This is a genomic window from Nocardia brasiliensis NBRC 14402, assembly GCF_000308475.2.
Lineage (GTDB): Bacteria > Actinomycetota > Actinomycetes > Mycobacteriales > Mycobacteriaceae > Nocardia > Nocardia brasiliensis.
In genome coordinates this window covers 1-56,754 of the sequence record NZ_BAFT02000078.1, presented here as the reverse complement: position 1 = coordinate 56,754, position 56,754 = coordinate 1, and the positions used below count along the sequence as shown (strand labels likewise).

Annotated in this window: 53 protein-coding genes (1 of these 53 only partly in view); 20 read left to right on the top strand and 33 right to left on the bottom strand. The window is 68.8% G+C overall.

Going from position 1 to position 56,754, the window contains the following annotated elements:
• From TY25_RS28090 to TY25_RS28075, 4 genes are all read right to left on the bottom strand, one after another.
• A protein-coding gene (locus TY25_RS28090) for an alpha/beta hydrolase (protein WP_042260977.1) crosses the window boundary here: on the bottom strand, positions 1-1,357 show its 5' portion. The gene continues 212 nt to the left of window position 1, outside the view; the window shows 1,357 of its 1,569 coding nt (coding positions 1-1,357); it begins with the start codon at positions 1,355-1,357; its stop codon lies beyond the left edge, outside the window.
• Between the two features lie 180 nt (positions 1,358-1,537).
• Positions 1,538-2,398 carry a DUF3298 domain-containing protein gene (locus TY25_RS28085; protein WP_088606741.1) on the bottom strand — a complete coding sequence of 287 codons (861 nt, stop codon included), beginning with the start codon at positions 2,396-2,398 and terminating at the stop codon, positions 1,538-1,540.
• Positions 2,399-2,523: 125 nt separating this feature from the next.
• Complete coding sequence (locus TY25_RS28080; RefSeq protein ID WP_042260973.1) at positions 2,524-2,946, bottom strand: SgcJ/EcaC family oxidoreductase; 423 nt, start codon at positions 2,944-2,946, stop codon at positions 2,524-2,526.
• Between the two features lie 33 nt (positions 2,947-2,979).
• Positions 2,980-3,405, bottom strand: coding sequence for a helix-turn-helix domain-containing protein (locus TY25_RS28075; protein ID WP_226887280.1), 426 nt, complete (start codon positions 3,403-3,405; stop codon positions 2,980-2,982).
• Here TY25_RS28075 and TY25_RS28070 point away from each other — a divergent pair.
• Entirely contained in the window at positions 3,310-3,564 is a 255-nt protein-coding gene (locus TY25_RS28070; RefSeq protein ID WP_042260971.1) for a cupin domain-containing protein, read from the top strand. The two genes, TY25_RS28075 and TY25_RS28070, sit on opposite strands and share 96 nt — an antisense overlap.
• 54 nt (positions 3,565-3,618) lie before the next feature.
• Positions 3,619-4,245: a LysE family translocator gene (locus TY25_RS28065; RefSeq protein ID WP_226887281.1), complete on the top strand. Its 627-nt coding sequence runs from the start codon at positions 3,619-3,621 to the stop codon at positions 4,243-4,245.
• A gap of 10 nt (positions 4,246-4,255) precedes the next feature.
• Here TY25_RS28065 and proS read toward each other — a convergent pair whose 3' ends face one another.
• Positions 4,256-5,695 carry a proline--tRNA ligase gene (gene proS / locus TY25_RS28060; RefSeq protein ID WP_042260967.1) on the bottom strand — a complete coding sequence of 480 codons (1,440 nt, stop codon included), beginning with the start codon at positions 5,693-5,695 and terminating at the stop codon, positions 4,256-4,258.
• A 10-nt stretch (positions 5,696-5,705) separates the two neighbouring features.
• Complete coding sequence (locus TY25_RS28055; protein ID WP_042261031.1) at positions 5,706-6,344, bottom strand: DJ-1/PfpI family protein; 639 nt, start codon at positions 6,342-6,344, stop codon at positions 5,706-5,708.
• Positions 6,345-6,406: 62 nt separating this feature from the next.
• On the opposite strand from TY25_RS28055, the gene TY25_RS28050 reads away from it, so the two are divergent.
• Positions 6,407-7,744, top strand: a complete 1,338-nt coding sequence (locus TY25_RS28050; protein ID WP_042260965.1) for an aminotransferase-like domain-containing protein — start codon at positions 6,407-6,409, stop codon at positions 7,742-7,744.
• A 312-nt stretch (positions 7,745-8,056) separates the two neighbouring features.
• Here TY25_RS28050 and TY25_RS28045 read toward each other — a convergent pair whose 3' ends face one another.
• Entirely contained in the window at positions 8,057-8,965 is a 909-nt protein-coding gene (locus TY25_RS28045; protein WP_042260964.1) for a LysR family transcriptional regulator, read from the bottom strand.
• A 75-nt stretch (positions 8,966-9,040) separates the two neighbouring features.
• Between TY25_RS28045 and TY25_RS28040 the strand changes: the two genes are divergently transcribed.
• Positions 9,041-10,558, top strand: coding sequence for an MFS transporter (locus TY25_RS28040; protein WP_042260962.1), 1,518 nt, complete (start codon positions 9,041-9,043; stop codon positions 10,556-10,558).
• A 186-nt stretch (positions 10,559-10,744) separates the two neighbouring features.
• On the opposite strand, the gene TY25_RS28035 is transcribed toward TY25_RS28040, so the two are convergent.
• Entirely contained in the window at positions 10,745-12,724 is a 1,980-nt protein-coding gene (locus TY25_RS28035) for an FAD-dependent oxidoreductase (protein ID WP_081869154.1), read from the bottom strand.
• 308 nt (positions 12,725-13,032) lie between these two features.
• Between TY25_RS28035 and TY25_RS28030 the strand changes: the two genes are divergently transcribed.
• On the top strand, positions 13,033-14,001 hold the full coding sequence (locus tag TY25_RS28030) for a type IV toxin-antitoxin system AbiEi family antitoxin (protein ID WP_081869153.1): 969 nt from the start codon (positions 13,033-13,035) through the stop codon (positions 13,999-14,001).
• Positions 14,002-14,210: 209 nt separating this feature from the next.
• On the opposite strand, the gene TY25_RS28025 is transcribed toward TY25_RS28030, so the two are convergent.
• Positions 14,211-14,663 carry a GNAT family N-acetyltransferase gene (locus TY25_RS28025; protein WP_081869152.1) on the bottom strand — a complete coding sequence of 151 codons (453 nt, stop codon included), beginning with the start codon at positions 14,661-14,663 and terminating at the stop codon, positions 14,211-14,213.
• 172 nt (positions 14,664-14,835) lie between these two features.
• On the opposite strand from TY25_RS28025, the gene TY25_RS28020 reads away from it, so the two are divergent.
• Positions 14,836-15,681 (top strand): S1/P1 nuclease, encoded by an 846-nt coding sequence (locus TY25_RS28020; protein WP_042260960.1) that lies wholly within the window; start codon positions 14,836-14,838, stop codon positions 15,679-15,681.
• Positions 15,682-15,765: 84 nt separating this feature from the next.
• Here the strand turns inward: TY25_RS28020 and TY25_RS28015 are convergent, their stop codons facing one another.
• The 4 genes from TY25_RS28015 to TY25_RS28000 form a co-directional block, all read right to left on the bottom strand.
• A complete protein-coding gene (locus TY25_RS28015) occupies positions 15,766-16,788 on the bottom strand; it encodes an NAD-dependent epimerase/dehydratase family protein (protein ID WP_042261024.1) in 1,023 nt (340 codons plus the stop codon).
• 136 nt (positions 16,789-16,924) lie between these two features.
• Positions 16,925-17,923 (bottom strand): hypothetical protein, encoded by a 999-nt coding sequence (locus TY25_RS28010; RefSeq protein ID WP_042260959.1) that lies wholly within the window; start codon positions 17,921-17,923, stop codon positions 16,925-16,927.
• Between the two features lie 120 nt (positions 17,924-18,043).
• The gene (locus TY25_RS28005) at positions 18,044-19,084 is read right to left on the bottom strand and encodes a fatty acid desaturase family protein (protein ID WP_042260957.1); all 1,041 of its coding nucleotides are present in this window, start codon (positions 19,082-19,084) and stop codon (positions 18,044-18,046) included.
• Between the two features lie 206 nt (positions 19,085-19,290).
• Entirely contained in the window at positions 19,291-20,040 is a 750-nt protein-coding gene (locus TY25_RS28000) for a nucleotidyltransferase domain-containing protein (RefSeq protein ID WP_042260955.1), read from the bottom strand.
• Positions 20,041-20,267: 227 nt separating this feature from the next.
• On the opposite strand from TY25_RS28000, the gene TY25_RS27995 reads away from it, so the two are divergent.
• Positions 20,268-21,305, top strand: a complete 1,038-nt coding sequence (locus TY25_RS27995; RefSeq protein WP_370466247.1) for an NAD(P)/FAD-dependent oxidoreductase — start codon at positions 20,268-20,270, stop codon at positions 21,303-21,305.
• A gap of 16 nt (positions 21,306-21,321) precedes the next feature.
• Here TY25_RS27995 and TY25_RS41980 read toward each other — a convergent pair whose 3' ends face one another.
• From TY25_RS41980 to TY25_RS27955, 9 genes are all read right to left on the bottom strand, one after another.
• A complete protein-coding gene (locus tag TY25_RS41980; protein ID WP_081869151.1) occupies positions 21,322-21,522 on the bottom strand; it encodes a hypothetical protein in 201 nt (66 codons plus the stop codon).
• Positions 21,523-21,605: 83 nt separating this feature from the next.
• Positions 21,606-23,720, bottom strand: a complete 2,115-nt coding sequence (locus TY25_RS27990; RefSeq protein WP_042260953.1) for an MMPL family transporter — start codon at positions 23,718-23,720, stop codon at positions 21,606-21,608.
• Positions 23,717-24,916: a hypothetical protein gene (locus TY25_RS27985; RefSeq protein ID WP_042260951.1), complete on the bottom strand. Its 1,200-nt coding sequence runs from the start codon at positions 24,914-24,916 to the stop codon at positions 23,717-23,719. The genes TY25_RS27990 and TY25_RS27985 overlap by 4 nt, the downstream gene beginning before the upstream one ends.
• 31 nt (positions 24,917-24,947) lie before the next feature.
• Positions 24,948-25,997: an NAD-dependent epimerase/dehydratase family protein gene (locus tag TY25_RS27980; protein ID WP_042260949.1), complete on the bottom strand. Its 1,050-nt coding sequence runs from the start codon at positions 25,995-25,997 to the stop codon at positions 24,948-24,950.
• Positions 25,994-26,260, bottom strand: a complete 267-nt coding sequence (locus TY25_RS27975; protein WP_042260947.1) for a hypothetical protein — start codon at positions 26,258-26,260, stop codon at positions 25,994-25,996. Before TY25_RS27975 ends, TY25_RS27980 begins: the two co-directional genes overlap by 4 nt.
• Positions 26,257-27,930: a fatty acid CoA ligase family protein gene (locus tag TY25_RS27970; protein WP_042260945.1), complete on the bottom strand. Its 1,674-nt coding sequence runs from the start codon at positions 27,928-27,930 to the stop codon at positions 26,257-26,259. Before TY25_RS27970 ends, TY25_RS27975 begins: the two co-directional genes overlap by 4 nt.
• On the bottom strand, positions 27,927-28,841 hold the full coding sequence (locus tag TY25_RS27965) for a beta-ketoacyl-[acyl-carrier-protein] synthase family protein (RefSeq protein WP_042260944.1): 915 nt from the start codon (positions 28,839-28,841) through the stop codon (positions 27,927-27,929). Before TY25_RS27965 ends, TY25_RS27970 begins: the two co-directional genes overlap by 4 nt.
• 8 nt (positions 28,842-28,849) lie before the next feature.
• Positions 28,850-29,899, bottom strand: a complete 1,050-nt coding sequence (locus TY25_RS27960; protein WP_042260942.1) for a 3-oxoacyl-ACP synthase III family protein — start codon at positions 29,897-29,899, stop codon at positions 28,850-28,852.
• Between the two features lie 490 nt (positions 29,900-30,389).
• The gene (locus tag TY25_RS27955) at positions 30,390-31,055 is read right to left on the bottom strand and encodes a TetR/AcrR family transcriptional regulator (RefSeq protein WP_042260940.1); all 666 of its coding nucleotides are present in this window, start codon (positions 31,053-31,055) and stop codon (positions 30,390-30,392) included.
• A 114-nt stretch (positions 31,056-31,169) separates the two neighbouring features.
• On the opposite strand from TY25_RS27955, the gene TY25_RS27950 reads away from it, so the two are divergent.
• Positions 31,170-32,048 (top strand): ferredoxin reductase, encoded by an 879-nt coding sequence (locus tag TY25_RS27950; protein ID WP_081869150.1) that lies wholly within the window; start codon positions 31,170-31,172, stop codon positions 32,046-32,048.
• A gap of 69 nt (positions 32,049-32,117) precedes the next feature.
• Here the strand turns inward: TY25_RS27950 and TY25_RS27945 are convergent, their stop codons facing one another.
• Entirely contained in the window at positions 32,118-32,789 is a 672-nt protein-coding gene (locus TY25_RS27945; protein WP_042260939.1) for a TetR/AcrR family transcriptional regulator, read from the bottom strand.
• 148 nt (positions 32,790-32,937) lie between these two features.
• Here TY25_RS27945 and TY25_RS27940 point away from each other — a divergent pair, with 148 nt between their 5' ends.
• Both TY25_RS27940 and TY25_RS27935 read left to right on the top strand, forming a co-directional pair.
• Positions 32,938-34,509 carry a succinic semialdehyde dehydrogenase gene (locus TY25_RS27940; RefSeq protein WP_042260937.1) on the top strand — a complete coding sequence of 524 codons (1,572 nt, stop codon included), beginning with the start codon at positions 32,938-32,940 and terminating at the stop codon, positions 34,507-34,509.
• Positions 34,510-34,541: 32 nt separating this feature from the next.
• Positions 34,542-35,372 (top strand): SDR family NAD(P)-dependent oxidoreductase, encoded by an 831-nt coding sequence (locus TY25_RS27935; RefSeq protein WP_042260935.1) that lies wholly within the window; start codon positions 34,542-34,544, stop codon positions 35,370-35,372.
• Between the two features lie 4 nt (positions 35,373-35,376).
• On the opposite strand, the gene TY25_RS27930 is transcribed toward TY25_RS27935, so the two are convergent.
• Together TY25_RS27930 and TY25_RS27925 are read right to left on the bottom strand one after the other, a co-directional pair.
• A complete protein-coding gene (locus tag TY25_RS27930) occupies positions 35,377-36,177 on the bottom strand; it encodes a putative protein N(5)-glutamine methyltransferase (protein ID WP_042260932.1) in 801 nt (266 codons plus the stop codon).
• Between the two features lie 412 nt (positions 36,178-36,589).
• Entirely contained in the window at positions 36,590-37,462 is an 873-nt protein-coding gene (locus TY25_RS27925; RefSeq protein ID WP_052383234.1) for a YdcF family protein, read from the bottom strand.
• Between the two features lie 258 nt (positions 37,463-37,720).
• Between TY25_RS27925 and TY25_RS27920 the strand changes: the two genes are divergently transcribed.
• The 7 genes from TY25_RS27920 (at position 37,721) to TY25_RS27890 (ending at position 44,662) form a co-directional block, all read left to right on the top strand.
• Positions 37,721-38,572, top strand: a complete 852-nt coding sequence (locus tag TY25_RS27920; protein WP_042260931.1) for a bifunctional 5,10-methylenetetrahydrofolate dehydrogenase/5,10-methenyltetrahydrofolate cyclohydrolase — start codon at positions 37,721-37,723, stop codon at positions 38,570-38,572.
• 222 nt (positions 38,573-38,794) lie between these two features.
• Positions 38,795-40,102: an MFS transporter gene (locus TY25_RS27915; RefSeq protein WP_042260930.1), complete on the top strand. Its 1,308-nt coding sequence runs from the start codon at positions 38,795-38,797 to the stop codon at positions 40,100-40,102.
• 79 nt (positions 40,103-40,181) lie between these two features.
• Positions 40,182-40,901 carry a GntR family transcriptional regulator gene (locus TY25_RS27910; RefSeq protein WP_029899080.1) on the top strand — a complete coding sequence of 240 codons (720 nt, stop codon included), beginning with the start codon at positions 40,182-40,184 and terminating at the stop codon, positions 40,899-40,901.
• Between the two features lie 122 nt (positions 40,902-41,023).
• A complete protein-coding gene (locus tag TY25_RS27905) occupies positions 41,024-41,566 on the top strand; it encodes a thiamine pyrophosphate-binding protein (RefSeq protein WP_042260927.1) in 543 nt (180 codons plus the stop codon).
• Positions 41,563-42,156, top strand: a complete 594-nt coding sequence (locus tag TY25_RS27900) for a thiamine pyrophosphate-dependent enzyme (protein WP_226887282.1) — start codon at positions 41,563-41,565, stop codon at positions 42,154-42,156. The genes TY25_RS27905 and TY25_RS27900 overlap by 4 nt, the downstream gene beginning before the upstream one ends.
• Positions 42,153-43,532 carry an aldehyde dehydrogenase family protein gene (locus TY25_RS27895; RefSeq protein WP_042260926.1) on the top strand — a complete coding sequence of 460 codons (1,380 nt, stop codon included), beginning with the start codon at positions 42,153-42,155 and terminating at the stop codon, positions 43,530-43,532. The genes TY25_RS27900 and TY25_RS27895 overlap by 4 nt, the downstream gene beginning before the upstream one ends.
• Positions 43,529-44,662 carry a mandelate racemase/muconate lactonizing enzyme family protein gene (locus TY25_RS27890; protein WP_042260924.1) on the top strand — a complete coding sequence of 378 codons (1,134 nt, stop codon included), beginning with the start codon at positions 43,529-43,531 and terminating at the stop codon, positions 44,660-44,662. Before TY25_RS27895 ends, TY25_RS27890 begins: the two co-directional genes overlap by 4 nt.
• Positions 44,663-44,671: 9 nt before the next feature.
• On the opposite strand, the gene TY25_RS27885 is transcribed toward TY25_RS27890, so the two are convergent.
• Both TY25_RS27885 and TY25_RS27880 read right to left on the bottom strand, forming a co-directional pair.
• The gene (locus TY25_RS27885) at positions 44,672-45,433 is read right to left on the bottom strand and encodes a DUF8176 domain-containing protein (RefSeq protein ID WP_146153928.1); all 762 of its coding nucleotides are present in this window, start codon (positions 45,431-45,433) and stop codon (positions 44,672-44,674) included.
• 219 nt (positions 45,434-45,652) lie between these two features.
• A complete protein-coding gene (locus TY25_RS27880; RefSeq protein WP_226887283.1) occupies positions 45,653-46,078 on the bottom strand; it encodes a MarR family winged helix-turn-helix transcriptional regulator in 426 nt (141 codons plus the stop codon).
• Positions 46,079-46,161: 83 nt separating this feature from the next.
• On the opposite strand from TY25_RS27880, the gene TY25_RS27875 reads away from it, so the two are divergent.
• The gene (locus tag TY25_RS27875) at positions 46,162-47,919 is read left to right on the top strand and encodes an ABC transporter ATP-binding protein (RefSeq protein WP_042260920.1); all 1,758 of its coding nucleotides are present in this window, start codon (positions 46,162-46,164) and stop codon (positions 47,917-47,919) included.
• Between the two features lie 6 nt (positions 47,920-47,925).
• Here the strand turns inward: TY25_RS27875 and TY25_RS27870 are convergent, their stop codons facing one another.
• The 4 genes from TY25_RS27870 to TY25_RS27855 all read right to left on the bottom strand — a co-directional run bounded on the left by TY25_RS27870 (position 47,926) and on the right by TY25_RS27855 (position 51,695).
• Positions 47,926-48,834 (bottom strand): alpha/beta hydrolase, encoded by a 909-nt coding sequence (locus TY25_RS27870; RefSeq protein ID WP_042260919.1) that lies wholly within the window; start codon positions 48,832-48,834, stop codon positions 47,926-47,928.
• Positions 48,835-48,979: 145 nt separating this feature from the next.
• A complete protein-coding gene (locus TY25_RS27865; protein WP_042260916.1) occupies positions 48,980-49,729 on the bottom strand; it encodes a L,D-transpeptidase in 750 nt (249 codons plus the stop codon).
• Between the two features lie 243 nt (positions 49,730-49,972).
• Entirely contained in the window at positions 49,973-50,938 is a 966-nt protein-coding gene (locus tag TY25_RS27860; protein WP_042261016.1) for a TIGR03557 family F420-dependent LLM class oxidoreductase, read from the bottom strand.
• Between the two features lie 97 nt (positions 50,939-51,035).
• Complete coding sequence (locus tag TY25_RS27855) at positions 51,036-51,695, bottom strand: cyclodeaminase/cyclohydrolase family protein (RefSeq protein WP_014986220.1); 660 nt, start codon at positions 51,693-51,695, stop codon at positions 51,036-51,038.
• Positions 51,696-51,813: 118 nt separating this feature from the next.
• Between TY25_RS27855 and TY25_RS27850 the strand changes: the two genes are divergently transcribed.
• Positions 51,814-52,854, top strand: coding sequence for an LLM class F420-dependent oxidoreductase (locus TY25_RS27850; RefSeq protein WP_042261013.1), 1,041 nt, complete (start codon positions 51,814-51,816; stop codon positions 52,852-52,854).
• Between the two features lie 8 nt (positions 52,855-52,862).
• Here TY25_RS27850 and TY25_RS27845 read toward each other — a convergent pair whose 3' ends face one another.
• Together TY25_RS27845 and TY25_RS43275 are read right to left on the bottom strand one after the other, a co-directional pair.
• On the bottom strand, positions 52,863-53,915 hold the full coding sequence (locus TY25_RS27845; RefSeq protein WP_146153929.1) for a hypothetical protein: 1,053 nt from the start codon (positions 53,913-53,915) through the stop codon (positions 52,863-52,865).
• Between the two features lie 140 nt (positions 53,916-54,055).
• Positions 54,056-55,498, bottom strand: a complete 1,443-nt coding sequence (locus TY25_RS43275) for a YiiX/YebB-like N1pC/P60 family cysteine hydrolase (protein ID WP_052383232.1) — start codon at positions 55,496-55,498, stop codon at positions 54,056-54,058.
• On the opposite strand from TY25_RS43275, the gene TY25_RS40820 reads away from it, so the two are divergent.
• Positions 55,476-55,952, top strand: a complete 477-nt coding sequence (locus tag TY25_RS40820) for a hypothetical protein (RefSeq protein ID WP_052383231.1) — start codon at positions 55,476-55,478, stop codon at positions 55,950-55,952. The genes TY25_RS43275 and TY25_RS40820 overlap by 23 nt on opposite strands.
• Positions 55,953-56,754 lie beyond the last annotated feature (802 nt).

Below are 56,754 nucleotides of genomic sequence, written 5' to 3'. Positions count from 1 at the left end.
GCAGCGCCGCATGGGGGTTGCCGATCTCGACGGCGGGTTCGGCAGGCTCCGTCGGCCACACCGCGCACGGCGTGAGATGCCGGGCCAGCGCCCCGAACATCGGTTCCGCGTCGCGATGCCGCTGGATATCGGTGAAGTAGGCCTCGGGGTCGCGGGCGGGACGGTCGGCGCACTGGTTGGCCACCGTTGCGCTGAAACCGAATTCGGGTGCCGCGGTGGTCTCGGCGTACAGCGCGAGCTTCTGCGCGAGGCCCGGCGCGAGGTCGGTGGCGCGACCGCGGGCGGCATCGCGCAAGGTGCCCACCTGCCTGCTGAACTCGGCGTAGTACTCGTCGGAATCGTCGACGGTCAGCAGCAGGCCCGGCACCATGTCGGCGGTGATCGTCAGCCCGCCGAGCGAGATCGGCTGCGCGGCGATCGCCCGGACCAGCTCGTCGACCGACCGTAGCACGGCTTGTTCGGTTGTGCCCAAATCGAATTCGTCGTCGTGCGCGGACACCCAGCGCGCCCAGTCCGCGAGGGCGGTGGCGGTGGCGGGGGCCGCGGACCTGGTCAGGTCCGGGCCCGGTGCGGCCGGGTCCAGTGCGCTGTCGAGCACCACCCGATCGACGCGCTCGCCGAACAGTTGCAGGTACACCGCGCCCAGATACGTTCCCCAGGACCAGCCGAGATAGGAGATCTTCGGTTCACCCAGCAGCGTGCGCAAGAGATCGGTGTCCCGGGCGACGGCCCGCGTCGACGCGTGGGGGAGCAGGTCGCGCTGCGGTGCGCAGCGGGCGGCCAGGTCGCGGGCCGTCTGCACGGTGCGGTCGAAATCTGCCCGGTCGCGCGGCGCGGCCTGGGCGAGTCCGAGGTAGGCGCCGGTGGGCCAACCGCAGTCCAACGGTGCGCTGGCGCCGAAGAACCGGGGGTCCATGCCGACCAGGTCGTAGCGTTCGGCGAGCGCCGCCGTGGCCGGATGGCCGCCTTCGGGTCCGTCCACCAGGATCGCGACGCCGTCCCGGGACGGCCCGGGGCCGCCGGTCTGCACCAGCAGCGTGCCCAGGCGGTGTGCGGTATCGGTGGCGGTACGTCGCGCGACGGCGATGGACAGTGCGGGGCCGCTCGGATCGGCATAGTCCAACGGCGCCTGGAACTCTCCGCATACCGCGCCCACGGCCGCCAGGCGCAGGCCCACCTCGTCGTCCGGTCCGGTGCGGCAGTCGTGCCAGTGGAGCACCTGTTCCCGCAACGTATTCGGCAATGCGTTCGCGGTCGGGCGGGGGTCCTCGGCTTCGCCGCAAGCCGTCAGCATCATCGAGGCGATCACTATCGAGAACGCCAGTGCCGCCGTGTCGGCACAGCCGTGTGCGCGCATCAAAACCTCACAGACAGAAGAGCTTCCGTCGCACCGCGGCGACGTACCCCTGCCGGAATGGCAGGCGCTCTGCTGAACGCTAGATATTCGTGCCCATGGTCGGCGTCTACCCGACGGCCGAATTCGGCCTGCGCGGTCTCACCCGTTCGGTATACATCCCGTGCTCATCCGGGTGGGCGTTCAATGCAAGCCGCAGGTCGCCGGTGCCGTGTCGGGTGCTTTCTCCGCTACCGCTCGCAGCGCCGGGCCGAGCGTCGGGCGCAACCGCGACCAGGGCACCTGTACGCACGGATACCCGTACACGTAGACGCCGGTGTCGATATGGATCTGCACGCCCGTGGGGGTGGGCACCCAGTTCGCGTAGTTTCGTTCCGTCGGCTGCAGTGCGTCGGTGATGGTCTTGCTGTCGGCCAGCTCCGGATACACCGCGCGGGTCGCTTCCGTGGTGGCCCTGGCCAATTCGGCGAGCCCGGTGGCCGGGTCGGTGAACAGGTCGCCGATCAGGATCGGCCGCGCGGTGCGGCTGTCGGTGGTGATGGTGCCCAGGATCTTGGTGGGATGTGCCGCCTTCTCGAAAACGATGAGGCCCGAGACCACTTCGCTGACCGTGCGCTCGGTGCTGAAGAGCTCGCCGGTGGTCGAGACGGCGCGTTCGCGTTGGTCGTCACCGCCGTTCACCAGGTCGACCTGTTCCTTGACGTATGTACGCACCCCGCGGTTGAACACCTCGGTCACCCGCGCATCGCCGCCGGACAGTTCCAGCGAAGCCGCCTGATCGGTGGTTCCGACGCCGTTGGGCACCTCGACCCGCCGGACCGTATATGTCGATCCCCCGGAAGTGATCTCGGCCGGATCCGCATCACGGGTCGGCGGTGCGGCACCGGTGCCCGGCGGCGCGGACGCGCTCGTCGCCTGTTGCTGCTGCACCTGCGGCGAACTGCTCGAAGCGCCGTCGCTCGCGTCGTCGGTCCCACACGCGCCGAGCGCCACGATCAGCGTCGCACCCAGCGCCACCCCATACCTTTTCGCCGACCGCACCACAGAACCTCCCTCACTGCGGCATCGAAGTCCGACACCGGCTGGTCCAGCACATTGTCCGGCACGAACCCGTCCACGATCCCGAAACCTCCCGCCGCGCCCCACAGGCTTCCCGATCCCGGCGCGGACTATCCGGTCGAGGCGAAATCGTCGAGTCCGTTCAACCGCGTGTTGTGCGCGGCCCGGATCAGCCAGCGCCCGTCCCGCCGGACCAGCACCATGGTGACCAGGCCGCGTCGGTCCTCGCCCGCGGCCGCACCCGGCAGCAGGTGATCGGGCCACGACCACTCGGTGTGCGCCAGCACCACGTCCGGGGCGATGAGCCGGATGTCGAGCACCGTCTGGGTGTAGTTCTTCTTCTGTGCCAGAACGGATTCCGGTACGTCCTCGTGTCCGAGGACGTTGTCCGCGCGCGAGCGCCACCACACCCCGCGGTGCGTGATGAAGTCGCAGTCTTCGGTGAAAAGTCGTCCCCACTCTCGCATCTCGTGCCGAATCCAGAGTTCGGTGGCGTGGTCCAGGAGCTGCCTGGCCGCTTCGATATCGGTCATGCGCCCATTGTTCGATCTCAACTATGGTTGAGGTCAATCGGTGGTGCGGAATGCGCGGCGGTAGGCGCCGGGGGTGGTGCCGAGGGCGCGTAGGAAGCGTCGGCGGAGATTGGTGGCGGAGGACAGGCCGGCTCGGCGCGCGACGGATTCCACTGGGAGGTCGGTGGTTTCGAGCAGGGTGCGGGCCTCGGTGATGCGCTGGGCGAGCAGCCACTGGCCGGGACCGATGCCGAGCTGATCGGTGAAGCGGCGGGCGAGTGTGCGGGGGGAGACGCCGGCCCGCGCGGCCAAGTCCTCGACCGTGAGCGGTTCGCCGAGCCGCTCGGTGATCCAGTCCAGCAGCGGCGCCAGCGAACCGTCGATATTCGGGTCCGCCCGCTGTGGCGCGGCGCGCAGGGCGCGAGCGCGAACGTCCTCGAGCTGGACCCCGGCGCCTGCTGGGAGGGCATCGACGTGCACGAACCCGGGCCCGAGGAGGTCTACGTGGTCGCCGGGATCTTCAACGACGGGGATCGGGACTATCCCGCGGGCTCGTTCATCCACGCTCCCGCCGGTTCGTCGCACATCCCGCAGACGACGACCGGCTGTACCTTGTTCGTCTTCTATCCCGAGGGCTAGACGGGTCGAAACCCGCTACCTGGCGGCTCACGTGCTCGTTAGGGTGACGAGGTGATGTCTACAGCGCAGGCGCTCGCCCTGGGTGGCGTGGTATTGGTGGCGGCGATGTCGCCGGGTCCGGATTTCGTGATCGTCACCCGGAGTTCGGTGCTGTCGGGACGGCGGGCCGGGATGGCCTGTGCGGCCGGGATCGCCGCCGGCGTCTTCGGCTGGTCGGTGGTGAGCGCGCTCGGTGTGGCCGGGCTGCTCGCCGCGTCGGCGGTGGCGTTCACCGTGGTCAAGCTTATCGGGGCGGCGTACCTGATGGTGCTCGGCGTGCGCGCCCTGCTGGCCGCGCGTCGCGGCGGCTACGACGTGACCGGCGAGGCGCTGGCGAACCGGCCGGGCACGGCGGCGGCGTTCCGGCAGGGGCTGCTGACCAATCTGCTCAATCCGAAGGTCGCGGTGTTCTTCATCGCGCTGCTGCCCCAGTTCCTGCCCGCCGAACCGACTGCCGCCGACAGCATCTCGCTCGGCGTCATCGCCGCGCTGGTGTCGCTGACCTGGTTCACCGTGCTGGCGAACGTGGTCGACGCGCTGCGCGGGGTATTGGCGCGGCAGAGTGTGCGCCGCGCCATCGACACCGTGATGGGCACCCTGCTGGTTGTGTTCGGCCTCCGAATCGCTGTGCAGACCAGCTGATTCGCGCTGATCAGTAGGCGCGACCGAAGATCACGCGCTTGCCGTACGTCGCGGGGGCGCCGCAGCGTACGCAATTTCCGGATGCCGAGTCCGCTTGCAAGGGAATACATCTCGGCGTGGCGGCGGTGATGGACTTGATGTCCTCCTCGCAGGCGGTGCTGCCGCAGTGCAGGGCCAGCGCCCAGCCGGTCGCGACCGCATCGGCGAAATCCGCCCAGGTGTCGACGGTGCGGGTGTGGCTTTCCCGGAACTCGGTGGCCCTGGCGAGCAGGAACGCTTGGAACTCGTCCAATATCCGCGGCATGGTCTCGGGCAGCGAGTCCAGCGGAACCGCTTGCTTTCCTGCGTCGCCGAGGCGTTTCACCATCATGGCGGTGCCCGCTTCGAGGTCGCGCGGCCCGAGTTCGAGCCGGATCGGCACGCCGCGCAGTTCCCACTCGTTGTACTTGAACCCCGGAGTGAGCTGCGCTCGCGCGTCGACGTGGGTGCGCACGCCCGCCGCCCGCAGCCGGCCTGCCAGTTCCTCGGCGGCCGCCTCGACGGCGGGGTTGCCGCCGCGGGTGATCGGGACGATCACCACCTGGTGCGGTGCGAGCCGCGGCGGGAAGACCAGCCCCTTGTCGTCGCCGTGCGTCATCACGACGGCGCCGAGCATGCGCGTGGTCATGCCCCAGGAGGTGGTGTGGCACAACTCCTCCCGGCCCGTTTCGCCGGTGTAGCGGATGTCGAAGGCGGTCGCGAAGTTGGTGCCCATGTAATGCGATGTGCCGCACTGGAGCGCGCGGCCGTCGCGCATCATGCCCTCGATGGTGTACGTGGTGACCGCGCCCGCGAAACGTTCGCCGGGGGTCTTCTCGCCCGGAATCACCGGTATCGCGGCCAGCTCTCGCGCCACCTCGTCGTAGATGTCGAGGGCGAGCATGGTTTCGCGCCGGGCGTCCGCGGCGTCGGCGTGCGCGGTGTGCCCCTCCTGCCACAGGAATTCGGTGGTGCGCAGGAACATTCGCGGTCGCAGCTCCCAGCGCACCACATTGGCCCACTGATTGAGCAGCAGGGGCAGATCGCGGTGCGAGCTGATCCATTTCGACATCATCTCGCCGATGATGGTTTCCGAGGTCGGCCGTACCACCAGCGGTTCTTCGAGTTCTTTACCGCCGGCGTGGGTGACCACGGCCAGCTCCGGCGAAAAGCCCTCGACGTGTTCGGCTTCGCGGCTGAGGTAGCTTTCCGGGATCAGGAGCGGGAAATAGGCGTTCTCGTGTCCGGTGGCTTTGATGCGGCGATCGAGTTCGGCCTGCAGTTGCTCCCATACCCGGTACCCATACGGTCGGATGACCATGGTGCCTTTGGCTGGACCCCGATCGACGAGGCCGGCCTTGAAAACGACCTCGTTGTACCAGGAAGCGAAATCCTCACTCTGGGCGGTTACCCCGCGCTCGTCCCGTGCCATGCCCCAGAGATTAGTGCGCGCGCACACCCGCCTCGAGGGTGGCCGGTTCCATCGGCAGATAAGGCGCGATGTTTCGCATCGCGCGGCGCACGTATTCGTCCTTCTCGCCGACGGGAGCCACGTAATGCAAGGCGGTTTCGGCCGCCCCGATGCCGTCCAGCCGGGCGATCAACCAGGCCGCGAGATAGTGCGCGGCGAGGCAGCCGCCCGCCGTCGCGATATCGCCTTTCGCGAACAGCGGTTGTTCGAGCACGTCCACCCCGGCCGCCTGCACCCACGGTTTGGTGGTCAGGTCGGTGCAGGCGGGAATGTCGTCGAGCAGCCCGAGTTTCGCCAGAATCAAGGTCCCCGAACACTGTCCGGCCAGCAGCTGCCGGGACGGATCGAGCCGCAGCCGGGCCATGAGCGCCCGGTCCTCGACGACTTCGCGGGTGCGGGACCCGCTGCCGACGATCACCGCGTCCGCCGCGGCCGCCTCTTCGAGCGTGGCCATGGATTCGATCACCACGCCGTTCATCGAACGGACCCGCTCGGTAGGGCAGGCGATCGAAATGCGTCGGCCGGGCTGCTGGATTCGGTTCAGTACGCCGAGCGCGATGAGCGAATCGAGTTCGTTGTAGCCCTCGAAAGTGAGAATGGCGATGTGCATCTCGGCACCGTATGTCGCCGTGCGCAGGACAATCAAAGAATTGTCCTGCATACAATTCGGGCGTGGCGGTCTCGCGATACAAGGCTCTGGTGGACCGGTTGGCGGCCGATATCCGCGCGGGCCGGATATCGCCGGGTACCCGGTTGCCGACGCACCGGGAACTCGCGGCGCGGGAAGGGCTGGCTCTGGCGACGGCGACGAAGGTTTATACCGAGCTGGCAGCGATGGGCTTGGTGAGCGGTGAGCGGGGACGCGGCACGTTCGTCCGCGAACTCGCGCTGCCGCCCGGCCACGGCATCGACCAGCGCGCCGTCGCGACCGACGTGGTGGACCTCAACTTCAACTATCCGGCACTGCCCGGCCAGCCGGATCTGCTGCGAAACGCGTTGCGGGAGTTGGCATCATCCGGCGATATCGAAGCCCTGCTGCGCTACCAGCCGCATGCCGGGCGCCCGCACGAGCGGGCCGCGGTGGCGCGGCACCTGAAGCGACGCGGTGTGCCGGTGACGGCCGACCAGGTGCTGATCGTCAACGGCGCACAGCAGGGTTTGGCCGCCACGGCGATGGCACTGCTGCGCCCCGGCGACGTGGTCGCGGTCGACGCCCTGACCTATCCGGGCTTCAAGGTCCTTGCCCGGACGCTGCATCTGGAATCGGTGCCGATCCCGGCGACCGAAGACGGCACCGATCTGGACGCGCTGGCGCGGCTCTGCGCGGCACGACGGGTGCGCGCCGTCTACACGATGCCGACGGTGCACAACCCGCTGGGCTGGGTGCTGCCGCTGGAGCAGCGCGAGCGGCTCGCCGAAATCGCCCGCCGGCACGGGCTTCTCGTCATCGAGGACGCGGCGTATGCGTTCTCCGCCGTACGGCCGCCGCCTCCGGTGGCGGCGCTCGCGCCGGACCGCACCGTGTACGTTTCCGGACTCTCCAAGAGCGTCGCGACGGGGCTGCGCGTCGGCTTCGTCGCGGCACCGCCCGCATCGGTGTCCGCGCTCGAACGCACGATCCGCGCGACCACCTGGAACGCGCCCGCGGTCATGACGGCGATCGCGTGCCGCTGGCTCGACGACGGCACCGTGACCCGGCTCGAGGCGAGCAAGCGCGCCGACGCGCGCGCCCGGCAGGCGATCGCGCGCGACGTGCTCGCGGGACTGCCGCTGCTCGGCCATCCGTCCGCCTATTTCCTGTGGCTGCCGCTGCCCGAGCAGGTCCGAGCCGATCGGGTCGTGACAGCCCTTGCCCGCGAACGGATCTCGGTGTCCGCCGCCGACCCGTTCGCCATCACCCGGCACGTGCCGCACGCCCTGCGCCTCGCCCTCGGCTCGACCGATCCGGCGACCCTGCGCGCCGCGCTCACCACCGTGCGACAGGTCGTCGATGACCACACCTATCTGTAGGTGTGCGGCAGGTCGCGTTGCCCGTGGTGGGCGGGGTCAGGCGCGGGGATGCCGTGCCGGACGCCGTTCCTGGCCACGCTGTGCGCTGTGCCCACCGCGGTGAGACAGGTCGTCGAAATGTGCTGCAGGTCGCGTTGCCTGGCGGGCGGGGTCGGGCGCGCACGGGGACGCTGCGCGCTCACCACAGTGGAACAGCTCGTCGACGACCACACCGCTTGTAGGCGGGTCGCAGGTCGCGTTGCCTGTGGTGCGGCGAGCGCGGGATGCCGCGGGCCGGAGGCTGTCGCTGGGAAGGTAAGGCGCGCAGCGGGATTACTCCGCGTCGGCGTGGAGCGCGGTGCGGATCGTGTCGCGTAACCAGCGCTGGGCCGGGTCGGCGTCGAGGCGGGCATGCCACAGCAGGCGCACCTCGACGTCCGGCAGGGCGGCGGGGATCGGGAACCAGCGCAGGCCGAGGGTGCGACCGTGTTCCTCGGCGAGGCGCTGGGGGACCAGTCCGACGTAGTGACTCGTCGCGACCAGCAACGCGGCCACCGCGGAGGTCGGCACGACGGCGGCGACGTGGCGTTGCAGGCCGGCCGCGGCGAGCGCGTCGTCCAGCGGGCCGCGCTGCCGACCTCGGCGCGACGCGGAGACGTGCGGATAGTCGCACAGCTGTGACAAGGTCGGCGCGCCGTCCAGACCGAGCGGGCTGTCGGCGCGGACGATGCCGACCACCCGTTCGCGATACAGCAGCGCCGATCGGATGTCGGGCGCCGCGACCTCGCCCGCGCCGATGTCCAGATCGACCGAGCCGTCACGCAGCGCCTCGGCGCTCTCGCTACCCTCCGCGACGAAACGCAGCACCACACCGGGCGCCACCGCCGAGGTGGCCTCGACCGCCGCCGTCGCCAGCGTCGCGGCCACGCCGTCGTTGATCCGAATCGTGAAGGTGCGCTCCAGTTCCGCGATCGTGATCTCGCGGTCGGCGCTGATCAACGCGGCCGCTTCGTCGAGCAGCGAACGCACCCGCGGCGCGGTGCGCAGCGCGAACGGGGTAGGCGCCAGTCCGCGCCCGGCCCGCACCAGAATCGGGTCCTGCATCGCCCGGCGCAACCGGCCCAGCGCCCGGCTCGTCGCCGGAATGGACAGGTGCAGGCGCTCGGCGGCGGCGGTGACGCTGCCGTCTTGCAGCAGTGCGTCGAACACGCGCAGGAGGTTGAGGTCGAGCTGCTGAGGCATGGTTGCATCGTACGCAAATAGTTGTTACTGATGTTGCGTGGCATGCATACTGCCTGCGTACTTAGCGTTCGGGCTATGTCATCGAATGTTCTGCTCCGCGAGCGCGGCTCGACTGCCCGGACCCGGCCCAGCGGGCGACGCGGCCTGCTCGCCGTCATGTGCGCCTGTGTGGCGCTCGTCGTCGGGATGATCGCCGCGACCAATCTCGCCGTCCCCATGCTCGCCGCAAGCGAGCTGCACCCATCAGCCTCGGCGCTCATCTGGATCGTCGACATGTACGTGATCTTCTTCGCCTGCTTGGTGATTCCCGGTGGGGCCGCCGGAGATCGGTTCGGGCGCAAGGGCGTACTGCTCGCCGGCCTCGGGTTGTTCGCGGTGGGCGCGCTGCTCTCGGCTATCGCGCCCAGTGTGGTGATCCTGCTCGTCGGGCGGGCGATCACCGGTGTCGGCGCCGCCGCCGTGCTGCCCAACACGCTCGCCGTCCTGTTGCACGCCGTCCCGGCCGACCGCAAACCCGCGACGATCGCGACCTGGGCGTCGATGTCGGGCCTGGGCGGTGTCATCGGCAATGTCGGTGGCGGGGCGATCCTTTCGGGCGGATCGTGGCGCTGGCTGTTCCTCGCGGCCGTGCCCGTCACCCTGCTGCTGCTCGGGCTGGCCGCCCGGGTGGCACCGGTTTCGGCGCGGCACGAACGCCGGATCGACCCGCTCGGCACGCTGCTGCTGGTCGGCGCGTCGGTCGCGCTGCTGCTCGGTATCGTCGAAGGACCCGAGGCAGGCTGGGGAAGTGGTCTAGTAATCGCTGGATTCGTATGTGCGGCAGTGCTTTTCGCTGTATGGACGGTGGTCGAGCTGAAAGTCGAACACCCACTGCTCGATCCGCGGCTGTTCCGCCTGCCGCGCCTGCGCAGCGCCTGCCTCGGCATGACCACGGTCTTCTTCGGCATGTTCGCGCTGTTCTACGTCAACGCCTCGTTCCTGCAGTACGGCAAGGGATTCAGCGTGCTGCTCACCGGACTGGGCATCCTGCCGCTGACCATCCCGATGCTCTTCGGGGCGCGTTACGTCGGTCGCCTGGTTGCGCGCATCGGCCTCGACGCCACCGTCGCGCTCGCGTTCGCACTCGTCGGTGGCGGACTGCTGGGGTTGTCCACCAGTAGCGCGCAGACGCCCTACGTCGGCTACGCCGCGTGGCTGGTCGTGACGGGTGTCGGACTGACGCTGGCCCTGCCGACGCTGTCCGGTGCGATCGCGGGTTCGCTACCACACGCGCAGGCCGGGGTGGGCGCCGGATTGCAGGCCACCACAAGAGAATTCGGCAGTGCGCTCGGGGTCGCCGTGATCGGCACGGTGCTCACCGCCCGGTTCGCCGCCGCGCTACCGCCGGACCTTCGCGCCGGCCACGCCCCGCACACCGTGGCTCAGGCGCTGGCCGTGACCACGCCGGAGCGGTCCGGCGATGTGGTGGCGGCGTTCGTCTCGAGCGCCGACCTCGGGTTGCGGGTGATCGGCATGACCGTACTCGTCCTCGGCGGACTCGTCGTCCTGGAGTCACTGCTGTCGCGGCGCGCGCACGCGCGGTCAGCTTCGTGACACACCCACTCTGACCGCGCCGCCTTGTCCGGAACCGCTTCGGCCCCTGGGATCCGGCGCAATTCGCCGCGCCCACTACCCGGACGTCCTGGACAACCGATCACCAGGTGATGGTGGCGGCATCGGCCGAGAGGGTGCCGCCACCATTACCTGGTGATCACTCGTCCAATCCTGGACAGGTCGATGTCAGGAGGCGAGATCGCCGGTGCGGCGGGCCTGGAGGAGGCGGCGGGCGCCGGTGAGTGTTTCGCTGCCGAGGACCTCTTCCAACTGTTCCCAGCGCGTGACGAGGTCGGCGAGCATCATCATCATGACGTCGGGGAACGCGTAGAGGAACGTCTTGTAGCGGTAGTGGTCGAGGTAGTAGAGGCGGACCGGCGTCACCGCCGTGACGGAAGTGGTTCTGGCATCGAAGAAGAGGTCGTGACCGCCCAGCACGCTGCCGCGCGACAGCACGGCGCGATCGTAGATGCCGCCGAAGTCCACCTCGACCGCACCCGCCGCGACCACGTAGACGCCGTGCGCGGCATCGTCTTCCCGGCAGACCGGATCGCCCGGCGCGTAGGTGAGTTCGTCGAACATCGATGCCAAGGTCTCGAGATCGGCGTCGACGAGGGCGCCGAACAGCCGCACGCCGAAGGGGTCGACACCCTCGGCCAGACATGCCACGCGCTCCCGGAGCTGTTCGAAACCCAGGTGGCTCATGCGCATTCGGGCGAAGCGTTTCATCCGCTCGATATCGCGGCGCTGCCTACGCGATGTCTCGGTGGCGGGCGGGCGGTAGATCGCTGGAGCGTCGGCAATGCGCGCCGCCTCCCGCAGCCCCGACTCGTACGCACTGTGCACACAACCCCAATGGAAGCTGTTGGTCGCCTCGCCCGCGAAGAACAGGCGTGCGCCCACCGGTTCGGCCAGGGTGTCGAGATCGCGCGGGGAGGCGTCGACGCCGATGCACGCGTACGACCCGTGCGCGAACGGGTCCGCCGCCCATGCCGTACGGGAGATACGCTCGGGCGCAGGGGCTTCGGCCCCGAAGATGTCCCGGACCACGGTACTCGCGTATTCCTCGACCCGGGTATCGGGCCAGCTCTCCATCGCCCGGCCCAGCGATGCCCCGAGCAGCAACACCAGAATCGGTTTACCGTGCGATTTCCACATGCTGATCACTACGGTCGGGTAGCTGTCGGTCTCCCGGCACAGGTAGCCGAACACGTATTGCTCGGCGGGCCAGAATCTTTCGTCGTAATGCAAGGCGATCTTGTTGAGCGTGCCGAAGCCCAGGGCGTCGATGGCGCGGCGTTTGGCCTCGGGCAGGGGCGGGACGAACTCGATCTCGTTCGCTTTCAGCACGCCCAGCGGCACGGTGATCAGAACCTTGTCCGCCTCGCGGCAGCCCTTGTCGGTGTACACCCGCACCGGTGCCGAGCCGTCGCCGGTATCCACCCGGCGCACAATGGTTCCCAGTTCGATGTGCAGATCCGCGGCGAGCGCGTCCGCCAGCGCCCGGTAGCCGCGGTGCAGGACGCTGTCGCCGTATCCGTAGACGCGATAGCCGTCCTCCCAGAACTTGAACGAGAGCTTGCCGGCGTCCTCGGCGACGTCTTCGCGCAGAATCACGTTGAGGTGATACCGAATTGCTTGTTCATCGGCGTGATCGTAATTCGCCTCGGCGAGAATCCGATCGACCACACTCGCCAACGGCATATCCGGATGTCCGCGCCTGCGCGCGATTTCGGCGCGCTGTTCCAGTTCGTGCAGGACTTTGTCGGCGAGTTCGAGTGTATGGTTCTTCGCCATGGTGGGGGCGATCAGCCTATCCGGTCCGAACAATGTCAAACTGTCGAATCCGCCGGTGTACGAACTGTCCCCGCCGACATAGCTGTACGGGATCTCGAGTTCTTCGACCAATTCGGTGAGCGGATTCCCTTCCGTGCCATGAATCCAATGCGCCCCCAGATCGACCCCATCCGCATCGGTCCAAATCCGCCCTCCGATCCGGTCCCGCGCCTCCACGATGGTCACCGGATGCCCGAGCTTCCGAAGTGCCTGCGCCGCAGCGAGTCCGGCGATCCCTGCACCCACGATCAACACGCTCGACGGTATTTTGCCCGTCCCCGCACCCACAATGATCTGCCCCGCGAGAGTGGGCTCCGAATCCGCATTCATCGCATTGTCACCCCGTTGTGCCATCACCCAAGTATCACGGAATCCCCATACCCCACACCACAAATCCCCAAATTCCCCGCATCCTCCCGAACTGAAACAGAAACCCCCAACTTTCCCAGCCCTACTTTGGATTGGACAAGTGATCACCAGGTAATGGTGGCGGCATCGGCCGAGAGCCCTCCGCCGCCATTACCTGGTGATCGTGTGTCCAGTAAGAATCGGGTGCGCCGGTGGCTGATGCCCGGCCACGCAGTGGTGCGTCTCGCCACGCGGGAACCTGTCGGTGGGGGAGTGCATAGTGCTCGGACATGGGGGCACTCGATGAACCATTTCCAGGGTCCTGGGCGCGGCAGGCCGGGCTGGTCTCGCAGTGGGAACTTCGCCACGACTTCGTGCGGCTGTTCCCAGATGTCTATCTGCGCAAGGGGTTCGCACTGGACGCTGTCACGCGCGCTCGGGCAGCAGGGCACTGGGCAAAGGGGAGCGGTGTCTTGGTCGGGTACTCGGCGGCGGCGCTGCACGGCACGCGCTGGCTGGACCCGGAGCAACTGCCGGAGATCGCGCGGCCCGGTCACTACAAGGCTCCCGCCGGGATCCGCGTAGTTCAAGCCGAGCTCGATTCCGTCGATTGTTGTGCGGTGGCGGGGTTTCGGGTGACGACTCCGGCCAGAACCGGCTTCGACCTAGCCCGTCGGCTGGCCCGAGACGAAGCGGTGCCGGTCCTCGATGCCTTGTGCGCCGCGACCGGATTGGTACCGTCCGAGATCGCGGCCGTTGCCCGCGCCCATCCCGGCGCGCGCGGTGTGCACCGCCTGCCCACCGTGCTCGAGGTCCTCGACGGCGGTGCCGAATCGCCGCCCGAATCACACGTTCGCCTGCTGTTGATGGACAACGGATTGCCCAGGCCGACAACTCAGTTGGTGGTTCGGAACGGTGCAGGCGAGTTCCCCGCTCGCGTCGATATGGGTTGGTCCCTATGGCGCGTCGCAGTCGAATACGACGGTATCCAGCACTGGACCGATCCGGCGCAACGCACCAAGGACATCGACCGCATCGCGACACTCGAGTCCGTCGGTTGGCGCGTGGTCCGCGTCAACGCGACCCTCCTGCGCCAGCGCCCCCACGTCGTGCTGGATCGCGTCCGCGCCGCACTCGCCGCCCAGGGTTGGACGAGTGATCACCAGGTAATGGTGGCGGCATCGGCCGAGAGCGTTCCGCCACCATTACCTGGTGATCGTGCGTCCAGCAAGAATCGGGTGTGTGAGCGTCGTGGGTGATCGACCTGGGGCGGCGTGTGCGCCGAGGATGACGTCGAGTGCGCGGGATCGGTTGGTGGCAACGTAATCGAAGCGGAGGGGGTGGTCACGCACCTGTCGGGTTCGGTGCGGACAGCTCTGTGGGTTCCCGACCTGCTGTGGCAGGCGAATCGTCGTTCCGCTCCGTCGATCGTTCGGCGCAGGATTCACGGGTACGGGCAGGGTTCGGGCTATTCGAGGACCAGGGTGGCGTATTCGTCTGGACCGTTCCAGTCTGATCCGGTGTGACGGAAGCCGTGGTTTTCCAGGAGGCGGACCGAGGCGGTGTTGGCGGCATGCGGGTCGGCCCACAGGGGGCGGGTGGTTTCGCAGGCCAGGAATAGGGGGAGGGCCTGGGTGGCGACACCGCGGCCCCAGTATGTCCGGGCCAGCCAGTAGCCGAGGAAGCGGCGGTCTTCGCGCCACCAGGACACGATGTTGCCTGCGGTTTCGCCGTCGACGGTGACGGTGCGGACGAAAACGGTGGGGTCGCCGAGCACGGTGGTCGCCCAATGCGTCATGAAAGCGGCACGGTCGCGCGGGGTGAAGCGCGAGCGACGCAGGGCCTCGGGGTCCTGCTCGTATTCGAAGAACAGGTCGAGGTCTGCGGGAGTGACCTCGCGCAGCCGAATCGTTTCGCCCATGAACGCCGAGTGTGCCAGTGGGCACCGACAATTCGGGCACCGTGGGCGACGGTCTTGTCGCACACTGTTTATCCGGTGTTCAGTTCTGGATGGAAATTGTCGCGGAGACTCTGAGCCGTAGGGATCGTGCACGGTCGGGGCCATCGGACGCTGGTCGAAAGGATTCTTCTCGATGCGAGGTAGAGCTGCTCTAGCGGGCGTGTGTGCGCTCGGAGCCATCCTGTTCGCCGTTGCGCCGCCCGCGAACGCGTGGGGCGTGCAGGGGCACAACACGGTCGGCGCGATCGCCGACCTCCGGCTCGACCCGGCGGCCCGGGATCAGGTCTCGCGGCTGCTGGCCGGCGAGGCGGATCCGACGCTGGCCGGGGTGGCCAACTGGGCCGACGAGGTGCGCCGGGACGACCCGGACCTCGGGAAACGTTCCGCGCCGTGGCATTATGTGAACATCGGGGAGAACGGCTGCGTCTACGACGCGGCGGTGAACGGGAACAACGGCGACAACGTGGTCGACGCGTTGCGCGCGCAGACGAAGATCCTGGCCGACCGCTCGCGCGCGGACGCCGAGCGCGCGCAGGCGCTGAAGTTCGTCGTGCATTTCGTCGGCGACATCCACCAGCCGCTGCACGCCGGGTATGCCCGCGACCGCGGCGGCAACGAGTTCCGGGTCACCTACCTCGGCAAGGCCACCAACCTGCATTCGGTATGGGACAGCCGGTTGCTCGACACCCGGCACGCGAGCGACGCCGAGGAGCTGCAACGGCTGCTGGCGCTGCCCGCGCCCGCCTTGCCGCCCGCGCAGCCGGACAGCGATCCGGTGCAATGGGCCGAGGACAGTTGCCGGGTGGTGAACACGCCCGGCTTCTATCCGGCCTCGTCCACCATCGGCGACGAGTACACCCAGCAGTTCCTGCCGGTGGCCGAGAACCGGCTGCGGCTCGCGGGGGAGCGGCTCGGGCAGTTGCTGAACACGGTGCTCGGCGCACCGGACGTGCTCGGTTCGGGGTCTTCGCAGTCCTGAGTTCCGGACTGCTCGGATCGTGAGTCCGGCTGTGCCCGAGCCGGATTCGGCCCACACCGCCGCGCCGGTGCGGGCCGGACGCGCTCACGCGCCGCTGTGCGCGATCAGGCTGTTGGCGCAGTCGAGGACGGTCTGCTCGGCGGGCCGGGGTTGCCAGTCGAGCAGGCGCTTGGCCTTGTCGGTGCTGTGCCGGTTGCGCCGGCCGAGGGCCGGGGTGATCTCGCCGAGCGGTGCGTCGCTGAAGCGGGCGGCGAGTTTGACCGCGAAATCCGGCAACTGGCGGGTGGACACCTGTTTGCCGCGCGCGCCGAGACCGTGGTGCAGGGTGCGGGCCATATCGCGCATCCAGGTGAATTCGCCGGTGGCGAGGAAACGTTCGCCCGCGGCGGTGGGCGCGGTCATCGCCTTGATGTGGATGTCGGCGAGATCGCGGACGTCGACGATCTCGAGTCCGATGCGCGGCACGCCGGGCATCTTGCCCGACACCATGCGCTCGACGATATCGACCGAACCCGTGGTGCCGGTGCTCAGGATCGGGCCGAAGACCGCGCCGGGCAGCACCGTGGTGAGTTCGGTGGGCCCGTCGTAGGTCGCCATGAAATCCCAGGCTGCCCGCTCGGCAAGGGTTTTCGAGCGCCGGTAGGGGATGAGCGTCGGATCGTCGGGATCGGTCCACAGCGTCTCGTCGGTGATGCCCTCGGCGGCATAGGACGACGGGCTCGCCGCGTTCGCCGCCGACGTCATGACCACCCGCCGCACCCCGGCCGCGGTCGCGGCGCGCAGGACGCGCAGTGCGCCGTCGCGGGCCGCGGCGATCAGCGCTTCAGGACTCTCTGCGGCGTCGACGCGCAGCGGTGAGGCGACATGCAGCACGTAGTCGACGTCGCGGACCGCGTCGGCCCAGCCGTCGTCGGACAGCAGATCGGCCGTGGCGAAGCTCAACCGGCCCGCGGGATCGACGACCGTGGCGACGGCGCGGCGCACCGCCGGCTCCCGGTCGGGGCTGCGCACGGTGGTGCGTACGTCGTAGCCGCGTTCGAGCAGCGACACGATGCACCACCCCGCGATATAGCCGGTTCCGCCGGTAACCAGAACGAGCTCACTCATGTCGTCCTCCACTGTCCGGTACGTTGACCGCGCAGACCCTACTGGACGCGCATCGGCCGCCGGTCGCGCTACGCCGGTGGCTCGCCGAAGTCGCCCGATATGGGCACTGGAAACGCACCGGGCCAAGGAGATCCGCTCAGGGTTGGCGCAGATGCCGCATGCCCGGCAGTTCCCAGATCGGGCGCTGGTCCGACCTGGTGAACAGCCGGGCGAAGGACTGCGGTACGACGGTCCGGTCGGCGATACCGCAGGTGAACGCCGACGGCAGACTGCCGACCTGCGGCATGACCTCGGTGCTCAGGAAAGCGAAATCGGCACTCGTGGCGGCGGTTACCACGACGGCGGACCCGGCGGGTCCGTCCACACCGAACCACTGCACCGACGGCGCGGGCAACGCGCCGACCCAGCCGTCCTCGAACGCGAGCGACGTCGCACCGAAAACCGGTGCGGCCGAGTACACCCCGGCGAAGGTCTCGCTCAACGTGGCCGCGGAGTACACCAGGACGCTCTGCGGCGCGGTCGCGAGCAGGCGATAGCCGATCTGGATCGGCAGCTCGGGCGGTGGTTGCGGCAGCATGATGGTCGGTTCGTCGGCGGGAGACCCTGCGCCCGAACCGTTTTCGTCCGGCTGACGGAAGTGCTCGAGACCCGGCAGCGCCGACAGCGGTTGCAGCGTGGCGTCGGCGAAGATCCGCGCGAAACCGACCGGCACCGAGGCGCCGAGGCCCAGCACGGTGCCCCATTCGAACGGGGTTTGCAGCGCGGTCCTGCTCAGCGGGCCGTCGATCTGCACCTGCCGGAAGCTGTCCTCGCTCTCCGGTCCGAAGGACATCACGATCGCGGCACCCGCCGAACCCTGCAGCGCATACCAGAAGACGTCCGGCTCGCCAGAAAAGCGCCCGAGCATCCGGTTGTCGGAGACGGTGTTCCGGAAGACCGGTGCGACGGAGGTCAGCGCACGAAAACACTCCCGCACGTCACCGGGCCCGAAGACGATGTCGGCCAAGCCGATCTCGCACAACGCCCGATACAGCACCTGCCGGGTCTCCGCGTCGGGCAGGCCGGGGTCGGGCAGTGTGACGTACTCGTGCTCGAAACCCGTGCGCAGCTCGGACTTTCGACCGAAGAATCCCATCGGAACCTCACCTACCGCAGCGTTGCCGTGGCGGCGGGTAGCGCGCCGCCACAGCTCTCTCGATGAGTTTCGCAGCGCCCGGGGTGCCGTGTATGTCCGTCGATCGCCCGACAGCCGGTGTCAGGCAGCGGATTCCGCGGGCGCCCTGGTGTGCTTGCCGACGGCGTCGAGATGGCGCAGCGCCTCGGCGTAGGAGCGGAGCAGGCTGGTCTCGCAATACGGCACGCCGATCTCGGCGCAGAACTCGGCGACCATGGGCTGGGCCCGGCGCAGGTTGGCCCGCGGCATCGAGGGGAACAGGTGGTGTTCGATCTGATAGTTCAAGCCGCCCAGCGCCGCATCGATGAAGACGCCACCGCGGACGTTACGGGAGGTGAGCACTTGTTTGCGCAGGAAGTCGGTGCGGTCGCCGGCCGGAAGTACCGCCATGCCTTTGTGATTCGGCGCGAAGGTGCAGCCCATATACAGCCCGAACAGCCCCTGCTGCACGGCGATGAACACCAGCGCCTTGACCGGCGACAGGACCACGAACACCGTGCCCAGATAGACCACGGCGTGCAGCGCCAGCAATGCCGCTTCGGCACGGCGGTTCGGGATCGGCCAGCGCAATGCCGCGCGGGCACTCGCGAAATGCAGACTGCCGCCCTCGAGCAGCAGCATCGGAAAGAACAACCAGGCCTGATACCGGAAGATCAGCCGCCGCCAACTTCGTTCGGCCCGGGCGCGCGCACCGGAGTGCGCCAGCACGCCCATGATGTCGGGATCGGCGTCCTCGGTGTTGGGGTGCGCGTGATGGCGGTTGTGGTTGCTGGTCCACCAGCCGATGCTCACCCCGATTCCGAGGTTGCCGAAGATCAACCCGTACAGATAGTTGGCGCGCCGGCTCGCGAAGATCTGTTTGTGCCCGGCGTCGTGACCGAGAAAAGCGAACTGGGCGAACATGATTCCGAGGAACGCCGCGACGCCCAACTGCCACCACGAATCGCCGAGCAGCACGAACACCAGCCAGCCGCCCACGTAGGCGGCGGCGGTCACCGCGCTCTTCCACGCGTAGTAGCGCGGCCGCCGGTCGAGCAACCCGGCCTGTCGCACGCGACGCAGCAATACCGCGTATTCGCTGCCGCGCCGTGCCGCGACGCCTTCCATCACCACAGGCCGCATCGGTCCTGCTCTCACTGTCGTCGGGACGGTCCGCCGAACCGCATCCGGTGACACTGGTCTCGTCGGCAGTCGGGCAATCCAAAGGATTCAATCTGTTCGAGTACAGGATGCACGTGCCGAACCACGATCAGGCAAACGGGTAGGCCGCGCGGCGGAACATCTCCGTGACGCGACGGCGACGAAACCATGTCGTCGCAGGTGGGCGGTCAGCGCGCGGCGGTCAGCATGCGCTGCACCGATGCGATCCGCTGCGCCAGCGATGCCGGGTCCGGTGTCAACTGCCCTACGATCGCATCGATATCGCGCAGGCCCGCGCGGGCCAGCAGCCGCTTCTCGTTGACGACCCATTCCCCGCGCGCCGCGAGGATCGCGTGCGCCGTGGCCATCGCGGCGATGGCGATGGACCCGGCGACCTCGGTGGCCTGGCCGCGATGCACGTAGGCGTCCGTGGCGTAACGAAGGGTCAGCTCGGCCCGGTTACGCCAGATCGGCGGGGCGGCGGTACGCAAGGCCGGCGGGTAGCCGGGCCGGGGGAGGGTGCCGTGCAGCACCTCGTTGACGGCGAGTTCGGCCACCAGCAGATAGCTCGGGATGCCCGCCAGATGGAACATCAGTGGCTCCCAATGGAATCGGCCCTGCTCGGCCTCGGCGAGTTCGTGTTCGACCACGTTCAGGTCGCGATAGTGCACGTCGACCTTGCGGCCCTCGATGGTGAACCAGCCGCCGCCGTTGAAGACGCCGCCGCCCCAGCCGCCCAGCTCGGATACCTCACCGTCCCAACCGATTTCACGGAGGGCGCGGGGGTCGAACGTGCCTCGGTAATAGATGGCCAGATCCCAGTCGCTCTCGGGCGTGTGGGTGCCCTGGGCGCGGGAGCCGCCGAGCGTCACCGCCCGGGTGCCGGGCAGGGCGGCCAGGCGCGCGGCGACGCGGGAAAGAAATTCTTGATCGGTCATGGGGTGTCCCTCGATCGGAGTGCGGGGTGCGGGCAGCGCCGTCCGCGCGCTGAATCCGACACGGCGGCAGCGCTGTCCGGGCGGGCGCACTCGGCATCACTCCATAGCATCGGAGAGTACCGAGCGGCCGGCCCGCGGTCGACCGGATTTCGGCCCGGGCAGATATTGCCGATATGGCAACAGAAGTTGCGGTTTCGGTGCGGTCGCTCGCATGGTGGTGAGCGGAGGTGGTCACGGTGACTGAACAGCAAGACGGCTACGACGTGGTGGTGATCGGCGGCGGTGCCGCCGGGTTGAACGGTGCGCTGATGCTGGCGCGGGCCAGGCGGTCGGTGCTGGTGATCGACGCGGGCGACCCGCGCAACGCACCGGCCGAAGGCGTGCACGGGTTGCTCGCGCGCGACGGGATGCCGCCCGGCGAACTGCTCGAGCTGGGCCGGGCGGAGGTGCGTGGCTACGGCGGTGCGGTGCTGGCGGGCGAGGTCGATGCGGTGACCGGTGCCGCCGACGGATTCGTGGTGACGCTGACCGATGGCCGCACGTTCCGGGCCCGTCGGCTGCTCGTGACGACCGGGCTGGTGGACGAGCTGCCCGAGATCCCCGGCCTGTCCGCGCGGTGGGGCCGCGACCTCGTGCACTGTCCGTACTGCCATGGCTGGGAGGTCCGGGACCAGGCCATCGGCGTGCTGGCGACCGGGCCGATGGCGGTGCACCAGGCGTTGCTGTTCCGGCAGTTGAGCAGCGATGTCGTGTTCTTCGCGCACACCGCGGCACCGCCGGTCGGCGAAGCGGCCGAACAGCTCGCGGCGCGCGGAATCAAGGTGGTGCCAGGCGAAGTGGCGGAACTGGTCGTCACCGACGATCGACTGACCGGTGTCCGCCTGAGCGACGGCACGGTGGTCGAGCGCACCGTGCTCGCCGTGCAGCCGACGATGGTCGCGCGCGCCGGTTTCCTGGACGGGATCGGGCTGCGGGCGGTGGCGCATCCGTCCGGCCTCGGCGTGCACCTCCCGGTCGATGCCACCGGACGGACCGAGGCGGCCGGCGTCTGGGCCGCGGGCAATGTCACGGATCCGGCGGCGCAGGTCGGCAACGCCGCGGCGGCAGGCGCATTCGCCGCGGCGCAGCTCAATGCCGATCTGGTCGGCGCAGATACCCGCGCGGCCGTCGCGGCCTACCGGCGCGCGATCGAGGATCCGTTCTCGGCGCGCATGGAAGCGCGCGTCGCCGAGCTGGTGACCGGTGCGCACCGGCACGGACTGTGAACCCCTCGGAGGTCCGTCAGGCTTCGGGCAGCGGAATCAACTCCAGATGCTCGGCGACCTTCGGTGCGGCGCAAGCACTTCGGCCGCTCAGCAGGTTCACCCCGTCCCCGTGCGCCACCAGGAATCTCCCGCACACGCAGCGCAGATAGCGCACCGCCCCATGCCGGGAGACGAGCATCGGCGACGGCCAGGAGCAGGCGGGGCAGGGGGCGGACATGGGTGCCAAGCCTGCGGAGTGATCGGATGTATTGCAATCTTCGCTGCGGCGTGGCGCGCGATCTTTCTGGAAATACCTGCGATTCAGCCGATCGAAGTGGACTCCTGCACCCGTTCGACCGTGGCGGACACCCGGCGCGGCCGGCGCGACGGGTGCCACCAGTTGGCCGGGCCCATCAGTTTCACCAGCGCGGGCACCAGCAGCATGCGCACCAGCGTGGCGTCGATCAGCAGCGCGACGATCATGCCCAGGCCGAGAAAGCGCATGGGCGTCAACGGCGAAAGCGTGAACGCGCCGGTGACGATGACCAGCAGGGTGGCCGCGGCGGTGATGACGCGGGCGGTCTTGAGCGTGCCGACGCGCACCGCGCCGGCGGTGTCGGCGCCCGCGGCGTGCGCTTCGACCATGCGGGACAGCAGGAATACCTCGTAGTCGGTGGACAGTCCGAACACGACGGCGATGATCAGCACGAGCATGCCTGCGGCCAGCGGACCGGGGCTGACGCCGAGCACGCCCGCGAGGTGGCCCTCGCCGAAGATCCAGGTGAGCACGCCGAAAGTGGCGGCGAGGCTCAGGAAGGCCATCGCGACGGCCTTGAGCGGCAACACGATCGAGCGGAACGCGGCCGCGAGCAGCACGACCGTGGCGGCCACCATCACCAGGATCATCCACGGCATGCCGCGCACGATGGAGTGCACGCTGTCCAGGGTGGCGGCGGTATCGCCGCCGAGGCGCAGCGCCGTGCCGTCCGGCGGGGTCAGCGCGCGCAGGTCTTCGACCGTGGCCGTTGCCCTTTCGCTGCGGTCGGTGGCGTCGAGGAAGAGGTGGAAGACCACGAAGTCGTCGGCGCGGCCGACCTGGAGCACCTGACCGACGCCCTCGACCCGGCCGAGCGCGGTGTTCGCCGCGTCCACGGCCGCCGACTGCGGAGGACCGTTGTCACCCTGCAGGACGGCGGTGACACCGCTGCTCGCGGCGGGGAAGCCGGCGGTGAGTTCTTCGACGGTGGCACGCATCTCGTTGCCGACGGGCAGCGCGCGATGGTCGATGTCGCCGAGTTTCGCACCCGTCAGCGGCAGTGCGAGCAGTACCAGCACGACGCCCACCACCACCGTGACCAGACCCGGCCTGCGCAGCACGGCGTCCACCACGCGACCCCAGAAGCGTTCGGTCCGATCCTTTTCCGCGGCCTTGCCGATGCGGTGGCCGAACAGCGCGAGCATGGCGGGCAGGACGGTCAGCGAAAGTCCGGCCGCCAGTGCGACCGCCGCGATCGCGCCGAACCCGAGCGAGCGCAGCACGGCTTGCGGGAAGACGAAAGTGCCCGCGAACGCACAGATCAGCAGCAGGGCCGAGAACGCGACAGTGCGGCCCGCGGTGGCACAGGTGCGTTCGATCGCGGCCGTGAGCTCGCGCCCGTTCGCGCGTTCCTCGCGGAATCTGGTCACCAGGAACAGCCCGTAGTCGATCGCCATACCCAGGCCGAGCAGCGAGGCGATATTCACCGCGAACGTGCTGACCTCGGTGAACTCGGTGAGCACCCGGATGGTGCCCATCGCGCCGAGCACCGCGAGCACGCCGACCGCCACCGGGAACGAGGCCGCGACCACCCCGCCGAATACCAGCACCAGGATGAGCAGCGTCAGTGGCAGCGAAAGGGATTCGGCCCGCACCAGGTCGTGCTGGGACTGCTTGTTGATCTGCGTGGCCAGTGCGCTGTAGCCGGACAGCTTCGTGTCGATGCCCGGAACCTGTAGTGCCGCTTCGATATCCGGGTATGCGGCGACCCGGCGGTTGTCGTCACCGGCCAGATACACCGCGGCCAGGGCCTGCCGGTTGTCGGCCGAGCGCAGGAACTGTTTGCGCGGCGGCACACTGTTCCAATAGGTTTCGATCGGTTTTTGCAGCAGCGCGGGATCGATCCGGGCGAGCGACTGCTGCACGGCGGGGCCGATATCGTCGAGCGTCTGCCCGGCCGGTGCGGTGTAGAGCGCGACCGCGTCCGGGGTCTGCGGGCCGAAGTGCGCGCGCACCAGCCGGTCGACCGCGGCGGATTCGCTGTGCGGATCGGTGAATCCGGCGGCGCTCACCTTGTCGGCGGTGTTCATGCCGAGCAGCCCGAACAGCAGCATCGCCCCGACCACGACGGCGAGCACCGTGCGTGGCCGGGCGCTGACGAATCGTGCCCACGCGGTCATCGCGCCGGCGAATCTTGCGGTGCGAGTTCGGCTTCCAGGGTGAGCGCGATCTTGTCGAGCAATGCCTCCAGCCGCGCTTCGATACCCGCGCCGTTGCGCGCCGACACCATCAGCTCGATCCGCCCGCGCACCTCCACCATGCCGAACAGCAGCGGCATCGAACCGGTGTGCTGGGGCAGCACCCGCATCGTGGTCGGTGTCCAGCCGGGCACGGCCAGCTCGTCCAGATCGACCTTGCCCATATGGGACACCGTGGCGGAGACCATGTTCCGGTTGTGCCGGGCGCCGAGCCAGTTGCTCGCCCGCAGCACCGCGCGGATGACGGCGGGCGGGAACTTCGACAGGCCACCGTTGTCGAGCTGGTTCAGCTCGCGCTTCTCCTGCAGGCCGGTGCGCATCTGGGCGCTCACCGACTCCCAGCTCTCGCCGGGACGGACGTCGAGGAACAGCGGCAGCGCCAGGTTCCCGGTGGAGCGTAGCGCGGGATCGTGCCGGCGCAGGTCGACCGGAATCATGAAGCGGGACTTCACCCCCGCCTCCGCGGCCAGGATCGACGCGACCCGCGCGACGATGCCCTTGCCGGTGCCGTCGATGGTGCGGTGCCGCAGCAACCAGCGCACCGCGTTCGGATCCTGACGACCGGTGCCGATGGCGGCCCGGTAGGTCGGCAGCACCAGTGTCTGCCTGCCCGGAGCGCCGACCTGCGCGACCAATTCGGTGTCCGCGATCGCGTCCGGGGCGCCGACCGGCTCGGCGCCGCGCAGCGCGCGCAGCACGTCGTCGGCCCACAGGCGCATGCCCATGCCGTCCATCACGCCGTGGAAGACCCGGAACACGATGGTCGTCTCGGCCCCGGTCAGCAGCAGCACCTCGGTGGTCCGCTCTGGGGAAGGGCCGATCGGACTGTTGAGCACCGCGTCGTTCTCCAGCGCGGCGTAGTCGAGCGTCCAGTCCGGCACCACCCGGACGGCGGCCGCGACACCGCTGTCCACCCAATACTTTCCGTCCCGGACCAGCCGGGCGCCGGGATTCGCGGCCGAGGCCACGTCGACGGCGCGCTGCAGGGCGGCGGGGTCGATCACCCCGTCGCCGTGCACCGCGAGATGCATCAGGAACGGCGGCGTCACCTCGCGGGTGAAGAAGTACAGCCGCTCGGTGGGCGAGATCTTCCTGCGGAAGACGGTGTCGTTGGTCATGAGGGCCTCCGATCGCGGCTTTCGCCGGGGGTCAGCGCAGCGTGCGGGTGAGTTCCACGGCCCCACCCTGTTTTTCGAGCCAGGCCAGGAAGGTGGCGAGTCCGGTCTCGCGGTCCACGACCGGTTGGTAGCCGAAATCGCGTGCGGCGGCGCCGGTGTCGTAGGTCGCGCTGCGCGTCATCAGCGCGACGGCGTAGCGCGACAGCGGGGGAGACCAGCGGGTCGCCACGGCCGGGATCCGCCAGATGGTCTCGATGACGCCGACCACCGCGTCGATCACCTTGGGGTTGGGCTTGCGGCTCGGCGGTTCGTACCCCAGCCGGGTTGCCACCGCACCGAGAAACTCCCACACGTTGGTCTTTTCGGCGTCGGCGATGAAATAGGCCTTGCCGCCCACCGTCGCCGGGTTCGCCGCCGCTTTGACGCACGCGTCGACGATGTTGTCGACGTGGCACAGCGAGGCGTACACGTCGCGCCCGAACGAGATATCGGGCAGCTTGCCGGTGCCGGTACGACCGAGCAGCCGCACGATCGGGCCGGACCGGTCGCCCGCGCCCCAGATCGCCCGCGGTCGCAGCGCACAGGTCCGGAAACCCGTGGTGTCCGCGGCCAATACGGCACGTTCGGCCGCGGCCTTGGTCTCGGAGTACAGGTTCAGGTAGCGCCGCGGATACGGCACCGACTCGTCGATGTCGAGCTGGTCGCCGCCGTCGTAATCCATCAGCGCACTGGGACTGGAGATGAACACGAACGCAGACGCGCCACCGCGGCGTGCGGCATCGAGCAGCAACTCGGTGGCCCGGACGTTCTCCTGCCAGAACTGCTCGCGGGTGCCCCGCTCGTCGACCCGGGCCGCGCTGTGGAAGACGATGTCGACCCCACTGGTGGCCTGCACCAGCGACGCGGCATCGGTCAGATCGCCGTAGACCAGCTCGACCTTGTCCACGTCGGGGCCGAGATCGGCCAGATTGCTGGTGCGCCGCACCAGAATCGACACATCGTGCGCGCCGTCGCGGATCAACCTGCGCACCAGCGCGCCGCCGAGGAAACCGGACGCGCCGGTGACCAGTACTTTGCTCATTGCGTTCGCCACCAAGTCATTCCGAAGATCTGCGTCAGTACGGCCGTTTCGAGCGGGGAGCGGCCCGACCCCTCGGCCGCGCGCAACGCGGGCCGGATCTGCGCCGCGTGCACCACGATGCTCAGGAACGCGTCGATCCACCACGCGGCGCGCAGCACCCGGTTCGCGGGCGCCCGGTCCGTCGCGGCCGCGACGAGCCCGCCCGCCAGATAGATCCAGCCGAGCAGCGGAATCGCCCGCAGTGCCGTCGTTTTCACGCTCATGCGCGCGCTCCCAGCTGCTCGCCCGCCCACTGCGCGAGCTGCTCGCGCCCGATCTTGGCGTTGTGCCGGATATCGACCGGGAAGCCGGGATGGATCAGGAAATCGGCGATCGGACGGCTGAGGTCGAACTCGGCTCCGCGGGCCCGCAACGCCGCCCCGACCGCGGCGCCCTCGGCATCGGGCTTCAGCTCGATGCACAGCACCGGCCGCTGCGCGCCCGGCGCGCCCACGCCGACCAGTGCCGTGCGCGCCACGCCCGCAACGGTATTGAAGATCTGCTCGACCTGAACCGTGAACATCGGCCCGTCGGCGGTGACCACCCGCTGACTCTTGCGCCCGCAGAACCAGATGCGGCCCGCGTCGTCGATCCAGGCGAGATCGCCGGTGCGGTGCCAGATCCGGTCCCCGTCCACGATCTTGCCCTGCCGGTTCGCCGTGTCCGGCCAGTAGTAGTGCGTGCTGACATTGGGCCCGGCGACGACGAGTTCGCCGATACCGCGCGACCGCGCGAGGTCACCGGCCAGTTCCTCGGCCCGGGCCCAGGTCGGGATCGGGTCATCGGTGATGGCGACGATCCTGGCGTCGATCCGGTCGGCGGGTCGTCCGATGCAAGTGCCCTCGCCACGGTGCGTCCGTTCGACCAGACCGTCGAACAGCTCGCGAGATTCGATGAGCGACATGGGCAGTGCCTCGGTGGACCCGTATCCGGCGAAGATCTGCACGTCATCGGTCAACGCCGCGCGCAGGCCCGCGATGCACCAGTCCGGCACCGGCGCGCCACCGGAATAGATGCTGGCCAGCGTCTTCAGCTCGTTCGGCTGCTGCTCCAGATGGCGCAGCAGCGGAATCAGCAGCGCGGGCGAGGCGAACATCGTTCGCACGCCGAAGGTTTCGATGGCGTGCGCGACGTGGGCGGGATCGGTCGAGCCGACCTTGCTCGGGATCAACGGCGGTAGTACACAGCGGGATCCGAGCAGCAGATCGAGAATGCCGACCAGCGGCAGGGTGATCAACGAGGTCTCCGGCGCGATCTCGCCGCGCGCGGTGTGCACCTGGTCGATCATCGACGCCAGATTGCCGTGGGTCAGCTCCACCGCTTTGGCGGGTCCGGTACTGCCCGTGGTGAATCCGATGACCAGCACGTCGCCGGGGTCGGCGGGCACCCGGTCCACCGCGCCGCCGGAAGGCGTGGTGCCCCACGCCGCGAGCTTCGCGCCCCGCCAGAACCACCGCTTGCCCACCGTCACCGTGGTGCGCACCTTGCGGAAGCTGCGGCGGAACAGCACGCGCACGGCGTGCGCGGGCGGGATGCCGATGAATGCCTCCGCCTCGACCGCACGCAGGCAGTGCACCATCTTGCGCAGGCCCATGCCCGGGTCGATCACCACCGGCACGGCGCCGATCTTCAACAGCGCGAACAGGATCGCGTACAACTCCGGGCTGGGCAGCACGAGCACGATGGTGCGGGTGCCGGACCCGACGCCGGAGGCGGTGAGCCGTTCGGCGATGGTCTCGGACCAGTCGTCGAGCTCGCGATAGCTGATATGGCGGTAGGCCGGTAGGCCCGCGGCATCCGTGCCGACCGGGTAGATGACGGCTTCGCGATCCGGTTCCGCGCGGGCGAACGCGCGGAACCGGTCGATGGCCTGCCAGTAGGTGGCCGAACTCACGCAGTCGCCCCGGCGAGCGCGGGCAGCCGGTACAGCACCGCCGCGGCCGACGGTCCGGCGCCCGCGGCGACGAACAGCACGTGTCCGAACTCGCGCAGCGTCTCGTCCACGACGGCGCGGTGGTAGGCCTGCGGCAGCGCCGCGGTGTGCGGGTCGCCGTCGGTGAGGTCGGGGGTGCGGACCGCGTCCTCGTCGATGCCGAGCGCGTCCGCGAGCTGCAGCGGGAACTCGGCGGTCGGCGTCGAGGCGATCAGGGCGGTGCCCGACAGGTCGTCGTGGCCGGCCTCGTTGAGCGCGGCCAGCGCGGCCTCGACCGCCACGTTCAGCAGTCGCGCGGCGAAGTCAGGCTCCCGCTCGACCGTCATCAGGCCGCGCCCGACGCTGCCCATCGTCGCGGTGTCGACGTAGGCCTCGACCGCGGGCGTGCCCTCGCCGTTCACCGTGTGCACCCGGCCGAAGCCTTCGGGCTCGTCGGTGCGCTCCAGCAGCAGCGCGGCACCCGAAGCGGCATAAGGGAAGTCGTCGGTGGCGGCCTTGCGGGTCATCGACGGATGCGCGTCACCGGAGACGATCAGCACGTGTTCGGCGCTGCCGGTCTCCAGGATCGAGGTGGCCACCCCGACCGCGTTGAGCACGCCGGTCGCGCCGTTCATCAGGTCGAACGAGAAGGTCCGCGGATCGTCCTTGGCGTATTCGAGGCCGATGCCCGCCGCCTTCTGGATCAGCGCGGACACGGCCGGTTCCACCGTGTTGGAGTCCCGGAACACCCCGGCGTTGATCAGCACGCCGACCTGATCGGGCCGGACACCGGCCCGCTCCAGGCTCTGCTTCGCGGCGCGGCCGCTGTTCTCCACGCTGCTGTTGGTGTCTTCGGCGCGGCTGACGCCGGTGGATTTGATGCGAACGCCCATGGCTGACCTCAGACCTTCAGAGACGAGATGGTGGTGGACAGGAAGCCGGTCACGATGCCGGAGGCGGCCGGGATCATCAGCAGCTTCGAGCCCGCCGGAATGTTCTGCTCGCTGAGCTGGTCGTGCAGAACGATGAAATGTGAAGTGGTGGAGGTGTTTCCGTACTTCTCGATGACCCGCAGATCGGGCGGCATCGGGGTGCCGAACTCGCGCTCGCAGATGGCGTTCATCCACGGGATCGCGGCCGCGCCGAACTGGTGGTGGATGACGTAGTCGAACTTCTCGTCGGCGAAGGTGCGGCCCTGGGCTTCCAGATAGTTGATCTGGCTGTTGGTGCCCAAAAGGAAGCGGTCTTCGTTGTGCATTTTGCGGTTGTCGGTGTACAGCGCAACACCCTGGCTCTTGTCGCTCGGCATGCCGAGACACAGGTGCGAGTACTCCGAGGCGGTCATCAACTCGATGTAGTGGATCTTGTCGTCGTCGTCCACCGCCTGGTCGAGCACGACCGCCGCGCCCGAGTCGCCCACCGAGAGCGAGGCGAACTGCAGATCGTATTTCTCGGAAATCTCCGCGACCGCGGTGTCGGCGATCGGAGTAATGGCCTCGCCGCTGACCACCATGCCGTTGCGCACGGCCCCGGAGCGGATCATCCGGTCGAGAATGTAGGTGCCGGTGAGCATTCCGGCGCACGCGTTGGAAACGTCGAAAGTAATGGCCTTCTTCGCTCCGATAAGGCGGCTTATCGACCCGGCGAACGACGGCTCCATGTACATGCGGGTGGCGTGGTTGCTCCGCGTGATCGAGGTGGAGATGATCACGTCGAGTTCCGCGGCTTCGTAGCGTGACCTGGACAGACAGTCCTGCGCCGCCTTCATCGCGATCGCGAACGAGTCCTCGTACGACTCCGGCCTGGTGTCGTGCACGCGGCGTTCCTTGACGCCGGTGATCTTCTCGAGATCGAAAGAGGGAGGTTCCTGCAGCCGGGCGAGCAGCTCCTGGGTGGTGACGACATTCGAAGGCAGATAGGCGCCGATGGATTCGAATCGAGAATGCGACACGCGCGCTCCTGAAATCGTGGAGAAAATACGGTTCCGCGATCGTCTCTGATCTTCGGTGCGTCGGACACTACCCGACGGTAACAACAATCGCCTCGGCCCATATGTCCAGGCGCGCATGCGTTTTCAAGTATCTGTTCCGTGAGGTATCACCAACTGGTGACCGGCTGGCTATGGTGCGATGACAGTGCCGCGCTGGGGACGCTTTCGGTACGCACCGACGGGTTTGCCTGCCACCTGCCGGGTTTGTGCCGATCGTCGCAAGCGGGGCGTGATCGCCTGATGGCTAACTTATAGCTAACTCGTTTGCCGCTGCGCTTCGCGTAGTACGAACAGGTGCTGGATGTGAGTGACTTCACTGCGAGTCACGCAGGATACTCGGTCGACAGCTGTCCCGGGGTGCTACTTGCCGTGTCATCAACTGTGTTGCGGCCGAAGGGAACCCGCGCACCGCGGGATTGTGGACCGGGTGGATACGTCGGATGAATTTCGCCTAGGTCTCCGAGCCCGCCGAAGAGCGCACTCGGGCAACGTTTTCCAGCACGGTCGCGGCGTGCTCGTCGAATCGTTCTCGGGAGACCGGGATCTCGCCGTCCAGCCAGGGCCGGTAGAGATAGGCCAAGGCGCCGAAGATGGCGCTGGCGTTGAGGGCGCTGTCGTGCTCGTCGGGTCCGGGATCGGTGTAGTCGCCGGCGCCGATCGTCAAAGCGATCGGCGCCGTGAATAGTCCGATGAGCTGATTGGCGCGGGGCATGAGCACCGGGGTGGCCTGCGACTCGACGAACATGATCCGGCCGCGGCGGCGATCCTCGGTGAGGTAATCGGTGAACACGGAGACCAGGTGCCGGAACATGGCGGCGCGCTCGAGCGGGGCCGAGGGTAACGCCGCGAGTAGTCGGTCCCGGGCGCCGAGCACCACGGTGTCGAGCACGGTGGTGAGCAGTGCGTCGAGATTAGGGAAACTCTCGTAGAAATAGCGCTCGGTGAGCCCGGCCTGCCTGCATACTCCGCGCATCGAGGTTTCCGCCGCGCCGATCGTCGCCATCAGTTCGGTGCACGCCTCGATCAGCTGGTCGCGGCGCATGGCAACCCGAGCGGCGGGGGACCGGCCGCGCCAGCGGCGCATCCCCGGGATCGCTCCGTCGTCTTCGGCGGCCATGGCGCCATCTTCTCACAGCTCGGATGTGGACATCGGGTGATGTTGACAGCAGTTGATGTCATCAATAGATTGCGAGAACGCTTGTGCTTCGCCGATCAGAGATGAGGATGCGAGATGGGCTCTACTGGATACGTCGATCAGCCGCAGGTGCGTCGCACATGCGCCGTGACCTTCGAGTTCGGTACGGGCCCAGCCGCTTTCCGCTCCGGCGAGCCGACGATCGGGCCCCGCGTCGCGCCGCGGCGGCCGGCGCAGCCGACCGGGCAGCGTCCCGCGATGCTCGCCGAGACATTACCGCAGTCACTGCGCCGCAACGGATTCGAGGTTGTCGTAGACCGGATCGAGTCGGAGGCCGACGGCGTCGTCAGCCTGTGCCTACGCGACCCGGACGGCGATGCCTTGCCGGCCTGGACTCCGGGAGCGCATATCGAGCTGTGTCTGCCGTCCGGCCGACTGCGGCAGTATTCACTGACCAACGACCCGGCCGACCGGGGGTACTACCGCATCGCGGTGCGCTACCTCGAGCACGGCGACGGCGGCTCGCGTGAGGTGCACGAGCGGTTGCGGGTCGGCGACCGGTTGCCGATCCGGGGGCCGCGCAACGCTTTTCCGCTGCTGGCCGCTGCGCGCTATCTGTTCGTCGCCGGTGGGATCGGGATCACGCCGATCCTGCCGATGGTCGTTGCCGCCGAGCGCGCCGGAACACCGTGGCGGCTCATGTATTTCGGCCGATCGCGGGCCAGGATGCCGTTCCTGTGCGAGCTGGCCCGGCTCACCGGCGGGGATGTGGTGGTGCGCCCCGACGACGAATTCGGCCTGCCCGATCCGCGCATGATCTTCGCGCAGACACCTACGGGGGCCGCGGTATACGTCTGCGGCCCGCCTGTGCTCGCCGAAGCCGGCCGGGAGCTGCTCGCACTGCACGACCCGACCGCCACGGTGCACACCGAACGTTTCGCCCCGGCGCCGATGCGGGACAACGCATCCCAATGAACCTGTGAATCCGGCGATCAACGACGCTCGCCGGGTTCGCGGGGCTGAAACGTGAAGCGTGCGCTCGGGTCAGTGTGGGAAGATGCCCGGCAGATCCAGCGCATAGGCGAGATCGGTACGGGTACCGAGGGTGGTCAGCAGCACCCGGATCATGGTGAGCCGCGCCTCGGCGACGGTCGCCGGATCGGGCTCCGCGCCGGGCGCGGTGCCGGACGAGATCCGGTAGACGACGTACTCGCAGACGTGCAGGGCCGCGTCGAGGTCGAGCGGGCTCGGGACCGGACGGCCCAGCTCGGTGAACGTCGCGCGGACCAGGTCGCGGATATCGTCGAGCGCGCGCTCCCGGTAGGCGGACACCGGCGAGGCCGGGTCGTGTAGTTCGGCGAACAGCGGCCGCAGCATCGCGCCGTGCCCGCCGGCCCAGGCCAGATAGGCGTCGATCAGCCGGATACCGAGCTCGACGGGTTCGTCGGTGCCGGTGAGGGCCTCGGCGATGCCGTCGACCAGACCGGCGTTCGAGGTGTCCAGCAGGACGTGCAGCGGCTCGGTCGCGTTGCCGAAGTAGCGGTAGAAGGTCGGCCTGGCCAGCCCGGCCTGCTCGATGATCTGCGCGACGCTCAGTCCGCGAGAACCGTTGCGGGTGAACACCTCCGCGGTGGCCAGCACGATTCTGGCCCGGACCTCCTCGGCCTGCTCGGGGGTCTGCGGCGGGCGGCCCCGCCGCGTGGTCGCCTCGGTCACGACGCGGCGCCACCCACATGGTGCTGCCTCACAGTCGGCAGCCTGCCATGTCTGTGTTCCATGACGAACAGCTTGACACGAAGCGCGGCACGTCCATTAATCTAACACTAGTGTTCAGTTAATGACACGCCGACCGAGAGGGCCGACGATGACCACCGCCTCCCCGCTGGCTGCCGCCGACGCCCTGCCGTCGGCGCTGATCCAGCCCCTGCTCGAGCGTGCCGTCGCGGGCGGCGCGCCGGCCGTCGAGGTGTTCGCGCCCGCCACCGGACGCAAGATCGCCGATCTGCCCCAGTCCTCGGTCGCCGATATCGACCGCGCCTTCGCGACCGCGCGGGCGGTGCAGCAGGAGTGGGCGCGCCGCCCGATCCGGGAGCGGGCCGCCGTGCTGCGCCGTTTCCACGACATCGTGCTGGCCGAGCAGGACGTCGTGCTCGACATCGTGCAGACCGAGACCGGCAAGTCCCGCGCGCACGCCTTCGACGAGGTCGGCGATGTCGCGGTCAACGCCAGGTATTACGCGCAGGTCGCGCCGAAACTGCTCGCCACCCGCAAGCCACGCGGTGTGCTGCCGGTGCTGACCCGGGTCGACGTGCGGCACCGCCCGAAAGGCGTGGTCGCGGTCATCTCACCGTGGAATTACCCGCTCGCCCTGGCCGTCTCCGATGCGCTGCCCGCGCTGGTCGCGGGCAATGCGGTGGTGGCGCGACCGGACAACCAGACCGCGCTCATCGCGCTGTGGGCGATCGACGCCGCCGAACGGGCCGGGCTGCCGAAAGGGTTGTGGCAGGCGGTACTCGGCCGCGGTTCGGTGATCGGCGGCGAGGTGATCGGCCGCGCCGACTATGTCGACTACACCGGTTCCAGCGCCACGGGTCGCACCATCGCGCGGCAGGCGGGCGAGCGGCTCATCGGCTACTCGCTCGAACTCGGCGGGAAGAACCCGCTGGTGGTGCTGGCCGACGCCGACGTTACCCGGGCCGCCAAGATCGCCATCCGCGCCTGCTTCGCCTCGGCCGGGCAGCTCTGCGAATCGATGGAGCGAATCTATGTGCACGAGAAGGTGTATGACCAGTTCGTCCGCGAATTCGTCGGGCACGTCGAGGAAATCACGCTCGGCGCGGACCTGAATTTCGACAGCGACATGGGCTCGCTCACCTTCCCGCGCCAATTGGACACGGTGCGAACGCATGTCGAGGACGCGGTGGCCAAGGGCGCGACGGTGCTCGCGGGCGGGCGGGCCCGTCCCGATCTGGGGCCGTACTTCTACGAGCCGACGGTGCTGAGCGGGGTGCGCCCCGGCATGACCGTGTACCGCGAGGAGACCTTCGGCCCGGTCGTCTCGATCTACCGGGTCGCCAGTGACGACGAGGCGGTCGACGAGGCCAACGACACCGCTTACGGTCTCAACGCCAGCGTGTGGACGAAGGACACCGAGCGGGGCCGCGCGGTCGCGGCGCGGATCAACGCCGGATCGGTGAACGTCAACGAGGGCTTCATCGCGGCCTGGGGCAGCGCCGACGCACCGTCGGGCGGGCTCGGCATCTCCGGCACCGGCCGCCGGCACGGCCCCGAGGGCCTGCTGAAATACATCGACACCCAGACCATCGCGGTGCAGCGGGTACTGCCGATCGCGCCGCTGCCCGGCATGTCCGAACAGCTGTGGGCCAAGACCATGACGCTCTACTTCGGCGTCATGAAAACACTGCGCCAGAAATGACTTCCGGCGATATCGAGCAAAGACAGGGACGGATGAAACTCGACACGGTTGCGGGTAAGAAGGTGCTCGTCACGGGTGCCGCCATGGGCTTGGGCAAGCTGTTCGCCGAACGCGCGGTGCGCGAGGGCGCGGCCGCCGTAGTGCTGTGGGACATCAACGAGGTGGCGCTGAAGGAGACCGCCGCGGAGCTGACCGCGCTCGGCGGCGACATCCACCATTTCGTGGTCGACGTCTCGGCGCCGCAGGCGATCGCCGAGGCGGCGGAGTCCGTCCGCGCCGAGGTCGGCGGCATCGACATCCTGGTCAACAACGCGGGCATCGTGCGCGGCAACAGCTACTTCTGGGACACCGAGAACCGGGCCGACATCGCGCAGACGATGGCCATCAACGCGCACGCCCCCATGTACGTCACGCTGGAATTCCTGCCCGCCATGGTGGCCGGCTCGACCAAGGCGCGCGTGCTGACCATCGCGTCGTCGGCGGGCCTGGTGTCCAACCCGCGGATGAGCGTCTACGCGGCGTCCAAGTGGGCGGCGCTCGGCTGGTCCGATTCGGTACGGATCGAACTCGAGCAGGCGGGTCACCAGCACGTCAAGGTGACCACCGTTTGCCCGACCTACATCAACACCGGCATGTTCGACGGCGCGAAGGGCTTCCTGTTCACGCCGATCCTGGAGCAGGACGAGGTGGTCGACACCTCGTGGCGGGAGATGAAGAACGGGACGCCGCTGGTGATCCTGCCCTGGACCTCGCGGCTCAACAAGGCGATCTCCGGCCTGCTCCCGATCAAGCTGCGCGACCTTTTCCTCAACTCGGTCGGGGTCTACCACTCGATGGACGAGTTCACCGGGCGCAAGAAGTAGCGCCTCAGCCGGTCGGCCTGGTGCCGATCACGACGGTGGCGTACTGCTCCGCGGAGGCGGCGATCCGGCCGGCGAGTCCGTGCTCGGCCAGCACCGCGAGCGCGGATTCTGCCTGTGCCGCACCGGCTTCCACCAGCAGGTGGCCGCCGGGGGCCAGCCAGGACCGCGCGCCCGCGGCGACGCGGCGGAAGATGTCGAGACCGTCGGGTCCGCCGTCCAGGGCGGCGCGCGGTTCGTGGTCCCTGGCCTCCGGGGGCATCCGCGCGATCATGTCGGACGGGACGTAGGGGGTGTTGGCGAGCAGGATATCGATGCAGCCGAGCAGTTCCTCGGGAAGCGGATCGAAGAGGTCGCCCTGATAGACCGGGGCGCCGAGCGCGGTCAGGTTGCGGCGCGCGCAGTCCACCGCGATCGGATCGATATCGGCGGCGGCCAGCGTCGCGGGCCGCCGCTCGGCCGCCAGGGTCGTGGCGAGGGCCAAGCCCAAAGCGCCTGAGCCGCAACACAGATCGACCACCACCTGATGCCGGGTCCGGGTGCGAGCCAGCGCGGCCGCTTCCTCGACCAGGAACGCGGTGCGCTGCCGCGGTACGAAGACGCCCGGCGCGACCACGACGCGTAAGCCGTGGAACTCGGCCCAGCCGAGCAGATGCTCCAGCGGCGTCCCCGCGACGCGCCGGGCCACCAGATCGTCCAGCTCGGCCCCGGTCTCGGCCGCGGCGGCGGTGAGCAGGCGGGCCTCGTCCTCGGCGAAGACGCAGCCCGCCGCCCGCAGCGTCGCGACCACCTCGGTTCTACCTGCCATCACCCGGCCATCCTGCCGTGCCCGGATCAGGTCTGGCCAGCGGTTATCCGGTGACGTCGCGCACGGACCACGACCCCCGCGCACCTTCCGCCATCCGTGCGCGTGTCAGTCGCCGGACACGCGCGCGGCGTGACGGGGCGTGTTCGGCGTGACGGGGCGTGTTCGGCGTGACGGGGCGTGTTCGGCGTGACGGGGCGTGCGCGGCGTGACGGGGCGTGCGCGGCGTGACGTCACGCGCATGTTTCGCCGTCACGCGCGCGTGTCGATCGACAGACACGCGCGCGGCGTGGCAAGACGTGCGCGGCAGGACAAGACGTGCGCGACGTGACAGGACTTGCGCGGCAGGACCGGATGCGCGGGCGGAACGGGGCGTGCGAGGGCGGGTTGCCAGCCGCTTAGCGGCGAGCCGGCGTCAGCGTGCGGTGTCCAGTTGGAAGGTGCGGGTTGCGTCGAGGTAGATGCCGCGCTGGGATTGGCGCGAGGGCGGGGGCAACTGCGAGACCAATTGATCCAGCGACGTGGTCGCGCCGACCACGCGGGTGCCCGCGACGATGAAATCGGCGACCGCGCGCCGGATGTGGTTGGGGGAGGTGACCACCACGGCGCTGGTCGCGCCGACATCGCGCAACATCTTGGTGGCGAACAACGCGTTCTGTACGGTCGAACCGGCCCGGTTCTCCACGTGGATGCGGGTCGGCGGTACGCCGTGCCCGATCAGCCAACCGGCCATGGCGTCTGCCTCGGCGATCCCGTTCTGCGGGTTGCCGCCGGTGACCACGATCGGCGACAGCGGCGCCGCGATCGATTGCAACCAGGCCGCGATCAGGCGGTTCACCAGTTCGGGGCGCAGCGCGCCGTCCGGCAGCAGCCCGTAGCCGAGCACGACGATGCCGGTCTCCGGGCCGATCAGCGCGGGCATCGGGTTGGGCAGCGTGCCGACCGCCGCGCCGATGGCGCCGAGCACGTTGTTGGTACCCGCCGCCAATTGCGGATCGAGGATGTTCAACCGCGCCATGGCGTCGGCGAGCGCGGGCAGGTCGTTCGCGTAGTGCGACCAGATCGCTTGCAGGGCAAGGGCTTCGGCGTCGTTGGGGTCCGCGCCGATCAGGTTGCGCAGGTCGGCGCGGCCGGCGACGTCGTCGCCGTCGGTGAAGTTGCGCTGGGCGGAGTTGTAGAGGGCGTCCGTCTCCGGTCCGGCCGCGGCCGGAACCGCGGACAGCGCGGTCAGGGTGAGCGCCGCGAGCACCGTCGCGGCGAGATGTGTCCAGTGCCTCGAGATCTTCACTACAGTCGACACCTTTCCGCGAATCAGACCGGGTTGGGCACGTGCTGGCAGTTAGCCGGGGGCAAGCAGTGCCCACCATACGGCGGGTTGATCTGGAAATCACGTATTAACCGGGGGGATTCTGAGTTTTATTTTTGGGCACGGGGACAAACCGGGCGCCGCCGGCGGGCGAGTTGCCGCAGATGTCCGATGCGCCCTCGGCGCGGGCCCGGAGCCGTTGGGCGGTGCCACCGCGCGCGCCCGATAAGGTGTCACAACGTGGATACCGTTTCGCTGACCGGCAAGGAACTCGCCGCCGCCCTCAACGCCGACACCAAGCAGCGCGCTGCCGCGCACGCCGAGTCCGGTGCCGCACCGCGCCTGGCGCTGATCGTGGCGAACGACGACCCGGCCAGCGCCTGGTACGTCAACTCGCTGCGCAAGGCCGCCGAGCGGCTCGGAATCGCTTGCGACACCGTCGATCTCGGCGCCGATGCGAGCGCGGAGACGATCCGCGCGGAACTCGCGGCGCGCAGCGCGGATCCCGAGACCGACGGGATCATGCTGCAGACGCCGCTGCCCGCCGGCATCACGCTGGAGGATGTGAGCTCCGCGATCGCCGCGCCGAAGGACGTCGACGGGGTGAGCCCGCTCTCGCTCGGGCTGCTCGCCTCCGGGCTCGAGGGTTTCGTCGCCGCGACCTCCGAGTCGGTCGTCGAGCTGCTCAAGCACCATCAGGTCCCGCTCGCCGGGAAGCATGTGGCCGTCGTCGGTCGCTCCAATATCGTCGGCAAGCCGCTGGCCCAGCTGCTGCTCGCGGAGAACGCCACGGTCACCGTCTGCCACTCGAAGACCACCGACCTGCCCGCCGTCACCTCGGCCGCCGATATCGTCGTCGCCGCCGCGGGCCGGATCGGCCTGGTCACCGGCAAGCACATCCGCGAGGGTGCGGTGGTGGTCGACGTCGGCACCAACGAGGCCGCCGACGGCAGCATCGTCGGCGATGTCGACGCGGAATCGGTGCGCGGCAAGGCCGCCGCCCTCACCCCCGTCCCCGGCGGCATCGGCCCGGTGACCACCGCCCTGCTGATGCGCCACGTCGTCGTCGCGGCGGAGCACGCCCGCCGCTGACCTTTCCGGGGCACAGTTTCCTCGCCACTTCCGACGGCCGGACCCGGCCCGTAAGGCTCCGGGTCCGGCCGTCGGCGTATTTCGGCCGCCGGCGCGAGGCTGTCGTGAAACTCTTGTGCGTCAGGTCACAGCATGAGTAGCATGCTACTCATTAAGTGAGACATGTTACTTAGGCAAGTGGCATGCCATCACAGCTTGGCTCTGTGCTGTGGAGGAAAGAAAATGGATGCGCTGCAGGCGAATACGATCCGGAAGATCACCCGCCGGATCGTGCCGCTGCTGGTGATCGGCTACATCGTGAGCTACATCGATCGGATCAATGTCAGCTTCGCGAAGTTCGGTATGGAGGAGACGTTCGGGATGAGCGCGACCCAGTACGGGTTCGTCGCGGGCATCTTCTTCGTCGGCTACGTGCTCGCCGAGGTGCCGAGCAACATCGTCATGACCAAGGTCGGCGCGCGGATCTGGCTCAGCCGGATCCTGGTGACCTGGGGCATCATCGCGACCCTGACCGCGTTCGCGGTCAACGTGGAGATGGTCTACCTGCTGCGCTTCCTGCTCGGCGTGGCCGAGGCGGGCTTCTTTCCCGGCATCATCGTGTATCTCACCCGCTGGTACCCGAATGCCGAACGCACCAAGGTGATTTCGACCGTCATGGTGGCAATCCCGGTGGCCAGCGTGCTCGGCAGTCCGCTCAACGGCTGGATCCTCGACACCTTCGACGGCGCACTGGGATTGGACGGCTGGCGCTGGGTGTTCATCGTCGGCGGCATCCCGGCGGTGTTGCTCGGCGTGGTGTTCTTCTTCGGGCTCACCGAGACGCCCGCGCAGGCGAAATGGCTCAGCGACGCCGAACGGGCTTGGCTCACCGAGACATTGGCGGCCGAGAACGCCGAACGCGCGCAGACCGCCCCCGCCGGGCATCTCGCCGCACTGCGGAACAAGCGCGTCCTCGCGCTGTGCCTGGCCTACTTCCTGCTGCTGTGCGGTGCGTACCCGCTGGCCTACTGGATGCCGACGGTGGTCAAGGAGGTCGGGCACGGCCTGAGCAGCACGCAGATCGGCTGGCTGTCGGCGGTGCCGTTCCTGCTCGCCGCGATCGGAATGTATGTCACCGGACGGTTGGTGCGCGACGAACGTTCCTCGAAACCGGTGCTGGTCGCCCTGGCGATCTCGGTGGTCGCCTTCACCGTGACGGCGTTCGCGCTCGGCTCGCCGCTGCTGGCGTTCACCGCGATCACCGTGGCGACCATGGCGGCGCAGACGGCGAAGCCGCTGTTCTGGGCGGTGCCGACGGCGTATCTGGCCGGCGTCGGCGCGGCCAGCGGTATCGCGCTGATCAATTCGCTCGGCAACGCGGCCGGATTCGTCAGTCCGTACGCGTTCGGCTGGATCAAGGACGCGTCCGGCGGGCACACCAGTTTCGCGATCGCGGTGATGATCCTGGCCAACGTGGGCGCGCTGGGCGTGGTCGGCGCGATCGCGGTGCGGTCGAAGGCGCGCCGCGCCTCGAAGGTGCCGAGCGCCTGAGCGACTATGCTGGTGAATCGCCCGGGGCCGCTGTGCCACGGGCGTTTTCCCGTTGCGTCGGTCCATTTGAAGAGGTGCCTTGTCGGAGGATGCGGTAGACAGCAAGTCCGAGCAGATCGCGGCCGAGATCCGGGACGCGATCCGGCAGGGGCGGCTCGAGCGTGGCGTGCTGTATTCGTCGCGCGAACTGGGCGAACGGTTCGGGGCCTCGCGGACGCCGGTGCGTGAGGCGCTGTTGAAGCTGGCCGATCTGGGCCTGGTCAAGATCGAACGCAATCGGGGCGCACGGGTGCTCGGCCAGGACGGGCGCGGCATCGTCGACCTGTGCAGCCTGCGCGTGCTGCTGGAGCCGCCGGCCTGTCGCAGCGCCGCGGCGGTGATGACCAGCCGCGACGACGAGGCGATGCTGGCCGAATACCGGATCATGGAACGCACCGCCGACGGCGGCGCCGAATACTTCGCCGCCGACGAACGCCTGCACGAACTGATCCTGGAGGCCAGCGGCAATCGCCGGCTGGCCAAGTTCGTCGCCGAACTGCGCCAGACCCTCGCCCTGGACGGCAGGCACAGCGTGCCGCGGTACCAGACCGTGGACACGGCCCTGAAGGACCACTGGGACATCATCGACGCCCTGCGCAAACGCGACGGCGTCGCGGCCGAACGCGCGATGCGCAAGCATCTGGTCCGCTCCGGTGACCTGCTCGTCGCGCACAGCAGCGCCGACAACCGCGGCCTGGTCGCCGAATGGCGTCGCTGGGTCTCGGTCTCGGTCCCCGAAGGCGACCAAGTCACCTACTGACCGACCCCTCGCCGTCCCGTGGCTGACCTCTAAGTGAGAGTTGCATGCTACTCGTTGAGAGTAGTATGTTTCTCATATTAAGTGGGCTGCTACTCGGCAGCTGGTCCGGCGAAGGGACATTCGTGAATTCCAACTCTTATGCGGCGTCGGTCGCCAGAGGTATCTGGGCGGCGGAGGTGGATCTGGTCGGGTACGTGCCGTCGGTGAGCGTGGCGCCCGTCATCAACGCGCTGGTGCAGACCAGCGGGGGTGCGGCGGGCCGGTCCGAGCGGGTCTTTCCGCTGTCCAGGGAGGAGGAGGCGGCGGGCGTGCTGGGCGCGCTGCCGCTCACCGGCAAGCTCGGCGCGATCGTCATGCAGGACAACGGCTTCGGTAACGCGCTGACCGCGCTGACCACCTTCAACCTGGCCTACCACCTGCCGCTGCTGATCGTCGCGAACACGCGCGGCGGCCTCGGTGAATACAACTCGATGATCCACACGTTCAGCCAGCATGTCCCCGGCGTGCTCATGCGTTTCGGCCTCCCGTTCTTCGAATTGGACCGGCGCAGTACGGCTTCGGATTGGGAACAGGTGGTGACCGAGGCGGGCGTCCACGCGCGCATGACATTTCGGCCGGTGGTGGTGCTCGCCCACTTCTGGGCGACCGACGGAAAGGCCGCGTGATCGTGCAACGCATCGACGCTCTGCGACTTGTCGCCGAGCAAACCGCCGACCTGCCCGTCGTCGTGACCTGCGCCGCCTCCAGCCGGGAGCTGGCCGCCGTCGCCGACCGCCCCAACCACCTGTATCTGCTCGACGCGATGGGCCTGGCCGGGTCGGTCGCCACCGGGATCGCCCTGGGCCTCGCCGATACCGGGGTGCCGAAGGTGGTGACCGTCGAGGGTGACGGTTCTTTGCTGATGAACCCGAATGTGCTTGCCACGGGCGGTTTCCTGCGCCCCTCGAAGCTGGTGCTGGTGCTGCTGGACAACGGCGTCTATGGCGCGACCGCGAACCTGCCGACCTACGGTTCGCGCATCGACCTGGGGGAGCTGGCGACCGCGGCGGGCTGGACCGTGCTGCGGGCCGCCGATCCCGAACAGCTGTCGGCCCGGCTCGCCGAATCGCTGACCTTGGACGGCCCGGTGTTCCTGCATGTGCGGATCGCGGTGGGCAACGCGACCGGCGTGCCGAAGCTGCTGGCAAATCCGGTGGTGCTCGGCCGCCGGTTCCAGGACTGGCTGGCGGCCCGGGTGACCGAGGCGGCCCGATGATCACCACGATCGACCCGGCCACCGGAAATCCGCTCGAGGCATACGCTTTCACCCCCGACCATCAGCTGTCCACCCTGCTGAACCGGGCCGTCACGGCCGCGCGCCGGGCGGCCGACGAGCCGGTCGCGGACCGGGCCGACCGGCTGCGCCTGCTGGCCGCCCGCCTGCGTGCCGACGCGCCGGTGCTGGCGGCGCTGATCACCACCGAGATGGGCAAACCCATCACCCAGGCTGCCGCGGAACTCGAAAAGTGCGCCCTCACTTGCGATTACTACGCCGACCGGGTCGCCGATCTGCTGCGGCCGGAAGCGGTCGACGTGTTCCCGGAGAGCGGGCAGATCCGCGTCCGCCCGCTGGGCGTGCTGCTCGCGATCATGCCGTGGAACTACCCGTTCTGGCAGGTGTTCCGGTCGATGCTGCCCGCCCTCGCGATCGGGAACACGGTGCTGCTCAAGCACGCCGACAACGTCACCGGCTGCGCCGTCGCCGTGCAGCGGCTGTTCGACGAGGTGTGCGGCACCGGCGTGCTGACCAGTGTGGTGCTGCCGCCGGACCGGATCGGCCCGCTCATCGACGACGCCCGTATCGCCGCCGTCGCGTTCACCGGCAGCAATCGGGTCGGCGCGATCGTCGGTGCGCGCGCGGGCGCGGCGGTGAAGAAGGTCGTCCTGGAACTCGGCGGCTCCGATCCGTTCATCGTGCTCTCCGACGCCGATATCGCGGCCGCCGCGGCCGCGGCGGTGCGTTCCCGGTTCCTCAATGTCGGGCAGAGCTGCATCGCCGCGAAGCGAATCATCGTCGAACAGCGCGTCTTTCCCGATTTCACCGACGCCATGGTGGCCGAGCTGGACAAACTCGTCGTCGGCGACCCGATGTTGCCCGGCACCGATATCGGACCGATGGCACGGGCCGACCTGCGCGACGAGTTGCGCAGACAGCTGACCGCGACACTGGCCGCGGGCGGCACGGTATTGACCGGCGGCGCAGCCGATTCCGGCCCGGGCGCCTGGTTCCCGCCGACCATCGTGACCGTGCCGGACACGTATGCCGTTGCCTTTCAAGAGGAAACATTCGGTCCGCTCGGCGCGGTGCTGCCGGTCGCTTCGGCCGCCGCCGCGCTCACCGCCGCCAATGCCTCCGCCTACGGCCTGAGCTGTTCGATCTGGGGCGCAGACCTCGGGCGGGTACAGCAACTCGCGGACCGGGTCGCGGCGGGTTCCGTCTTCGTCAACCGCATCTCCGAATCCGACCCGCGCCTGCCCGTCGGCGGGGTCAAAGCCAGCGGGCACGGCCGGGAGCTGAGCAGCTACGGCGCCACCGAATTCGCCAATATCCAGGCGGTACGCACCGCCTCTTCCGCGAGGAGCAGTCGATGACCATCACCCGTGTCCGAGCCCGCGTCGTCGGTATCCCGGTCGACAAGCCGACCCGAATGTCCAACCGCGACTTGACCGATCGGCACTACGTGCTGGTCGAGATCACCGACGACAGTGGCGCGACCGGGCTCGGCTACACCTACGCCGGGACCAGCGGCGGCACGCTCACCAAATGCGCGATCGACGATGTGCTGGCGCCGGTGTACCTCGGCGCGGACCACAACGACGTGTCCGGCCTGTGGAGCCTGGCCTATCAGGAGGCGCTGCTGGCGGGCCGGCGCGGTGCGGTGCTGCGGGCGCTGTCGGCGATCGACATCGCGCTGTGGGATCTGCGCGCGAAGCGGGCGGGCCTGCCCCTGGTGAGTCTGCTCGGCGGCGCGACGGCTCCGCTGCCCGCCTACGCATCGGGTGGCTACTACCGGCCCGACGAGGGCGAGTGGACGCAGGCGGTGCGCAAGGAGATCGAATTCAATGCGGGCCAAGGCTTTACCGATCACAAGATCAAGGTCGGCGGTCTGAGCGTGGCCGAGGACGCGCGCCGGGTGGCCGCCGCGATCGAGGCCATCGGCGATACCGGCCGGCTCGCGCTCGACGCCAACAACGCCTACCGCTCCGTGCACGAAGCCCGCACCGCCATCGAGGCTTTCGAGCGCGCGGCGGGCGAGCAGGGACTGTGGTGGTTCGAGGAGCCGCTCGCCCCCGACGCGATCGCCGGGCACGGCGCACTGGCCGCGCAGATCCGCACCCCCGTCGCCACCGGCGAAATCCACCAGACGCGTTGGGAATTCCGTCAGCTCATCGAAGCGGGTGCGGCCGCGGTCCTGCAGGCCGACGCCGGTGTCGTCGGCGGCGTCACCGAATGGCTGCGGGTCGCGCACGCCGCGGACGCGTTCGGCTTGCAGATGGCGCCGCACTGGCACCACAACCTGCATGTGCACCTGTGCGGCGCGGTGAGCAACACGCTCGTGGTCGAGTACTTCGCGCTGGAGAAGGGCATCTACAACTTCGAACGGCTGCTCACGCCCGAGACCCGGCTGCGCTACGGGGCCAACCAGGTGCACATCCCGTCGCGTCCCGGGCTCGGCATCGAATTCGACGAGCGGGCTGTCGCCGAGTACGAATTCGCCTGACGCCCAGTCTCATTGGCCGGGACTGATGGCACTGATCAGCGTGCGCGCCCCGTCTTTGGTGGTGGTGACCAGCTGCGGGTTGTAGGTGACCGGGGTGCGGCCGGGCCGGTTCTCGGTCACCACCACCATGTACTGCCCGGCGAACGCGCCCGGCGTGATCGCGACGCAGTAGGTGGTGCCGACCGGGATGGTGTCGATACCGCGCTGGATGGCCTCGGCCGACTCCACCGCGGCATCGGGGGTCGTCGCCGCACGGACCTCTGCGCCGGAACGCGCGACGTAGTACGCGTGCTGGAAAGCGAAGATCGCGGCCGGGCCGGAGTCGAATCCGCCCGGATCGTTGCCCTTGATCCGGTTGCCGACCCGTTCGGCCTCGCACGGTGCGCCCGGTGCGGCGGCGGGCACCAGGGTCTGCGTCGGCGCGGCCGCGGTGTCGGGCGCGGAGTTGCCGCCGAACACCACGAACGCGACGGCCGCCAGCGCGCCGGCCACGACCACGCCCAGCGCGGGAATCAGCCACCGCTTCGCCGAGCGCCTGCCGCGGGACCGGTCGATCAGCCCGCTGAACTCGTCTTCGAAATAGCCGGACTGGTAACCGGGTTCGTAGGCCGGCTCGGGTTCCGGTTCCGGCAGCCGGTCCATCCAATCCGAGTACGCCCCCTGATACCGGTCGTCGGGTCCGGACGGCTGGTCCGGTCCGCCGCGTCGCATCATCTGTGGCCCCCGCCCGTAATCGTTGTCGGGCCGTGAGCCCATCTCCGGTCGATCCATCGCCCCACCTTCTTCAGGTCATACCGCCAGGTTATCCGCAGCGTTCCCGGAATGCAGCAACGCTCGGACCCGCAGGTCCCGCCGACGATGCCGTCGCCCCGGGCAGAATACTGCTCATTTGCGGGCGTACCCGCGCATCGAGCAGGTACCGGTCGGTAAGTCTCGCGAAATGGGCGAATTGACCGAATCGAGCCAGGGGGATCAGGTAAGTCGACAGTGCTAGCAGGTTGCGGTGTCCAAAGCCGCCAACAGCGTGCGCAGGGTTTCGCGCTGCTCGGGGGTGAGGGTGGCGAAGAGTTCTTCGGCGGCTGCGCGGCGTGCTTCGGCCATGCGACCGAGGGTGGCGCGACCGGTGTCGGTGAGCGTGACGAGGGTGGCGCGGCGGCTGGCCGGATCGGTCGTGCGGTGCACGAGTCCCGCGGCGCTGAGTGCGTCGACGACGGTGGTCGCCGAGCGGGGGACGATGCCGAGCCGCTCGGCCAGCGCGGTCATCCGCAGCGGTTCTTGCTGGTGGCCGATGATCCGCAGGGCGCGGGCCTGAGCGGGGGTGAGGCCGAGCGGAGCGAGCCGGGACGACTGATTGCGGCGGATCCGCTTGGCCGCGCGCAGGAACAGTTCGGGGAGGTCGGTCTCGGCGGTCTCCATGATTCTGAGCATAACTCATTGTTTCGGGAACAATTATGAGCCATGCTCAGTTTCATGACGTAGTTCCTCGGAAGGAGCCGCCTATGCAGCCCCCAGCTCAGCTTCGCCGGATCGTCCGGCTGTTCCACCCCTATCGGGCCCGCTTGGCCGCGGTCGCCGCGCTCGTCGGTCTCTCCTCGGTGGTCGCGCTGGCCTCGCCGTTCATGCTGCGCGCGGTGCTCGACGACGCGCTGCCGCACGGGCGCACCGGCCTGCTCACCCTGCTCGCCGCGGGCATGGTCGCGGTCGCGGCGCTGACCAGTGTGTTCGGCGTCTTGCAGACCTACATCTCGACCACCGTCGGCCAGGACGTGATGCACGATCTGCGTTCGGCGGTGTATGCGCAGCTACAGCGAATGCCGTTGTCCTTCTTCACCCGAACGCGCACCGGCGAGGTGCAGTCGCGCATCGCCAACGATATCGGCGGCATGCAGTCCACCGTCACCTCTACCGCGACCTCGCTGGTCTCGAACTTCACCACGGTGCTCGCCGCGATCGTCGCCATGATCGTGCTGGACTGGCGGCTCACGCTGGTCTCGCTGGTCATGCTGCCCTTCTTCGTCTGGGTGAGTCGCCGGGTCGGCAACGAGCGCCGCAAGATCACCGCCCAGCGCCAGCAGAAACTGGCGGGCATGTCGGCGATCGTGGAGGAGTCGCTCTCGGTCAGCGGCATCCTGCTCGGCCGCACGATGGGCCGGGCGCCCGCGCTGGTGGACGGTTTCGCGCGCGAATCGCGCGGGCTGGTCGATCTGGAGATCCGGGCGAGCATGGCGGGGCGGTGGCGGCAGTCGACCATCACGATCGTCATGTCGGCGATGCCCGCGGTGATCTATTGGGCAGCGGGACTGACCGTCACGGCGGGCAAGCCGCTGGTGTCGATCGGCACGCTGGTCGCGTTCACCACCCTGCAGACCACGCTGCTGCGCCCGATGGTGCAGTTGCTCTCCACCGGCGTCGAGGTGCAGAGTTCGCTCGCGCTGTTCGGCCGGATCTTCGAATACCTCGATCTGAAGCCGGATATCGAGGAACCCGCGCGGCCGGTCCCGCTCGGTCCGGTGACCGGCGCGGTGCGCTTCGAACACGTCGGGTTCGCTTACGCGGCGGGTGATCGAGAGGTGCTGCGCGATATCGACATCAGCGTGCCGGCCGGGACGAGCCTGGCCGTCGTCGGCGAAACCGGTTCCGGCAAGACCACACTCGGCTACCTGGTGGCCCGGCTCTACGACGTGAGTTCCGGACGGATCACCATCGACGGAAAAGACGTGCGCGAGTTGTCCTTCGCCGATCTCGCCGGTGCGGTCGGGGTGGTCTCGCAGGAGACCTACCTGTTCCACGCCTCGGTCGCGGACAATCTGCGGTTCGCGAAACCCGATGCGACAGAACAGGAACTGCATGCCGCCGCGCGCGCCGCGCAGATCCACGACCACATCATGAGCCTGCCCGAGGGCTACGCCACCATGGTGGGCGAGCGCGGTTACCGGTTCTCCGGGGGCGAGAAGCAGCGGCTGGCGGTGGCCCGTGCGATCCTGCGCGATCCGCCGATTCTGGTGCTCGACGAGGCGACCAGCGCCTTGGACACCCACACCGAGCAACAGGTGCAGCAGGCCATCGACGCGCTCTCGGCCGGGCGCACCACGATCACCATCGCGCACCGCCTGTCCACCATCCGCGACGCCGACCAGATCGTCGTGCTCGACCAGGGGCGCGTCGTGGAGAGCGGCACGCACGACGAGCTCATGGCGCGTGAAAACCGATACGCGGCGTTGGTTTCCCGCAACGAGGCGCTACCTGCCGCGGCGTGAGCGCGGTCAGGCCGAGGTCGGGCGCACCCGCAGATGCTCGACCAGGAAGGCGGTTTCGTCGGCCATGACCTGGTCGAAATCGGGCGACACGTAGATGTCGAAGTGGCCCGCCCGGTACTCGTGCACCTCGACGTTCGGCCCGGCGGCCGCGGCGTAGCGCAGGGTGCGGCCGGGCGGCGCCACGCTGTCGGTCAGGCAAACGCCGAGGAAGACCGGGCAGGCGATCTTGCGCAGAGCGCGGCCGGGCCGGTACAGGGGGAGGGTGAGCCCGATCCGTGCGGCGATCGCATCGTGGTGGGTGAACTCGGCGGGCACCAGGCCGGTGTAGCCGGGGGCGGCGTCCGGCGCGTTCATCAGGGCCGTCGTGCCGGGCGCGCCGGTCAGCGGGACGGTGACCGGCGCGCGGCGCAGCACGGCCGCGCCGACGTCCAGCCCGGCCCGGACCGCGATGCCCAGCAGCGGCCGCAGCCCGACGGTCGTCGCCGAGGTCGGTCCGTCGGTGAACGGGCACTGCGAGACGACCGCCGCGACGCGCCGGTCCCGTGCCGCCACCTGCAGCACGTGGCCGCCGCTGAAAGATGTGCCGAACAAAGCGATTCGGGACGGATCGATCCCGTCGAGGGTGCTCGCGTAGTCGATCGCCGCCGACCAGTCCGCCAACTGGCGGCTGATGCTCAGCAGTTGACGCGGCGTACCATCGCTCGCGCCGAAATGCCGATAGTCGAAGACCAGGGCGGCGATGCCGGCGGCGGCGAAACGTGCGGCGAAAGCGTCGAGGCGCATCTCCTTCACCGCGCCGAGCCCGTGCGCCAGCACGACCAGGGGGACGTCGCCGTCCACGGTCTCGGGGCGATACAGCCAGCCGCGCAGTGTCGTTCCGTGCGAACGGAATTCGATGTCCGAACGTGGTGCCATCCGTCAGCTCCTGATGCCATCGAAAGAGACCGTGTGTCCCATTTGCTCGATCATGGCACGAATCGGAGCCGTAGTACCGGGTGGCGCCCGTCACAGCCTGCGGACCGCCGTCACCGCGCTGTCGTGCGGTGACGGTGGCGGTTGCTCACCAGTGCGTGGTGACGGGATCGCCGATATTGATCGTGTAGTAGACCCACGCGGCGTCATCCGGGGCCAGGTTGATGCAGCCGTGGCTCACGTTCGAGTTGCCCTGCTGCTCCACCGACCACGGCGCGGAATGGATGTACACCCCGCCCCAAGTCAGGCGCTCGGCGAATTCGCCGTTGATCACATAGCCCTCGGGCGAACTCAGCGGGATGCCGATCGTCCTGGAGTCGAACACGACCGAGCGTGCCTTCTCCAGCACCGGGAACCGGCCGGACGGCGTCTCGAAGCCGGGCTTGCCCATCGAGGCGGGCATTGTCCTGGATTCGCCGCCGACGGTCAGCGTGAAGGTGTGGGCGGACATATCGGCGTCACCGTAAACGCCTACGTTGGTACGGAATTCGGTGCGGGCCTGGCCGACGCCGACGCTGATCCGGGCGTTGGTGGGCAGATACCCGGTCGGCGTCCAGACGACCTCCCGGTCGGTCGTCCACGCGAACGTGCCGGGCAGTGGATCGGTGGCCCGGATATCGACGGTGCGTTCCGTGGCGGCCCGATCGGCGACCGGTTGCGCGAACCGGATGGTGACCGGGTGGGCGACGCCCACCACCTGCCCGTCGGATGGCCCGATCAGTTCGATCGGATTGGCTGTCGCCGTACCGGCCATACCGGCCGTCGCGGTACCGGACCACCAGATGGCCATTGCCGCGACCAAGATCATCAAGAACAGATACCGGAGCACATTTCTCATGGCTCCACCCCTTACGAGATATGGGTAGGCAAGAATGCAATTTTAGGCCTCATGATCAACTCGATCCACGAATCGATCCCGGCCGTAGTCCAGTCGTAACCGGACCATGCCCCTCTCTATGTTGCCTACCCGCCTTGCCGTCCGCCAAACCCGCCGAAAGTCCCACCAAACGATCGTTCGTGCAGATCAGCGGCTTGCATGCGGGGCAAGATCGCACTCACCCCGTGGCACGCGCCGGACTGATCAGGACGGCTCGAGGGTGCGCAGCCGGGGTTCGAGTTCCTGCTGGAAGAAATCGATGAAGCCGTCCGGGTCCGGTCCCGCGTTCTGCATGACCAGATGGTCGAAACCTGCGTCGACGTACTGCTGCGCGACCTCGACGTAGCGGGAAGGGTCTGGGCCACAGGCGAATTGCGCCAGCACGTCCTCTTCGCGCACGGTGCGCGACGCCGCGTCGAAATTCACCGGGTTGGGCAGTTCGCTCATCACCTTCCAGCCGGTGAGTGCCCAGCGGCTGGTCTCCAGCACCGCCTTGGCCGCGGTCGACTCGTCGAGGGCCCACGCCATGGGCACCTCGGCGTAGCGGGGACCGTCCCCGCCGCTGTCGCGATAGTGCCCGATGATCTCCGGCTTCGGCTCGGTGGCGAACAGTCCGTCGCCGAGTTCGGCGGCGATCCGGGCCGACGGCGGCCCACTGGCCGCGACCGCGATCACGGGCAACTGCTCGGGCAGATCGAAAACCCGCGCGTCCGACAGCGACAGGTAGCGCCCGTCGTAGGACTGATAACCGCCGCGCCACAGCAGCCGGATGATCTCCAGCGCCTCGCGCAACATCTCCTGCCGGATCCGGGCGTCCGGGAACTCGCGGGCGACCACATGCTCGTTCAACCGCTCACCGGAACCGACGCCCAGCGTGAACCGGCCGTCGGAGACCAGCGCCAGCGTCGCCGCGGCCTGCGCGATGATCGCCGGGTGGTAGCGCACCGTCGGGCAGGTCACGCCGGTGGCCAGGCCGATCCGTTCGGTCTGCGCGGCGATCGCGCCGAGCACGGTCCAGGCGAACGGGGAATGGCCCTGTTCGTCCAACCACGGATGGTAGTGATCGCTGATCTCGACGAAGTCGAATCCCGCCGACTCCGCCCGAATCGCTTGGCGCATCAGTTCTTTCGGCCCGAATGCCTCCGCGGCCAACTTGTATCCGAGCTGCACGGCTACCTCCTCGGCACTGTCGGGCACGGCCGTTCGACCGTGCTCACCTGGCGTTCAGCGCCGACATACCCGGCCGGGCGGACCGGAAACCCGCGGGCTACTTGCGCAGGGCGTGCACCACGTCGGCGTGCAGCGCGTCGGCGCGGGCCACCAGCTCCTCGATCCGGAGCAGCACCGGAGCGAAACGGTCGCCCTCGGCGGCGGGCAGCGAGGCCACGTTGATCTCGATATTGAGCTGCGAGCTCGCGGCGGCGGCGCGGCACGCGTCGGCGGCGGCGCCGATATCGGTGACCACGTTCGGGTTGCCGATCGGGAACAGCTCGCCGGCCAGCGAGAGCACCTCGTCGGCCTCGTCGACGACGGCGGCCGGCACCCGCGCCGCCTCCAGCAGCGCGGCATTGATGGCCGCCGTGCGGGCGGACTCTTCTTCGGGCGTGCCCTTGGGCAGCTTGTAGGCCGCGCCCACCGCGGTGAACGCGGCGGCGTCGGCGTCGGCGAGGGCGAGCGCCCGGCCCCGGGCGGCGTCGGCGGCCTCGATGACACGGTCGACCACGGGCCGGTTGTCAGCGTCCTTGGCCCGGGTGGTGTAGCGCGCGACCATCGCGACCAGGGCGGCGGCCTGCGCGGCGTGCAGCGCGGCGACCGCGCCGCCGCCGGGCGCGGGGATCTTGGCGGCCAGGTCGGACAGGTACTGCGCGAGCGTGGCCGCGCCGAAGGACGATGCTGTTTCCTGGGACGACGTGCTCGGCTGCGACACGGGTGGGTGGCCTTTCGATATCCGGCGAGGGGGAGCGGTGCGCGGTCAACGCTACCGGTTGGCCGTCGCACCCGGCCCACTGCACCGGCCGCCCGTATACGGCGTTATGTTGAGTGCCATGCGGATCGGATTGAGCATCAACTACTCGGGCGGTTTCAAAGAGGCGGCCGCCGAGGTCGTGGACCTCGAACGGGCCGGTCTGGACATCGTGTTCGTGCCCGAGGCCTATTCCTACGACGCGGTGAGCGCGCTCGGCTACCTCGCGGCCAAGACGTCACGGCTGGAGCTGGCCTCCGGCATCCTGCAGATCTACACCCGTACGCCCAGCCTGACCGCGATGACCGCGGCCGGTCTCGACTTCGTCTCCGACGGCCGCTACATCCTCGGCCTCGGCGCCTCGGGCCCGCAGGTGATCGAGGGCTTCCACGGCGTGCCCTACGACGCGCCGATCGGCCGCACCCGGGAACTGGTGGAGATCTGCCGCAAGGTGTGGCGGCGCGAGCGGCTCGAATACCACGGCAAGTACTACCAGATCCCGCTGCCCGAAGGACAGGGCACCGGGCTCGGCAAGGCGCTCAAGCTCATCAATCACCCGGTGCGCGAACGGATTCCGGTGCTGCTCGCCTCGCTCGGCCCGAAGAACGTCGAGCTGACCGCGGAGATCGCCGAAGGCTGGCAGCCGGTCTTCTTCCTGCCGGAGAAGGCGAAGGACGTGTGGGGCGATGCCCTGGCCGCCGGTCTGGCCAAACGCGACCCGCAACTCGGCGACCTGCAGGTCTACGCGGGTCCGGCGCTGGCCATCGGCGACAACGTCGAACCGCTGCTGGCGTTCGTCAAACCGTATCTGGCCCTCTATATCGGCGGCATGGGCGCCAAGGGCAAGAACTTCTATCACACGCTGGCCACCAAGTACGGCTACGGCGCCGAAGCCGACCGCATCCAGGAGCTGTACCTGGCGGGCAAGAAGGAAGAGGCGGCCAAGGCGGTCCCCGACGCGCTGGCGCGCGACGTCTCGCTGGTCGGCCCGGCGGGCTACGTCAAGGAGCGGATCGCCGCGTTCGCCGAGGCAGGTGCGACGGTGCTGAACGTGGTCCCGATGGCGGCCACCCCGGCCGAGCGGGTCAAGCTGATCGAGCAGTTGCGCGGCCTCTGCGACTGAGCCCCGCCTCAGCCGAGCCCGGTCATATCGGCGACGGAGTAGATGCTGCCGCCGCTTTCGGTCTCGCTCCCCTCGATGTCGTCGAGCCAGGGGAGCGCGACCGGCCCGGCGAGGCGGCGACCCGTCGCGAGTTCGTACCGGGAGTACTCGGCTTTGCCGCGATAGCTGATCGCCGACACGGTGGGTCCGTGCACCGACAACGCGACCTTGTCGCGCGGTCCGTGCACGGTCCACTCCTTGGCCACGGTGTTCGTCCCGTCCAGCGGCACCGAAAGCACGTCACCGTTCCTGGTGATCCAGTACAGCTTGCCGTGCGCCACCGTCAACGAACCGCGATGCGTTTCCCAGCCGAAATCGGGCATGTGCAAGGCGGTTTCGGTGCGTGCGCCGTCGGCCGTACGAAATCTCACCAACGTCAGGCCGGTACCCGTGCCGGTCGCGGTCTGCTCGGACGCGTACAGCGTGACCAGTTCGCCGCCGTCCTCGGTGCACGCGGAAGTCGTTGTCACCGGCCGGAATTCCGGGTCGTAGTCCCACTGGCCGCGCGCCACCGGAGTGTTGTTCGCACCGAGTGCGTAGAGCCAGTTCTTCGTCGGGTTCTGCTCGGTGCCGACGAACGATTGCCGCACCACCGCGTAATTGGATTCCCCGCAGTACGAGGTGGTTCCGACGATCCCCGCGACCTGTCCGGCCCGCATCGCCTCGCCCGCGCCGATCGACACGAAGCGATTGACGTACTCGCCGTTGACAACTCCGGTGTTGTACCAGATGGTGGCCGCGCCGCTACCGGGTTGCCCGGCGGCGGCCTGCACAATGGATTCCCGCTCGATCCCGAACTGCTCGCGGCCGTTGCCCGCCAGCGCCGACACCGAATCGGCGAACGAGGTCACGATCCGCCCCGAGCCGGCGAGCACCCGACTATTGCTGACCGCAGCTCCGATCGCTTTCCCGACCACCCGCCCCTCCTGATCGAACACGAAAAGCATTGTCCGATCTTCGTCCCCGACCGCTTCCAACCCGAGCGGCCCGACCACCACCGCCCCGACCGCTCCACCCGGCACCCCACCCACCTCGTCCCCGGGATACTCCCGCCGGTCCGCGCAAGAAGCCGTCAGCGCCAGCACCAACGCAACCGATCCGGCGACCCACCGGCCCCTGACACACACCATGCGAGCGAAGTTCCCACCTTCTCGTAGCAGAGTCACGGGTAATACTTGCGTACCCACCCGGATTTGAAGAGTTCCTTGGGATATACCGAGGGCGTCGGATTCGGGAAGCTGTCCTTCATGTCGATGTCGCCGTTGGACGCGTGCATGTATGCGGCCCAGACGATCTGCGAGCAGTTGTACTGATCGTCCTCGACATTGCGGTTCCAGGCGAAGTTGTTGTTGTAGGACTTCCCGAGTTTGGCGCGGGCGAAGGTCACCGCCGAGGTGCGGATGGCATCGGAGGTCTCGATCCAGCCCAGCTGTGGTTTGCGTACCTGTCGGCGTCCCCCGTTTGTCGCGGTGCGATTGTCGATCTCGTGCACACCCTTGCCCTGTGCCGCTTCGACGGTGTTCGTCGTCGACACGTAGATCCCGTTGTGCCCATGGTTGACCAGCTTATTGATCACCACGAGGTCCGGGCTCGAATCAGCATAGAAGATGTCGCCCTTACCCCTGGCGTCCGGAAGATTCTCGTAGTCGTCTTCGGAGGGACCGTCCGGGCTCTTGACCTCGGTGTACTCCCGCGCCTTGCGTAGTGCCTCGACGAGCACATCGATGACCGGAGCGGCGATCTGCTGCGCCCACCGCTGCGCGGCCGCTATCTGCTGCTCGCCGGTCGTGCCGGGATTGAGGTAGGCCAGTTCCGTCGCGGCCGGGCCGGGAGCCGTCAACAGGCCGCCCTGGAACTGTTGCTCGACGGTCACGTTGTTGTCGCGGCTGGTCTGGTCCCCGGTGGGGTAACCGAACGTGCTGCGTTCGTAGCCGGCTTTTGCCCATTTGTCGAGGATCGATCCACCCACAGGGTGCGCGCCGGTGCCGGGAGACCAGTAGATGACACCGTTCTGAAAGCGATTCATCCGCCCCTGCCCATCGGGCAACACGGTCTCATCGGTGCTCGGGTAGCCGAGCCAACCACCCTCCCAACCGGTTTCGCCCCACTTGTCCCGGATCGCGCCCGCCACGTAGTAGGCCTCGTTGAGTTTCCAGTAGATCGTGCCGCCTTGAAAGTACTGGCGGCGGCCTACTCCGTCGGGATTGACGGCCTCGTCCGACGTCGGGTATCCGAGCGGTCCGCCTTCCCAGCCGTTGCGTTGCCAGGCGGCGAAGAAGTGATTGACCACGGGATGGGCACCGCCGGCCGGGGACCAGTAAATGGGGCCGTTCTGGAACGTCGAGCGCTTACCGACACCATCCGGGTTGGTCAACTCGTTGCTGGTGGGAAACAACAGGAAACTGTTCGGTCCGCCGAGTTCGTTGTATTTGTCGCGAATCGCGCCGCACACCTCGTATGGTGCCGGCCAATACACCTGGCAGCCCGGTGTTTCGCGGGTGGACCGGTGGTCCGGGCGCACGGCCGCGGCGGCCTCCATCGTCTCGGCCTTGTCCGCCTGGGCCTTGCTGAATCCGTCGGGAATGGCTTCGCAGTCCGAACGCATCTTCCCCGGCTCGATCGTGGGGCGGGGGTTGGGTGTCGGAGCCCAAGTTCCCGGCTTCGTCTTCGCTCCGGGAGCGCATCGGCTCTCCGGCGCCGAGGTCGGCGCGGTCGAGGTCGTTGCCGGCGAGCCGGATGCGGGCGGGCTCGATGTCGGCGGGCCGGATGTCGGCGGGCCGAATGTCGGCGGGCTCGATGTCGGCGGGCTCGATCGAGGTGGCCCGCTCGGGACGAGCGTCGTCGAGCCCGGCGCAGCGGTCGTAGTCGACGGCGTAGCGTTCGGCGCCTTCGTTGCTGTCGGCGGCGTCGGCGTCGTGGTCCCGGTGGCAGGCGGGGGCGTCGGACTCGGCTGTGCCAGCACGAGTCCTTCCGTCGTCAAAGCCCCGACCATGGCTACCACCGCCACGGCACGTGCCAGTGAGCGCCGCGATCGCGACACCGCTTCGAACGGACGCTGAATGAAAGCCAATGAACCCACCCCATTCCATGAACCGCGGACAATGGCGTGCCCGTCAGGTATGGGGACCGTAATTGAACCCCCTCTCCGCCGGCCAGCCTCGCACTCCCCAGTTGCGACCAGTTGGTTCCCACCGCCCAGGCCTGCCCCACGCGGCGTGTGCGAGGCAGGGTAGTCATGAAAGGGGTTGCCGAAGAGGGGTTTTCGCGCCCCGGCCGCCCACCCGACCCGACGCCGACTCGTGGAACGGGGGACGTCCGCGGCCTCGCGTCCGCCGCGCCCCCCGGGTCGTGCGGCCGCTGCCTATCGGAGCTGACGTCGAGTCGTGGAACGTGGGGCGTCCGTGGCCTGGTGTCCGCCGCGCCCCCCCCGGGTCGTGTGGCCGCTGCCTATTCGAGCTGACGTCGAGTTGTGGGACGGGGGCGTCCGTGGCTGGTGTTCGCCGTGTCCCCGGGTCGTGCGGCCGCTGCCTATTCGAGCTGACGTCGAGTTGTGGGACGGGGGCGTCCGTGGCTGGTGTTCGCCGTGTCCCCGGGTCGTGCGGCCGCTGCCTATTCGAGCTGACGTCGGGTCGTGGGACGGGGGGCGTCCGTGGCTGGTGTCCGCCGCGTCCCCCGGGTCGTGCGGCCGCTGCCCCGTCGCCCACCGGACCCAACGCCGAGTCGCGCCAGTCGCGCGGCCGCCGCCCATCCGACCCTATGTCGAGTTGTGGAACGTGGGCGTCCGTGGCCTGGTGTCCGCCGACCTCCCGGTCGTGCGGCCGCTCGCCCGTCCGCCACCGGACCCAACGCCGACGTCGCGCC

Coding starts and splice junctions, on each gene's coding strand:
- TY25_RS28080 (WP_042260973.1), bottom strand. CDS start 2,946: ATGACCGATATCGAAGCGGCCAGGCAGCTCCTGGACCACGCCACCGAA.
- TY25_RS28065 (WP_226887281.1), top strand. CDS start 3,619: ATGTCTACAGCGCAGGCGCTCGCCCTGGGTGGCGTGGTATTGGTGGCG.
- proS (WP_042260967.1), bottom strand. CDS start 5,695: ATGGCACGGGACGAGCGCGGGGTAACCGCCCAGAGTGAGGATTTCGCT.
- TY25_RS28055 (WP_042261031.1), bottom strand. CDS start 6,344: ATGCACATCGCCATTCTCACTTTCGAGGGCTACAACGAACTCGATTCG.
- TY25_RS28045 (WP_042260964.1), bottom strand. CDS start 8,965: ATGCCTCAGCAGCTCGACCTCAACCTCCTGCGCGTGTTCGACGCACTG.
- TY25_RS28040 (WP_042260962.1), top strand. CDS start 9,041: ATGTCATCGAATGTTCTGCTCCGCGAGCGCGGCTCGACTGCCCGGACC.
- TY25_RS28035 (WP_081869154.1), bottom strand. CDS start 12,724: ATGAATGCGGATTCGGAGCCCACTCTCGCGGGGCAGATCATTGTGGGT.
- TY25_RS28030 (WP_081869153.1), top strand. CDS start 13,033: ATGGGGGCACTCGATGAACCATTTCCAGGGTCCTGGGCGCGGCAGGCC.
- TY25_RS28025 (WP_081869152.1), bottom strand. CDS start 14,663: ATGGGCGAAACGATTCGGCTGCGCGAGGTCACTCCCGCAGACCTCGAC.
- TY25_RS28020 (WP_042260960.1), top strand. CDS start 14,836: ATGCGAGGTAGAGCTGCTCTAGCGGGCGTGTGTGCGCTCGGAGCCATC.
- TY25_RS28015 (WP_042261024.1), bottom strand. CDS start 16,788: ATGAGTGAGCTCGTTCTGGTTACCGGCGGAACCGGCTATATCGCGGGG.
- TY25_RS28010 (WP_042260959.1), bottom strand. CDS start 17,923: ATGGGATTCTTCGGTCGAAAGTCCGAGCTGCGCACGGGTTTCGAGCAC.
- TY25_RS28005 (WP_042260957.1), bottom strand. CDS start 19,084: ATGCGGCCTGTGGTGATGGAAGGCGTCGCGGCACGGCGCGGCAGCGAA.
- TY25_RS28000 (WP_042260955.1), bottom strand. CDS start 20,040: ATGACCGATCAAGAATTTCTTTCCCGCGTCGCCGCGCGCCTGGCCGCC.
- TY25_RS41980 (WP_081869151.1), bottom strand. CDS start 21,522: ATGTCCGCCCCCTGCCCCGCCTGCTCCTGGCCGTCGCCGATGCTCGTC.
- TY25_RS27990 (WP_042260953.1), bottom strand. CDS start 23,720: ATGACCGCGTGGGCACGATTCGTCAGCGCCCGGCCACGCACGGTGCTC.
- TY25_RS27985 (WP_042260951.1), bottom strand. CDS start 24,916: ATGACCAACGACACCGTCTTCCGCAGGAAGATCTCGCCCACCGAGCGG.
- TY25_RS27980 (WP_042260949.1), bottom strand. CDS start 25,997: ATGAGCAAAGTACTGGTCACCGGCGCGTCCGGTTTCCTCGGCGGCGCG.
- TY25_RS27975 (WP_042260947.1), bottom strand. CDS start 26,260: ATGAGCGTGAAAACGACGGCACTGCGGGCGATTCCGCTGCTCGGCTGG.
- TY25_RS27965 (WP_042260944.1), bottom strand. CDS start 28,841: ATGGGCGTTCGCATCAAATCCACCGGCGTCAGCCGCGCCGAAGACACC.
- TY25_RS27955 (WP_042260940.1), bottom strand. CDS start 31,055: ATGGCCGCCGAAGACGACGGAGCGATCCCGGGGATGCGCCGCTGGCGC.
- TY25_RS27950 (WP_081869150.1), top strand. CDS start 31,170: ATGGGCTCTACTGGATACGTCGATCAGCCGCAGGTGCGTCGCACATGC.
- TY25_RS27940 (WP_042260937.1), top strand. CDS start 32,938: ATGACCACCGCCTCCCCGCTGGCTGCCGCCGACGCCCTGCCGTCGGCG.
- TY25_RS27935 (WP_042260935.1), top strand. CDS start 34,542: ATGAAACTCGACACGGTTGCGGGTAAGAAGGTGCTCGTCACGGGTGCC.
- TY25_RS27930 (WP_042260932.1), bottom strand. CDS start 36,177: ATGGCAGGTAGAACCGAGGTGGTCGCGACGCTGCGGGCGGCGGGCTGC.
- TY25_RS27915 (WP_042260930.1), top strand. CDS start 38,795: ATGGATGCGCTGCAGGCGAATACGATCCGGAAGATCACCCGCCGGATC.
- TY25_RS27895 (WP_042260926.1), top strand. CDS start 42,153: ATGATCACCACGATCGACCCGGCCACCGGAAATCCGCTCGAGGCATAC.
- TY25_RS27890 (WP_042260924.1), top strand. CDS start 43,529: ATGACCATCACCCGTGTCCGAGCCCGCGTCGTCGGTATCCCGGTCGAC.
- TY25_RS27885 (WP_146153928.1), bottom strand. CDS start 45,433: ATGGATCGACCGGAGATGGGCTCACGGCCCGACAACGATTACGGGCGG.
- TY25_RS27880 (WP_226887283.1), bottom strand. CDS start 46,078: ATGGAGACCGCCGAGACCGACCTCCCCGAACTGTTCCTGCGCGCGGCC.
- TY25_RS27875 (WP_042260920.1), top strand. CDS start 46,162: ATGCAGCCCCCAGCTCAGCTTCGCCGGATCGTCCGGCTGTTCCACCCC.
- TY25_RS27870 (WP_042260919.1), bottom strand. CDS start 48,834: ATGGCACCACGTTCGGACATCGAATTCCGTTCGCACGGAACGACACTG.
- TY25_RS27865 (WP_042260916.1), bottom strand. CDS start 49,729: ATGAGAAATGTGCTCCGGTATCTGTTCTTGATGATCTTGGTCGCGGCA.
- TY25_RS27850 (WP_042261013.1), top strand. CDS start 51,814: ATGCGGATCGGATTGAGCATCAACTACTCGGGCGGTTTCAAAGAGGCG.
- TY25_RS40820 (WP_052383231.1), top strand. CDS start 55,476: ATGGCTTCGCAGTCCGAACGCATCTTCCCCGGCTCGATCGTGGGGCGG.
- TY25_RS43275 (WP_052383232.1), bottom strand. CDS start 55,498: ATGCGTTCGGACTGCGAAGCCATTCCCGACGGATTCAGCAAGGCCCAG.